The 57671-nt window shown below is 37.1% G+C and carries 56 protein-coding genes (2 of these 56 cut by a window edge); 38 read left to right on the top strand and 18 right to left on the bottom strand.

What is annotated here, in order from left to right; all coding sequences use genetic code 11:
* The 4 genes from aspS to GUB10_RS03790 form a co-directional block, all read left to right on the top strand.
* Nucleotides 1–1336 carry the 3' portion of an aspartate--tRNA ligase gene (gene aspS, locus GUB10_RS03805; RefSeq protein ID WP_193710118.1) on the top strand. It extends 425 nt beyond the left edge of the window, so 1336 of the gene's 1761 nt are visible here — the last part of the coding sequence; its start codon lies off the left edge, out of view; its stop codon occupies nt 1334–1336.
* 211 nt (nt 1337–1547) lie between these two features.
* Nucleotides 1548–3260, top strand: coding sequence for a chloride channel protein (locus tag GUB10_RS03800; protein ID WP_193710117.1), 1713 nt, complete (start codon nt 1548–1550; stop codon nt 3258–3260).
* A 4-nt stretch (nt 3261–3264) separates the two neighbouring features.
* On the top strand, nt 3265–3504 hold the full coding sequence (locus GUB10_RS03795; RefSeq protein ID WP_193710116.1) for a hypothetical protein: 240 nt from the start codon (nt 3265–3267) through the stop codon (nt 3502–3504).
* Nucleotides 3505–3609: 105 nt separating this feature from the next.
* Entirely contained in the window at nt 3610–3804 is a 195-nt protein-coding gene (locus tag GUB10_RS03790) for a cold-shock protein (RefSeq protein WP_037318850.1), read from the top strand.
* 64 nt (nt 3805–3868) lie between these two features.
* Here GUB10_RS03790 and GUB10_RS03785 read toward each other — a convergent pair whose 3' ends face one another.
* Nucleotides 3869–4843, bottom strand: coding sequence for a helix-turn-helix transcriptional regulator (locus GUB10_RS03785; protein ID WP_193710115.1), 975 nt, complete (start codon nt 4841–4843; stop codon nt 3869–3871).
* Between the two features lie 114 nt (nt 4844–4957).
* Here GUB10_RS03785 and GUB10_RS03780 point away from each other — a divergent pair, with 114 nt between their 5' ends.
* From GUB10_RS03780 to GUB10_RS03770, 3 genes are all read left to right on the top strand, one after another.
* Nucleotides 4958–7393 carry a TonB-dependent receptor gene (locus GUB10_RS03780; RefSeq protein ID WP_193710114.1) on the top strand — a complete coding sequence of 812 codons (2436 nt, stop codon included), beginning with the start codon at nt 4958–4960 and terminating at the stop codon, nt 7391–7393.
* Nucleotides 7394–7414: 21 nt separating this feature from the next.
* Complete coding sequence (locus GUB10_RS03775) at nt 7415–8782, top strand: hypothetical protein (RefSeq protein ID WP_193710113.1); 1368 nt, start codon at nt 7415–7417, stop codon at nt 8780–8782.
* Nucleotides 8783–8870: 88 nt separating this feature from the next.
* Complete coding sequence (locus tag GUB10_RS03770) at nt 8871–10010, top strand: PepSY domain-containing protein (RefSeq protein ID WP_193710112.1); 1140 nt, start codon at nt 8871–8873, stop codon at nt 10008–10010.
* A 29-nt stretch (nt 10011–10039) separates the two neighbouring features.
* Here the strand turns inward: GUB10_RS03770 and GUB10_RS03765 are convergent, their stop codons facing one another.
* Nucleotides 10040–10993 carry an NAD-dependent epimerase/dehydratase family protein gene (locus tag GUB10_RS03765; protein ID WP_193710111.1) on the bottom strand — a complete coding sequence of 318 codons (954 nt, stop codon included), beginning with the start codon at nt 10991–10993 and terminating at the stop codon, nt 10040–10042.
* Nucleotides 10994–11148: 155 nt separating this feature from the next.
* Between GUB10_RS03765 and GUB10_RS03760 the strand changes: the two genes are divergently transcribed.
* The 3 genes from GUB10_RS03760 (at nt 11149) to GUB10_RS03750 (ending at nt 14511) form a co-directional block, all read left to right on the top strand.
* Entirely contained in the window at nt 11149–11712 is a 564-nt protein-coding gene (locus tag GUB10_RS03760; protein WP_193710110.1) for a hypothetical protein, read from the top strand.
* A gap of 106 nt (nt 11713–11818) precedes the next feature.
* Nucleotides 11819–12301, top strand: a complete 483-nt coding sequence (locus tag GUB10_RS03755) for a nuclear transport factor 2 family protein (protein WP_193710109.1) — start codon at nt 11819–11821, stop codon at nt 12299–12301.
* Nucleotides 12302–12441: 140 nt separating this feature from the next.
* On the top strand, nt 12442–14511 hold the full coding sequence (locus tag GUB10_RS03750; protein WP_193710108.1) for a M13 family metallopeptidase: 2070 nt from the start codon (nt 12442–12444) through the stop codon (nt 14509–14511).
* A gap of 88 nt (nt 14512–14599) precedes the next feature.
* Here GUB10_RS03750 and GUB10_RS03745 read toward each other — a convergent pair whose 3' ends face one another.
* Nucleotides 14600–14962 (bottom strand): YraN family protein, encoded by a 363-nt coding sequence (locus tag GUB10_RS03745; protein WP_193710107.1) that lies wholly within the window; start codon nt 14960–14962, stop codon nt 14600–14602.
* A gap of 58 nt (nt 14963–15020) precedes the next feature.
* A complete protein-coding gene (locus tag GUB10_RS03740; RefSeq protein WP_193710106.1) occupies nt 15021–15590 on the bottom strand; it encodes a hypothetical protein in 570 nt (189 codons plus the stop codon).
* 135 nt (nt 15591–15725) lie between these two features.
* Between GUB10_RS03740 and metG the strand changes: the two genes are divergently transcribed.
* Genes metG through GUB10_RS03725 form a run of 3 tightly spaced genes read left to right on the top strand, consistent with a single transcriptional unit; the run spans nt 15726 to nt 20259 of the window.
* Nucleotides 15726–17813: a methionine--tRNA ligase gene (gene metG, locus GUB10_RS03735; RefSeq protein WP_193710105.1), complete on the top strand. Its 2088-nt coding sequence runs from the start codon at nt 15726–15728 to the stop codon at nt 17811–17813.
* A 54-nt stretch (nt 17814–17867) separates the two neighbouring features.
* Entirely contained in the window at nt 17868–19298 is a 1431-nt protein-coding gene (locus GUB10_RS03730; protein WP_193710104.1) for a hypothetical protein, read from the top strand.
* Nucleotides 19299–19356: 58 nt separating this feature from the next.
* Complete coding sequence (locus GUB10_RS03725) at nt 19357–20259, top strand: histone deacetylase (protein ID WP_193710103.1); 903 nt, start codon at nt 19357–19359, stop codon at nt 20257–20259.
* On the opposite strand, the gene GUB10_RS03720 is transcribed toward GUB10_RS03725, so the two are convergent.
* On the bottom strand, nt 20250–20585 hold the full coding sequence (locus GUB10_RS03720) for a single-stranded DNA-binding protein (RefSeq protein WP_193710102.1): 336 nt from the start codon (nt 20583–20585) through the stop codon (nt 20250–20252). The genes GUB10_RS03725 and GUB10_RS03720 overlap by 10 nt on opposite strands.
* A gap of 262 nt (nt 20586–20847) precedes the next feature.
* Between GUB10_RS03720 and GUB10_RS03715 the strand changes: the two genes are divergently transcribed.
* The 5 genes from GUB10_RS03715 (at nt 20848) to GUB10_RS03695 (ending at nt 23727) form a co-directional block, all read left to right on the top strand.
* Nucleotides 20848–21258 carry a hypothetical protein gene (locus tag GUB10_RS03715; protein ID WP_193710101.1) on the top strand — a complete coding sequence of 137 codons (411 nt, stop codon included), beginning with the start codon at nt 20848–20850 and terminating at the stop codon, nt 21256–21258.
* 55 nt (nt 21259–21313) lie between these two features.
* On the top strand, nt 21314–21949 hold the full coding sequence (locus tag GUB10_RS03710; protein ID WP_193710100.1) for a hypothetical protein: 636 nt from the start codon (nt 21314–21316) through the stop codon (nt 21947–21949).
* 213 nt (nt 21950–22162) lie between these two features.
* Nucleotides 22163–22780: a DEAD/DEAH box helicase gene (locus tag GUB10_RS03705; RefSeq protein ID WP_193710099.1), complete on the top strand. Its 618-nt coding sequence runs from the start codon at nt 22163–22165 to the stop codon at nt 22778–22780.
* Between the two features lie 64 nt (nt 22781–22844).
* Nucleotides 22845–23228: a DUF4174 domain-containing protein gene (locus GUB10_RS03700; protein WP_193710098.1), complete on the top strand. Its 384-nt coding sequence runs from the start codon at nt 22845–22847 to the stop codon at nt 23226–23228.
* Between the two features lie 151 nt (nt 23229–23379).
* Nucleotides 23380–23727 carry a hypothetical protein gene (locus GUB10_RS03695; protein WP_193710097.1) on the top strand — a complete coding sequence of 116 codons (348 nt, stop codon included), beginning with the start codon at nt 23380–23382 and terminating at the stop codon, nt 23725–23727.
* Here GUB10_RS03695 and GUB10_RS03690 read toward each other — a convergent pair.
* A complete protein-coding gene (locus tag GUB10_RS03690) occupies nt 23724–24194 on the bottom strand; it encodes a CBS domain-containing protein (protein WP_193710096.1) in 471 nt (156 codons plus the stop codon). The genes GUB10_RS03695 and GUB10_RS03690 overlap by 4 nt on opposite strands.
* Before the next feature lie 137 nt (nt 24195–24331).
* Between GUB10_RS03690 and GUB10_RS03685 the strand changes: the two genes are divergently transcribed.
* Nucleotides 24332–26647 (top strand): M28 family peptidase, encoded by a 2316-nt coding sequence (locus tag GUB10_RS03685; RefSeq protein WP_193710095.1) that lies wholly within the window; start codon nt 24332–24334, stop codon nt 26645–26647.
* Between the two features lie 240 nt (nt 26648–26887).
* Nucleotides 26888–27688 (top strand): NAD(P)H-binding protein, encoded by an 801-nt coding sequence (locus tag GUB10_RS03680; RefSeq protein WP_193710094.1) that lies wholly within the window; start codon nt 26888–26890, stop codon nt 27686–27688.
* A 283-nt stretch (nt 27689–27971) separates the two neighbouring features.
* Here the strand turns inward: GUB10_RS03680 and mfd are convergent, their stop codons facing one another.
* From mfd to GUB10_RS03665, 3 genes are all read right to left on the bottom strand, one after another.
* On the bottom strand, nt 27972–31382 hold the full coding sequence (gene mfd / locus GUB10_RS03675; protein ID WP_193710093.1) for a transcription-repair coupling factor: 3411 nt from the start codon (nt 31380–31382) through the stop codon (nt 27972–27974).
* Nucleotides 31383–31448: 66 nt separating this feature from the next.
* Nucleotides 31449–31739 carry a type II toxin-antitoxin system RelE/ParE family toxin gene (locus GUB10_RS03670; RefSeq protein WP_193710092.1) on the bottom strand — a complete coding sequence of 97 codons (291 nt, stop codon included), beginning with the start codon at nt 31737–31739 and terminating at the stop codon, nt 31449–31451.
* Nucleotides 31736–31972, bottom strand: coding sequence for a hypothetical protein (locus GUB10_RS03665; RefSeq protein ID WP_193710091.1), 237 nt, complete (start codon nt 31970–31972; stop codon nt 31736–31738). The genes GUB10_RS03670 and GUB10_RS03665 overlap by 4 nt, the downstream gene beginning before the upstream one ends.
* Nucleotides 31973–32112: 140 nt before the next feature.
* On the opposite strand from GUB10_RS03665, the gene GUB10_RS03660 reads away from it, so the two are divergent.
* A complete protein-coding gene (locus GUB10_RS03660; RefSeq protein ID WP_193710090.1) occupies nt 32113–33471 on the top strand; it encodes an NAD(P)/FAD-dependent oxidoreductase in 1359 nt (452 codons plus the stop codon).
* A gap of 31 nt (nt 33472–33502) precedes the next feature.
* Here the strand turns inward: GUB10_RS03660 and GUB10_RS03655 are convergent, their stop codons facing one another.
* The 8 genes from GUB10_RS03655 to asnB all read right to left on the bottom strand — a co-directional run bounded on the left by GUB10_RS03655 (nt 33503) and on the right by asnB (nt 42322).
* Nucleotides 33503–34294 carry a tryptophan-rich sensory protein gene (locus tag GUB10_RS03655; RefSeq protein WP_193710089.1) on the bottom strand — a complete coding sequence of 264 codons (792 nt, stop codon included), beginning with the start codon at nt 34292–34294 and terminating at the stop codon, nt 33503–33505.
* A gap of 2 nt (nt 34295–34296) precedes the next feature.
* Nucleotides 34297–34932, bottom strand: coding sequence for a ligase-associated DNA damage response endonuclease PdeM (pdeM, locus tag GUB10_RS03650; protein ID WP_193710088.1), 636 nt, complete (start codon nt 34930–34932; stop codon nt 34297–34299).
* 163 nt (nt 34933–35095) lie between these two features.
* Nucleotides 35096–36250: a methionine aminotransferase gene (locus GUB10_RS03645; protein ID WP_193710087.1), complete on the bottom strand. Its 1155-nt coding sequence runs from the start codon at nt 36248–36250 to the stop codon at nt 35096–35098.
* Nucleotides 36251–36333: 83 nt separating this feature from the next.
* On the bottom strand, nt 36334–37080 hold the full coding sequence (locus GUB10_RS03640; protein ID WP_193710086.1) for a succinate dehydrogenase/fumarate reductase iron-sulfur subunit: 747 nt from the start codon (nt 37078–37080) through the stop codon (nt 36334–36336).
* Between the two features lie 26 nt (nt 37081–37106).
* Nucleotides 37107–37484, bottom strand: coding sequence for a four helix bundle protein (locus GUB10_RS03635; protein WP_193710085.1), 378 nt, complete (start codon nt 37482–37484; stop codon nt 37107–37109).
* Nucleotides 37485–37509: 25 nt separating this feature from the next.
* Nucleotides 37510–39513 (bottom strand): fumarate reductase/succinate dehydrogenase flavoprotein subunit, encoded by a 2004-nt coding sequence (locus GUB10_RS03630; protein WP_193710084.1) that lies wholly within the window; start codon nt 39511–39513, stop codon nt 37510–37512.
* Nucleotides 39514–39525: 12 nt separating this feature from the next.
* On the bottom strand, nt 39526–40188 hold the full coding sequence (locus tag GUB10_RS03625) for a succinate dehydrogenase cytochrome b subunit (protein ID WP_193710083.1): 663 nt from the start codon (nt 40186–40188) through the stop codon (nt 39526–39528).
* A gap of 472 nt (nt 40189–40660) precedes the next feature.
* Nucleotides 40661–42322: an asparagine synthase B gene (gene asnB / locus GUB10_RS03620; protein WP_193710082.1), complete on the bottom strand. Its 1662-nt coding sequence runs from the start codon at nt 42320–42322 to the stop codon at nt 40661–40663.
* 415 nt (nt 42323–42737) lie between these two features.
* Here asnB and GUB10_RS03615 point away from each other — a divergent pair, with 415 nt between their 5' ends.
* The 5 genes from GUB10_RS03615 to GUB10_RS03595 all read left to right on the top strand — a co-directional run bounded on the left by GUB10_RS03615 (nt 42738) and on the right by GUB10_RS03595 (nt 46859).
* Nucleotides 42738–43667 (top strand): DnaJ C-terminal domain-containing protein, encoded by a 930-nt coding sequence (locus GUB10_RS03615; RefSeq protein WP_193710081.1) that lies wholly within the window; start codon nt 42738–42740, stop codon nt 43665–43667.
* Nucleotides 43664–43954, top strand: coding sequence for a chaperone modulator CbpM (locus GUB10_RS03610; protein ID WP_193710080.1), 291 nt, complete (start codon nt 43664–43666; stop codon nt 43952–43954). The genes GUB10_RS03615 and GUB10_RS03610 overlap by 4 nt, the downstream gene beginning before the upstream one ends.
* A 331-nt stretch (nt 43955–44285) precedes the next feature.
* On the top strand, nt 44286–45578 hold the full coding sequence (locus GUB10_RS03605) for an aminopeptidase P family protein (protein WP_193710079.1): 1293 nt from the start codon (nt 44286–44288) through the stop codon (nt 45576–45578).
* Nucleotides 45579–45763: 185 nt separating this feature from the next.
* On the top strand, nt 45764–46534 hold the full coding sequence (locus tag GUB10_RS03600) for an alpha/beta fold hydrolase (RefSeq protein WP_193710078.1): 771 nt from the start codon (nt 45764–45766) through the stop codon (nt 46532–46534).
* A 73-nt stretch (nt 46535–46607) separates the two neighbouring features.
* Nucleotides 46608–46859: a hypothetical protein gene (locus GUB10_RS03595; RefSeq protein WP_193710077.1), complete on the top strand. Its 252-nt coding sequence runs from the start codon at nt 46608–46610 to the stop codon at nt 46857–46859.
* A 27-nt stretch (nt 46860–46886) separates the two neighbouring features.
* On the opposite strand, the gene thiL is transcribed toward GUB10_RS03595, so the two are convergent.
* The gene (gene thiL / locus GUB10_RS03590; RefSeq protein ID WP_193710076.1) at nt 46887–47951 is read right to left on the bottom strand and encodes a thiamine-phosphate kinase; all 1065 of its coding nucleotides are present in this window, start codon (nt 47949–47951) and stop codon (nt 46887–46889) included.
* Between the two features lie 272 nt (nt 47952–48223).
* Here thiL and GUB10_RS03585 point away from each other — a divergent pair, with 272 nt between their 5' ends.
* The 12 genes from GUB10_RS03585 to hflX form a co-directional block, all read left to right on the top strand.
* Nucleotides 48224–48553: an iron-sulfur cluster assembly accessory protein gene (locus tag GUB10_RS03585; RefSeq protein ID WP_193710075.1), complete on the top strand. Its 330-nt coding sequence runs from the start codon at nt 48224–48226 to the stop codon at nt 48551–48553.
* Nucleotides 48554–48597: 44 nt separating this feature from the next.
* Nucleotides 48598–50043: a Fe-S cluster assembly protein SufB gene (gene sufB / locus GUB10_RS03580; protein WP_193710074.1), complete on the top strand. Its 1446-nt coding sequence runs from the start codon at nt 48598–48600 to the stop codon at nt 50041–50043.
* Nucleotides 50044–50066: 23 nt separating this feature from the next.
* Nucleotides 50067–50456, top strand: coding sequence for a hypothetical protein (locus GUB10_RS03575; protein WP_193710073.1), 390 nt, complete (start codon nt 50067–50069; stop codon nt 50454–50456).
* A 40-nt stretch (nt 50457–50496) separates the two neighbouring features.
* Nucleotides 50497–51249, top strand: a complete 753-nt coding sequence (gene sufC, locus GUB10_RS03570) for a Fe-S cluster assembly ATPase SufC (protein WP_193710072.1) — start codon at nt 50497–50499, stop codon at nt 51247–51249.
* A gap of 75 nt (nt 51250–51324) precedes the next feature.
* A complete protein-coding gene (gene sufD / locus GUB10_RS03565) occupies nt 51325–52641 on the top strand; it encodes a Fe-S cluster assembly protein SufD (protein WP_193710071.1) in 1317 nt (438 codons plus the stop codon).
* 48 nt (nt 52642–52689) lie between these two features.
* Nucleotides 52690–53928 (top strand): aminotransferase class V-fold PLP-dependent enzyme, encoded by a 1239-nt coding sequence (locus GUB10_RS03560; protein ID WP_193710070.1) that lies wholly within the window; start codon nt 52690–52692, stop codon nt 53926–53928.
* Nucleotides 53929–53938: 10 nt separating this feature from the next.
* Nucleotides 53939–54367 carry an META domain-containing protein gene (locus GUB10_RS03555; protein WP_193710069.1) on the top strand — a complete coding sequence of 143 codons (429 nt, stop codon included), beginning with the start codon at nt 53939–53941 and terminating at the stop codon, nt 54365–54367.
* Nucleotides 54360–54788, top strand: coding sequence for a SufE family protein (locus GUB10_RS03550; RefSeq protein WP_353956828.1), 429 nt, complete (start codon nt 54360–54362; stop codon nt 54786–54788). Before GUB10_RS03555 ends, GUB10_RS03550 begins: the two co-directional genes overlap by 8 nt.
* Nucleotide 54789: 1 nt before the next feature.
* Entirely contained in the window at nt 54790–55113 is a 324-nt protein-coding gene (locus GUB10_RS03545) for an iron-sulfur cluster assembly protein (protein WP_193710068.1), read from the top strand.
* 54 nt (nt 55114–55167) lie between these two features.
* The gene (locus GUB10_RS03540) at nt 55168–55680 is read left to right on the top strand and encodes a DUF2480 family protein (RefSeq protein ID WP_193710067.1); all 513 of its coding nucleotides are present in this window, start codon (nt 55168–55170) and stop codon (nt 55678–55680) included.
* A gap of 1 nt (nt 55681) precedes the next feature.
* On the top strand, nt 55682–56575 hold the full coding sequence (locus tag GUB10_RS03535) for a DUF3078 domain-containing protein (protein ID WP_193710066.1): 894 nt from the start codon (nt 55682–55684) through the stop codon (nt 56573–56575).
* Nucleotides 56576–56787: 212 nt separating this feature from the next.
* Nucleotides 56788–57671: the 5' portion of a GTPase HflX gene (hflX, locus tag GUB10_RS03530; RefSeq protein ID WP_193710065.1), read on the top strand. Its footprint extends 337 nt past the window's final position; only the first 884 of its 1221 coding nucleotides appear in the window; its start codon is at nt 56788–56790; its stop codon lies beyond the right edge, outside the window.

The following is a 57671-nucleotide window of genomic DNA, read 5'->3' as shown; positions in this document are numbered from 1 at the left end:
ATTTCGTCATAAGGTTGGAATGGAAGTTAGAAATTATCTTTCTAACCAGGATTTTATTGAAGTAGAGACGCCATACCTAATAAAATCTACACCAGAAGGTGCTCGCGATTTTGTGGTACCAAGCCGAATGAATGGAGGTCAATTTTACGCCCTACCCCAATCGCCACAAACCTTTAAGCAATTATTAATGGTTGGTGGAATGGATAAATATTTCCAGATTGTAAAATGTTTTAGGGATGAAGATTTAAGAGCAGACAGGCAGCCGGAGTTTACGCAAATTGATTGCGAAATGGCTTTTGTGGAGCAGGAGGATATCCTAAACGTTTTTGAAGGTTTAACCAGGCATTTATTGAAAGAAATCAACGGTGTGGAAGTTGAAAAATTCCCTCGAATAACCTATGATGAAGCGATGAAAAAATACGGAAACGACAAACCAGACATTAGGTTTGGGATGGAGTTTGCCGAATTGAATAACCTGGCCAAAAACAAAGGCTTTAATGTTTTTGACCAACAGGAATTAGTTGTGGGAATTGCGGTTCCGGGTGCGGCTTCGTTTACCAGAAAAGAAATAGATAAATTAATATCCTGGGTAAAAAGACCACAGGTAGGGGCCAACGGACTCGTTTGGGCAAAATATAACGAAGATGGCACTCTAAAATCTTCGGTAGATAAGTTTTATTCAGAAGAAGATTTAAAATCCTGGGCAAAGGAAACCGGCGCTAAACCAGGAGACCTTATTTTGGTTATGGCTGGAGACACAGCCAAAACCAGAACGCAGCTTAGTGCATTAAGAATGTATTTGGGTAACGAACTTGGCCTTAGAAAGACTAATGAGTTTGCACCACTTTGGGTTATAGATTTCCCACTATTGGAATGGGACGAAGAAACAGAGCGTTTTCACGCCATGCACCATCCTTTTACTTCACCAAAAAAAGAAGATTTCGCTTTATTGGAAACAAAGCCGGGTGAAGTGCGTGCCAATGCCTATGATTTAGTTTTAAATGGTAACGAGATTGGTGGAGGTTCTATACGTATTCACGATAAAGAAACTCAGTCTAAAATGTTCGATTATCTTGGTTTCACACCAGAAGAAGCTAAAGCACAATTTGGATTTTTAATGGATGCTTTTCAATATGGTGCTCCTCCTCATGGAGGTATTGCCTTTGGCTTTGACCGTTTGGTCGCCATTCTTGGAGGACAGGAAAGTATCAGGGATTTTATTGCTTTCCCAAAAAACAATAACGGCAGGGATGTAATGATAGATGCTCCGGCAAAACTTGATGAAGCACAATTAAAAGAACTTCATCTTCAAATAAACCAGCAAGTAGAAAGCTAAAAACAAATTCTTGGAGAATGATTTTAGTTCTAAATCAACTTCCGGGGTATTTTACTATCGAACAAAATAATTATTGATAAAAAATCCCGGTTTCGCACCGGGATTTTTTTATTTTCATTTAAATAATTTTTGAGTGGGGACTAAAGCTACAAAATTGCTAATACGTTTTTCTAAGTGGAGTAATAAACACTTAAGCCATCAACAGTTCCTGATGATATTAAGTGCTATTATTGGCTTTACCGCGGGATTAGGTGCGGTAGTGATTAAAAACCTTACCCACTTTACACAACGCTTGCTTGAGGGCAACCTTATTGCAAACTATCACCATGCATTTTACTTTATTTTTCCATTAATAGGCTTAAGCCTTAGCTTATTTGTGGTTAAAGTAATTCTTAGAAAAAAAATAGGCCACGGCATTCCTTCAACACTATATGCTATTTCACGCCGAAAAGGAATTATGCGAAGCTTTCAAATGTACGCCTCCCTTATCACCGCCCCATTAACCGTAGGTTTTGGTGGCTCTGTAGGTTTAGAAGGGCCTACAGTAGCTACGGGTGCTTCCCTGGGTTCTAATATCTCAAGGTTTTTTAAGATGAACCAAAGCTCCCGTACCCTATTAATTGGCTGTGCAGCAGCCGGCGCAATGTCTTCTATCTTTAAGGCACCTATTGCAGCTATTATTTTTGCCATTGAAGTATTTAGTTTAGATCTTACCCTAATCTCCATGGTCCCTTTGTTAATTGCATCGGTCTCAGCCATCCTTACTTCTTATTTTTTCTTTGGCTCTGATATTATTCTGCCTTTTGAACTACAGGATAATTTCACGATTTCTGAAGTTCCTTTCTACATCATCCTGGGAGTTCTTGCTGCAGGTTGTTCTATGTATTTCACTCATATTTATTTTAAAATTGCCGATGCTTTTAAAAAAATAGATTCGCTTTTTTTTAGATTATTATTGGGCGGACTTGGCCTGGGATTTCTAATTTATTTAATTCCGCCTCTTTATGGCGAAGGCTATAATGTTATAAACAATTTACTTGCTGAAGACTACATACAAGCACTGGGAACCAATTTCTTTAACGAATACCTGGATAATATATGGATTGTAATTATCCTACTGGCAGGCCTTGTGATTTTTAAAATCATTGCTACTTCCTTAACTTTTGGTGCTGGTGGTATTGGTGGTATTTTTGCCCCGGTATTATTTATGGGAAGTGCCATGGGACACTGTTTTGCCTTACTCGTAAATAACCTGGGAATATTAAGAAATCCCATCTCGGTAAGTAGCTTTACAATGGTAGGTATGGCCGGGCTTATGGCTGGGGTTTTACACGCCCCACTCACGGCAATTTTCCTTATCGCAGAATTAACCGGTGGCTACGAGCTTTTTGTCCCGCTAATGATCACGGCGGCAATTTCGTTTATGATTACCAACCAGTTTCAACCGCATTCTGTTTACACTATGGAACTTGCAAAACGAGGGGATTTATTAACTCATAATAAAGATCAGGCAGTTTTAACCTTATTGAATATTCAACAAATTATAGAGAAAAACTTTATATGCCTAAACATAGACATGAACCTTGGTGATGTTATCCATAAAGGTGTTATAAAATCTTCCCGAAATCTTTTCCCTGTTATCGATGAAGATCGTAACTTTCTAGGAATTATACTTTTAGACGACATACGTCCCATCATGTTTGATCAAAAAATGTATACCGAAGTAAAAGTAAGCGATGTTATGCAAAGGGCTCCAACAGTTATAGATCTTAAAAAAGACCGACCAAAAGATACGATGCGGAAATTTCAGGAAACAAATGCCTGGAATTTACCCGTAGTAGAAGACGGGAAATATGTTGGGTTTATCTCTAAATCTAAGCTACTTACCGCTTACCGACAAAAATTAATTGAAGTAACCGTTTAATACTATGAATACCTTTTTAAAGATTTTAGGAATAGCAATACTAATTGCTATTGGAGTGGGATTTTATTACCGCACTTTTGAAGATGTACAGCTAGGAGACCAAATAATTGGTCTTGCTGTTTTGGCAAGTGCATTTATTTTAATGCCCATTTTCCTTTATGTTAGGTGGAAAGGAAAACGCCTTAAAGACTACACCCTCACTAAAGAGAATATGGATAAAATGAGAGATAAAGGCATAGATTAAACACTTGTTTTATAAAACTTTCAAAAGAAAAATAATATTATTGCATTGTCTTCAATAATAATGTGCTAACTTTGTTCCCTATTAATTATTTATTTTTTTATTACAATGGAAGGTACAGTTAAATTTTTCAATGAGTCTAAAGGATACGGATTCATTACCAACGACGAAACAGGAAGAGATATCTTCGTACACATTACTGGTTTAGATGGCGAGAGCTTGAACGAAGGTGATAAAGTTGAGTACGTTGAAGTAGAAGGAAGAAAAGGAGTTAACGCTGCAGAAGTACGCGTTATAGAATAATATATATTATCCTATTTCAAAAACTGGAAGGCCGCTTTTAAGCGGCTTTTTTTATGCCATACTCCTATTGATGAATTCCCTGAGACGGAGTATGCCCGTAATGCTTTTTAAAAGTACTTATAAAATGTGGTACGCTTTTATATCCTAATATCGCCGCCATTTCAGTTACCGTATATTTTCCTAATAAACTTTTAGCTTTTTTCATGCGTAAATCTATAATAAAGCTCCTAATGGTTTTACAATACATTTTTTTAAAATCTTTTTTTAGCTGAAGTTCATTTAAAAGCACTTTCCTGGCCAGTACTTTAATGGTTGGCGGATTTTTAAAGTTTTCAATTAAATATGCGTGGGCGTTTCTTATTTTTTCAAGATTTTCTTCGCTAATCCCTTTCACTACTCCATCGCACACTTCTTGCTGGCAAAAATGTAAAGAAAGAAACAATTCTTTAAGCCTTAATTCAAGATAATATTTTTTAAAATCGGTATTCCAGTCGTTTTTGGTGATCTCATTTATAATATGATACAAACTATAATCTATAGGAAAATTACAGGCTCCCCATTTTTGAAAATTACCCTTAATAATATGATTATAGAAAGAATTATCTGCCACCCAGACTTCGTTTTTTAACAATTCAAGGTAATATTCTTTTGATAGATAAACCGCCTGGTAGTGAGTAGGTTTATTGGCCGGCATTTCTATGGTATTTACAGTATCACAATTATAACAACAGTTAATTCTGCCCATTCCAAGGGGTGTTTTTTCCTTTAAAGACACCAATTGTGAATCCCCCTTTCCTAAATAAGAAATTTGAACATATTCCCCACTAACACTAAAAATATCGGTAATATCCTTTTCGTTTTCAAAGAAAGTTTCAACTATAAACAGCCCCTTTGAAACCTGAATTTTACACCTTGCCTTTAACCAGGAATACGATTGAATATTTATCTCATCTTTAATGATTCCCAGACCTTTATATTCTGAAAGATCCCGTGAAAACAAGGTTTCATTTACCTCAATTAATTTAGACTCAATATACATAATACCTTTACCGTAATTTTTATTCCCAAAACCGAAACAGGCTTAGCGCTTCAAAATATAAATTTGCCGCAAGTTATTTAAAATTAGTTTAAATAAGTATAATAAATTAAAATTGTGGTTCCAAAATTTACAATAAGCTTTATTTTACTATTGCTATCAGCCAGTATTCCTACCATATATGCTCAGCAAAAGGAAGCTAAAAACTTCGATATTTCTGGAATAATAGAAGATGAAAACGGGGAAGTAATAAAAGGCGCAAGGATTACAGCTTCCAATCTAAATCAGAGTAAAAGCACACAATCAGATTCCGAAGGAAAATATCAAATAAAAAATTTACAGCGTGGAGTTTTTTTACTGGAAATTCGTAAAGGTGACTTCATAGACCACCATCAAATAGCGGTAAATCAAGAAAATCTACACCATAATATTACGATAAATACCTCAGAAAACGAATTAGATGAGGTACACCTAAGAGCAGATTCTTTCAAAACCAAAATGGAGAAAAAGGGTTTTGCCCTTAATGTTGTAGAGACCGGGGAGGCAAGTATTAGAAATATTCAAACTAATGAATTACTAAATACTACTGTGGGAGTGAAAATTCGGCAAAACGGTGGTTTAGGTTCACGTGCAGAATACAGTTTAAATGGATTGTCGGGAAGTGCTGTACGTATTTTTATAGACGGAATTCCAATTACCACCTTTGGCTCTTCTTATAACTTAAACAGTATTCCACCCTCAATGATAGAGCGCATTGAGGTCTATAAAGGTGTTGTTCCCGGCCATTTGGCCGACGATGCCCTGGGCGGCGCCATCAATATTGTACTTAATAAACAGTCTGATAAAAATATTAATGCGTCTGTTTCATACGGCTCATTCAATACTTTTCAGGCAAATGTAAATGGGCTGTACAGATTTGATAATTCTGGTTTTACCGTAAAAGCTTCTGCATTTCATAACTATTCTGATAATGATTATGAAGTATCAGGCCGAAGTATTGTGGTAACCGGTTTAGGTGGTCAGCAAACCCCAATTACTGCTAGACGTTTTAACGATGCCTACAGGTCTACCGGAGGTACGGTACAGATAGGATATACAGATGTAAAATGGGCCGACCAGTTTTTTGTAGGTTTTACAGGTTCTGATGACTATAAAGAAGTGCAACATGGCGCATTCATGACTATTATGCCATACGAAGGAAGATTTCTTGAATCTGACGCTTCTCTGGCTAACTTAACTTATCAAAAAGAAGATTTATTTACGCCAGGTTTAGATGTAAATGTTACTGGATATTATGGAAAGCGAAACCGCCAGGTAAATGATACGGTGCCCTGGGCTTATAGCTGGAACGGCGAAAGAGCGATAGATTTTAGAGGCAATGAATACAAATACACCTGGGGCTCACAGCAAGAAGGCGGACCAACGCTTGCAAAAATTAACCGTAACGTAGCCTCCATTAGAACTGGTGTGGCCTACGCTATTAGCCACAACCACACGATTTTAGCGAACCACGTTTATAGCGGAATTGATAGAGAAGATAGCGACGAGCTACAATCTGTATTAGAAAACACCTTTGTAGGAACAAGAGATTTACACAAAAACATATTTTCGATAACCTACGAATTAAATGCTTTTAATGACCGGTTAAAGACCAATTTATTCGGAAAATATTATCAACAGAAAAGCATAAGTGTAGATCCCGAAATTCAAAGAAATCCAGATGGAAGCAGGGAAATTGTGGATGATGTTGTAAGCAGTAATAAAAAATATGAAGGCTATGGTTTTGCAGCTTCTTACGAGCTTAGCCCCACTATTACCCTATTGGCTTCGGCCGAAAAAGCAGTGCGATTGCCAAACGAAACCGAAATTTTTGGTAACGATGGTGATAATGTGGTAGCCAACGCAAGCATTAATCCCGAGCAAAGTAACAATTATAATTTAGGAATTAAACTGGGCACCTTTAACTTCAATAAGCATCAATTTAATGCTTCCACAAATTTTTTTACAAGAAATATTAAAGATAGAATTGGTTTACCTATAGAGACTTCTTTAAATGTAGATGAAGAATTAATTGTGTATGTAAACCAGGGTAGCGGAACTTCAAAAGGTATAGACGCACAGTTGGGTTATACCTATAATAATTTCGGACTTAATTTCAATATATCCCGATTCGATTTAAAAATTAAAAACAAAGGAGTAGAAATAGATGTGCCAAACACTCCATTTCTCACTATGAATGGAAATTTACGCTATTCAATTAAAGATTTAATTCAGAAAAACTCCAGGTTAAATCTATTTTACACAATGTACTTTACCGACGAATTTTCATATATAGTTCCGCAAGGTTCTAACACGGCAGGAGACGATTTCTTTAAAGTACCTCAACAACTGGCACAAGATTTAGGCCTTAGTTACAGCTTTCCAAACCAAAATTTCATTGTGAGTTTCGATGTTAAAAACCTTTTTAACAAACCCGTTTACGACAATTTATCAGTACAAAAACCGGGAAGGGCTTTTTACCTAAAACTAAATTATTCAATCAACAAATTTTAACCAATTATTAAAGATAATAGTATGAAACGTAATTTTTTCAGCATTAAAACTTTAGCAACAATTGCTATCGCAACAGGCTTACTGGCTTCTTGTAGTAGTGATGACTCTCCAATAGACCCGGGCCAGGAACCTGGTGAAAATGAAGACGGTAGATGGATTACGGTTGCCGCCGCCAAAATGGGGGAAAATCAGGGAGATGGTAATGGAGGTACGTTAATATACTCCATAAGCAGTAAAGATGCTAAAGACCCAAATGTATCTATAGAGCCTTTTGATAATGGGTTTATAGTGCCTTCTAATAGAACTGCACGTTTACAATCTTCTGAAGACGGCAGCACTATATTCAACATTAGTTATGCTGGAGATACCGGTGGTAATTACACTAAATATACGGTAAATGGCGGGCAGGATTTTGAACAAACCGGAAGTGAAATAAGTATTGCTCCTTATGTTGGTTCTGCCCCAAGATGGATCAAGTTATTTGACGGAGATCAAACAGGAGCCGCTGTGTATGTAAATACCGAGAACCAGTTTAATGATAACGGCACTCCAGACGATGAAAGCGATGATTTTTATGAGCGCACCGAAGCTACTATGGGGATTGTTACCTTAGATTTGCAAAATTCTGCCATAAAAGAATTCAAAGAATCAAGCCTTCGGTTAAGCGATGAACTGGAAGCACAGGGGTATTATTTTGGCAGAATTGACATGCCAACCTTAAATGCTGCCGGCGATAAATTATATATTGGAGCACGCCTAAGTAAAGTAGATCCTGAAACCGCCGAAACAGATCGGGATTTTGAAGCTTTAGGAGCTAAAACTATTGTACTGGATTACCCTTCTTTAGAAAATCCCACAGTTATTACTTCTCAAGTTGGAAAAGGAAATACCAACGGTTACCGAAGCATTAATTCATTTTTAGTGAATGGTAGTGTTTACCAGGCAAATCAAGGCGATCCAAACGGCTCTCATATTTTAAAAATTGATGCAAATAACGATTATGACAATTCGTACGTTTTCAATTTAGACGAAGCATTAGGTGTTGAAGACGCTTATATTCTTGCCTGGAGACCTACCGCAAGCGGAAAAGCGGTTGTAGCTTATCGTCACGCAGGTTCTGCTGAAGGTGTAGCTGGAGCCCAGGGATATTTCGCGCTGGTAGATTTAGAAGCAAAAACAGCACAAAAAATAAACGAAATTCCATATAGCGAAAATTTCTACTTATTCCAATACCAGGGATTTGTAGTAGATGGAGATGAAGTTTACGTAACCGAAGCTCCCGTTGGAGAAAATGGAAATATTTACATTATAGATACTCAAACAGGAGAAGTAACTAAAGGTGCCAAACTGGTAAATGTAGAAGGAAGCCACTTTATAGGAGTGTTTTAAGCATATAGAAAATATTTAAAGTTGCCAAAAGAGCTGACCGAAAATCCTGTTTTCGGTCAGTCCTTTTTTAAGTTTTATACCGAAATCCATGACAAAGAAGAAGCAAAAAAAGAAAAAATATACGTTTAGGAAATTATTAAACGATCTGCATTTATGGTTAGGACTTGCCAGTGGGATTATCCTTTTCCTGGTTTGCCTAAGCGGAACCATACTCACCTTCCAAACCGAAATAAAATCACTTTTTGCTGAAGAATTAAAAGTAGCCCCCGGGCAGGGAGAGGTAAAGACTATTGAGAGCCTGCAACAAAACCTCCAGGAGCTAGGAACCGTTACCGGTGTTACATTATCTGAGAATGGCAAAAAAGCCTATGAGTTTAAGGTAAAAACATCTCCTGAAGACAGGCGTGGCACTACCTTTTTTGTAAACCAATATACAGGCGAATACCAAAGATTGGGTGAGAACCCTACAGATGAGTTCTTCTTTACAATGTTTAGAATGCACCGCTGGTTGTTATTTGATTCTGCAATAGGAAGACCCATTGTGGGAATTGCCACACTAATCTTTCTATTTTTGTCTATAAGCGGAATTGTACTTTGGTTTCCGAAGAAAAAAATAAAGTGGAAAACTCTAAAACCGGGTTTTAAGATTAAATGGTCTGCCAACTGGAAAAGGATTAACCACGATCTCCATAACACCCTTGGTTTTTACTCCTGTATTTTATTAATTATAATGACACTAACCGGATTATTCTGGTCATTTCAGTGGTATAGGGATTTAGGAAGTGAAGTTTTAGGGACCCAGGTTTTTGGTGGCCGCGGTGGACCCAAAATTGCTTCGGAAGCTAATACCGACACTAAAACCCTGGAAATTGCCGAAATTGTTAATATTGCCAATCTAAACCTGGAGTATCCGGGAGAGACTTCAATCTCTTTTCCGCAAGATGAAAAAGGTGTTTTTTCTATTAGGAAATATGAGACTGGCAATTGGTCACCCAATACCTACGATATGTTGGTTATAGATCGTGATGGGAAAGTACTTAAAAAAGAACTTTTTTCAGAAAAACCTCTAAACGTGCAGGTAGCTTCATTAATAAAACCAATTCATACCGGCGAAATTTTCGGTACTTTTTCAAAAATACTTTATTTCCTGGCGTGTTTAATTGCTACCAGCTTACCAATTACCGGAACTTTTATTTGGCTCAATAAAATGAAGAAAAAGAAAAAATAAACCCGGGTATAGATTACAGGCTTTTATTTCTAACTTTTTAACTGGCCATAAACACCGGCAAGCATCTCTTCAACCAGGCTTTGTAAATCAAATTCGTGCTTCCAGTTCCAGTCTTTTCTTGCCTCAGAATCGTTTATACTTGAGGGCCAGGAATCGGCTATTTTCTGTCTAAAATCTGGTTGATATGCTATTTTAAACTCAGGAATTTCCTTTTGAATAGCTTCAGCAAGAATTTTTGGTGTAAAACTTAAAGCCGATAAATTATAAGAAGACCTTACTTTTATTTTTTCTGAAGCTGCTGCCATAATATCTACAGTAGCCTTTATTGCATCATCCATGTACATCATAGGCAAGCCGGCATCTTCAGCCAAAAAAGAAGTATACTCTTTGTTCTTTAGTGCTTCATGAAAAATTTCAATGGCATAATCGGTAGTTCCACCCCCGGGAAGGGTTTTATAGCTTATAATTCCCGGATAACGTATACTTCTTACATCTACGCCGTATTTATCATGATAATATTCGCACCAACGTTCTCCGGTTTGCTTACTGATACCGTACACCGTAGAAGGCTCCATAATGGTAGTTTGCGGGGTATCGTTTTTAGGAGTAGTCGGACCAAAAACTGCTATACTTGAGGGCCAAAATACCTTTTCAATCTTTTTATCCTTAGCGAAATTCAAAATATGAAAAAGCGAATCCATATTAAGGTTCCAGGCCTTCATTGGGGCCTTTTCTGCGGTAGCACTTAACATAGCAGCCATTAAGTAGACTTCACTAATATTATATGTGTCTATCAAAGCTTCAATTTTTGCAGCGTCGGTTGCATTGGCAAGCTCAAACGGGCCAGAACTCATCAGCTCTTCATTTCCTTCTCTAATATCACTCGCCACCACCTGATCATTTCCATAAAGATCCCGTAATTTCAGCGTTAATTCGGTTCCAATTTGTCCGCAAGCACCAATAATTAAAATTTTTCCGGCCATGGTATTCATTTTTCCGCAAATATATTTAAATACATAGAGGTATTCGTAAAAAAACTTCTGAAACCTTCATTTATATTAGACAATTTTCATGTATTTAGTTTTATCAGCATAAATTCTATGAAAACTGAAGTAATTTAGACTAACTTTGTGTTTATATGAAAAAACTGGTTTTTATATCAATAATTCTCTTTTGGTCTTGTGCCGAAAAGTCTTCTAATAAAGACAATTTCAATACGAAATTAGACTCTATAACCTTAAAGCAACCTATAAAAACCACTAACCAGGAAATAGTTTTACTTCCTGAAGCCAGGAAGCAAGCCATAAAGTGGTTGGCTTATATCGCTGCACAAAACGAAGTAGACCAATTAAAAAACTACAACCTGCAACAAACCATTGAAAGCTCTAAACCTATCTCGCAGGTTATGGGATCCCTTGTCTCCAGCATTCCAGATTCACTAAATTCTAATGCAGTAAGTGCCCGTGCCAATGTGTTGGCCACCAAAGCAAAGGTTTTGGAGCAACTCTCCCATCGTAGACATTTAGACGCAGAAGCAATTGCCGAAGTTGCAGGAGAAATCCCGGAAGAATTTAATAATTTTAAAATTCAGCTAAATGAACTTTTTCTGAAAACCCTGGAGGATTTTGAAGAAGAACTGGATGAATTTAAAGCCGAAAGAGATACCATTTCTACTCCTGCCGATTCTATCTCTATAGAATAAATTACCTTGTGGTAAGCCAGCGAAGTATTAAAAGAAAAGGTTTTTTATATCGAGGCAGGCCCCGGAACATAAAATTTAATTACCGAAAAAATTAAAAAGTATTAGCATGAAAAAGATTGCAGTAATTATTTTCCTGTTTTTCAGTATAACTGGTTTTGCTCAAGACAAATCTAAAATAGACCATATATTAACACAATGGCATAAAGCGGCGGCAGAAGCTAATTTTCAGGATTATTTTGATTTAATGACCAAAGACGGTGTTTTTATAGGCACAGATGCAACAGAAAACTGGCAAAATAAAGATTTTAGGGAATTTTCTAAACCTTATTTTGACCGCGGAAAAGCCTGGAGTTTTAAAACTTTAGAACGAAATATCTATACCGAAGAAAATGCTAAAACTGCCTGGTTTGATGAATTATTAATTACCCAAATGGGCATTTGTCGTGGCTCGGGCGTGCTTCAAAAAACAGCAAATGGTTGGAAAATTGCCCACTATGTGTTTTCAATCACCATCCCTAATGAAAATGTTGCCGAAATAACCCAACTTAAAAAAGAATTTGACCAAAAACTTATAGAAGAAAAACAATAAGCTAACTACTTCCTACAATATCTGGATTCGCCCTAGATAAATTAATAATAATCAGCAATATATATCAATTTATTGTTCGTTATTATATATGCTACTTTTTAGTATTTTAGCCAAAGAATTTATAATAATTTAAACCACACATGAAAAAAATAACCAAAGTAATGTTGCTTTCGGTTTTGGGGACTGCTACGCTTAGCAGTTGTCAGGATAACGAAAAGGAGCAATCTAAAAAAGAAGAAGTTCACGGTATTAACCTTGCTTACATGGATACCACGGTAGCACCGCAGGACGACTTTTTTAAGTACGTAAACGGGAAATGGGTAGATGCTACCGAAATCCCATCAGACCAGACTACCTGGGGAAGTTTTATGGAGCTTCGTGAGCGAACCGATGAAGATGCCATGGCTATCCTTGAAGGTGCTTCTAAAAATGATAGTTTAGACCCTTCCAGCGACCAGGCTAAGGCGGTTTATCTTTACAATACCATTATGGACACCCTTGCCAGAAACGAAAAAGGCGTGGAACCGGTAAAACCATATTTGGAAAAAGTAGACGCGATAAACAATAAAGAAGATTTACAGGAATTTCTAAGCGAAATGCAACAATATGGTGGCGCCGGATTTTTCTCTTTTGGTGTAAGTTCAGATGCTAAAAATAGTAATATGAATGCAGCATATATCTATCCTTCAGGTTTAGGATTACCAGATCGTGACTACTATGTAGCCGATGATGCAGATTCTAAAGAAAAAAGGGAAAAATACAAGCAGCATATTACCAGGATGCTTCAGTATATAGATTACTCTAAAGAAGAAGCTGCTAATGCCGCAGCACGAATCCTGGCCTTTGAAACCAAGCTTGCAGAACCCAGGCTGGATAAAGTAGAACGTCGCGATGCCCGTAAAACTTACAATCCAAAAACGCTAGCCGAGCTTCAAAATATGGTTCCTGCTTTTAAGTGGAATACCTATTTTGAAAAAATTGGTGCAAAAAATTTAGATACCATTATAGTTTCACAACCTGAATATATGAAATCACTACAAGAAGTGATTGCTAAAAATGCGGTTGAAGACTGGAAAGATTATTTAAAATGGAGCATTTTTAATGATGCCGCCGGAACCCTTTCTACAGATATTGAAACTGCAAACTGGGAATTCTACAGTAAAACCCTAAGAGGAGCACAGGAACAACGCCCACGTGACGAGCGGGCTTTACAAACCGTAAACAGAACACTTGGAGAGGCCTTAGGCAAACTTTATGTAGAAGAACATTTTCCGGCTGAAGCTAAAGAAAAAGCCCAGGAAATGATAGCTAACCTCATCAGAGCTTACGAAAACAGGATTGATAACTTAAGCTGGATGGGCGAAGAGACTAAGAAAAAAGCCAAAGAAAAACTGGGAACTACCACTATTAAAGTTGGATATCCCGACGAGTGGGAAGATTATAGCAAGCTTGAGATTGTAAATACTGAAGAAGGTGGGTCGTATTTCCAAAATATGATGAACTCAAGCAAATGGAGAGTTGCCGAAAACATGGCAGAACTAGGCCAACCGGTAGATAAAAGCAAATGGTTTATGCCACCACAAACCGTAAATGCATATTACAACCCAAGTTACAACGAAATTGTATTCCCGGCAGCTATTTTACAACCACCTTTTTACGATTATAAAGCCGATGCCGCTGTAAACTACGGTGGAATTGGAGCGGTAATTGGCCACGAAATATCTCACGGATTTGATGATAGTGGTGCTCGTTTTGATGCTGAAGGAAACCTAAACAACTGGTGGACAGATGAAGACTTAAAACAATTTGAAGCACTTGGCAAAGACCTTGCAGATCAATACAGCAGCATTGAAGTATTGGATAGTGTTTATATAAACGGACAGTTTACCCTGGGTGAAAATATTGGCGACCTTGGCGGCGTGAATGCTGCTTACGATGGCCTACAAATTCATTTAGAAGAACATGGAAATCCTGGAAAAATAGATGGTTACACACCAGAACAGCGTTTCTTTATGTCCTGGGCCACCGTTTGGCGAACAAAAATGCGAGACGAAGCTCTAAAAAACAAAATTAAAACAGATCCTCATTCTCCGGGAATGTACCGTGCTTATGTACCGCTACAGAATATAGATGCTTTTTATACTGCTTTCGATATTAAAGAAGGAGATAAAATGTATGTAGCCCCGGAAGAGCGGGTTAAGATTTGGTAATTAAACTTCTTTAAAAGAAAATCTATAAAAATATAGACCTCCCAGGTTTCAAAAACCTGGGAGGTCTTTTTATTTAGATCAAGTTGGCTCACCCAAAATGTAGAAAAGCATCTTCCAAATGTTCAACCTTTATTCCGGCTTTATTTTTAATGATAGCGATAATATCAAAGCGAGTGTCCAGTTCTAATTGATGATCATTTAAAAAGAAATCGGCAGCTTTTACCAGCTGCCGAATTTGTTTAGGCTTTACAAAACTTTGTGGGTCCCCAAAATCGGGTGTGCTTCTTGTCTTCACTTCCACTACTACCAGAACCTCATGCTTCCGGGCTAAAATGTCTATTTCCGCTTTGTCATAAACATAATTTTTAGCCAGAATTTCATATCCCTTTTTCAAAAGAAGTTCTTCAGCAAGGCGTTCACCCAATTCCCCCAAAGCATTATGCTGAGCCATATGTGAATTTAAAATTTTACAGGGGCTTTCAACCTAGGGGTTTCCCTGTAAAAAGCACCTAGTTCATAAGCATAATACTTGAGACCTTTAAATCCATTTTCTTTACTTCCTCTTCGTTCACTTCAATAATGCTGTCTTTATAGTATTTATTTGGCATATCAACGTTTGGAGCAAGAAACACTCTTAAATTAGAGTCTTCTAATTTTCCATCATTCCAAAGTACTGCTCCTCCATAATCCCAGCCAAACCCATAAAAAGAGATTTTTTGGCCATTAAGTTCATTTAAAGCATCATAAGAAGTTCCAATTTCAATTCCCTGTGCAGATTTCCATCTTCCCTTTCCTGAAAAGCGAATGTCAAAAATTTCCTCTCGCTTTTCACTTTTCCAGCTAATATGCAACTCATCGGTAGTTTCCGGGTACATTATGGTATAGGCTCTCTCTACGGTCCCTTCTTCAAACATCCCGCTATCTTCATAGAAATTAGCGTCCGGATAATTATTTATCAAATCTTCGGCGCTATATCCTGTAAGGTTTTCTACTACAAATTTATCTTTAGAGGCTTTATGCTTAGAACTTCCACAAGCCGCTAAACTCAGCACAAAAATTAGTAAGCTTAATTTTTTCATTGGTTAGTTATTAGAAATAGTTTTAAAAGGCTAAAATCAGAAACATTTGTGGCAGTCATGCTGTGTTTTACAAGAATTTAACGCGTATTTTTATGGAGTTGCTTACCTTTGCTGCCTCAATAAATTTTAAGATAAATGAACAATACTCCACAGCGATACACTATTACCGCAGCATTACCATACACCAACGGCCCTATTCACATTGGCCATCTTGCCGGTGTTTATGTTCCAGCCGATATTTATGCCCGATACTTACGAATGCAGGGTAATGATGTGGCTTTTGTATGTGGAAGTGATGAGCACGGAGTACCTATTACCATAAAAGCAAAAAAAGAAGGTGTTAGCCCGCAGGATATTGTAGATAAGTACGATGGTATTATCAGGAAATCTTTTGAAGATTTTGGAGTTTCATTTAATAATTATTCCAGAACTTCTGCAAAGGTACATCACGACACTGCTTCTGCATTTTTTAAAAAAATGTATGAAGCCGGAAAGTTCGTAGAAGAAACCACTCAACAACTTTACGATGAAAAGGCAGGCCAATTCCTGGCCGATAGATTTGTAACGGGAACCTGTCCTAAATGTGGAAACGAGGAAGCCTATGGCGACCAGTGTGAAAGCTGCGGAACCTCATTAAACGCTACAGACCTAATTAATCCAAAATCGGCCATTACTGGTGAAGTTCCTACCTTAAAAGAAACCCGTCACTGGTTTTTACCACTGGACCAATACCAGGAGTGGCTAGACGAATGGATTGTAAAAGGCCATGCCCACGATTGGAAAAGCAATGTGCATGGGCAGGTAAAATCATGGTTAAACGATGGTTTACGCGCAAGAGCGGTAACCCGAGACCTCGACTGGGGGATTCCGGTACCGGTAGAAGGCGGGGAAGGCAAAGTACTTTACGTTTGGTTTGATGCACCCATTGGTTATATTTCTTCTACCAAAGAATGGGCCGAGCGCGAAGGCAAAGACTGGGAACCTTATTGGAAAGACGAAAACACCAAACTAATTCATTTTATAGGAAAAGATAATATAGTATTTCACTGTATAATTTTTCCAACCATGCTTAAAGCTCACGGAGAATATATTTTGCCTGAAAACGTTCCTGCAAACGAATTCCTTAATCTGGAAGGAAAAAAGCTTTCTACCTCCAAAAATTGGGCGGTTTGGTTACACGAGTATTTAGAAGAATTCCCTAATCAACAGGATGTGTTGCGTTATGTTCTAACTGCAAATGCACCTGAAGCCAAGGATAATGATTTTACCTGGAAAGATTTTCAGGCAAGAAACAATAATGAATTGGTGGCTATTTTCGGTAATTTTATCAATCGTGTTATTGTATTAACCAATAAATATTACTCGGGCATTGTTCCAAAGCCAAATAATTATACGGAAGTAGATGAGCAAACCATTGCCGAACTAAAGGCCTATCCTGCCGTTATAGCAAGTTCTATTGAAAAATACCGTTTCCGTGAAGCGCAGGGCGAATTAATGAATTTAGCTCGTTTAGGAAATAAATACCTGGCCGATGAAGAGCCCTGGAAATTGATTAAAACCGATGAAGAACGCGTAAAAACCATTATGTATGTGGCCTTACAAATCGCTTCGGCTTTAGCCACCTTAAGCGAACCATTTTTACCGTTTACTTCGGCAAAACTTCAAAAAATGCTGAATTTCACCGATGCAGAAAGCAAGCTTTCTGCAAAGGAACATTCACAATGGGATAAAATAGCCACACGGGATTCTTTACTTCCCGCAGGTCATCAAATCGATAAAGCGCAATTACTTTTCAGTAAAATAGAAGACGCACAAATACAACAACAATTGGATAAACTGGAAGCAACAAAAACAGCCAATGCTGCCGAAAACAAAGCAGTAGAACCGCAGAAAAAAACCGCTACTTTTGAGGATTTCACCAAAATGGATTTACGTGTGGGCACTATTATAGAGGCCCATAAAATGCCAAAAACCAAAAAATTAATGGTGATAAAAGTAGATACGGGCTTAGATCAAAGAACAGTGGTTTCCGGAATCGCCGAGCATTATAAAGCTGAAGAAATTATTGGTAAAAAGGTAACTGTTTTAGCCAACTTGGCACCTAGAAAACTACGTGGTGTAGAAAGCCAGGGAATGATTTTAATGACCGAAAATGCAGCCGGAAAATTAGTTTTTGTAAATCCGGATGAAGATGGGGTTGAGCCGGGAACTACGATTAATTAATACTTACCCCAAAATGCATTCGGATTGACTAAATTCATCAAACATTAAATAATTATGAAGAAAAATTCTCTCTTTTTACTTATTCTTTTTCAGTTTTCGTATGCACAAGAAAGAGTATTAGAATTTAAAACAGAGCTTAACCAAAAATCAGAGGTATTTAATATTGTAGATGAAGAGAATGATAACCTTGCATTATTCACTCTTAAAGGAAGAAAAATTGAGGCGCTTTTATTTGATAACAATTTTAAAAAAATTGGCCATATAAAACCTTTAAAAATTCCTAATAAATTCGACATTTTCTCTGGATATATTATCAAGGATAAGGAAGTGAGTCTTTTTTTATCCAATACAACTAAAAATAAATTTTCGAAAATAGTTTTTCATTTTGATTCCGGAGAAACTAATTTCACAGAATTAGAAATTAGATTAAAAGAAGAAAGGTTTTTAGGAAGTATAAATTACAAAAACAGTTTTTTTATTTTCTCTCTTCCTAATAGCTCTGAAGCCATTAAGTTATATAAATATACAAAAGACAACTCTCCTTCTACCACCCTAATAGATTTTAGCGAAAGTAACTACCTCAACGAGAATAATAGACCAATAAAATTCAATGATCTTTTCACATCTTATGAGGGATTCTCAAAAATCACTGACATTGGTATAATGCAGGAGGGACAACCCAATAGTATTGAAGAAGCTTCCAAAAACGTAAAGATCTTAAAACAAAAAAATCAGCTTTTGGTTAACCTCGATAAAAATCATTATTTCACCTATCTTTTACAAATAAATTTGGATGAATTGACTGGTGATATAAGTAGGATTGCCAAACCACGGTTTGGAAAAGAGATGAATCATAAAGCTTCGAACAGCTTTGTTTTAGATCATAACCTATATCAGGTAATTACAACTAAAGATGCTCTGAAGTTTCACATTGTAAATCTTAAAAACAACTCTGTTTTAAACTCCCATGAAGTTAGTAAGGGTGAAGAGATTTACTTTAAGAATACTCCTATAGTTCAAGAAGGAGGTATGTATACATCATATCGTGAATATGAAAAAACAGCCAAATTTATCCGAAAAATGAAAAATCTACCTATTGCCATAACTGCTAGAAAAAAGGGCGAGGTATATCAAATAAATCTAGGAAGCTCACTAGAGGTCAAAAGTAATCCTGCCATGGGCATGGGCATGATGGGTGGTGCCTTAGGTGCAGGAATGGCAAGTGCCATGACTATAGGATTTAACCCAATGTTAACCGGATATATTTCTTATGGCTATAGTAGAACAGTGGAAATTAATGGTTTATTTGATAAAAATTATAAACACATTGAAAGCGATATAGAACCAAATATTTTTAATAAAATTAAAAAAGTTTCTGAAAAACATAGAAATGTATTCGCCGAAACGATTTTTGAAAAAAACGGAAATTATTACTGGGGCGGTTATAACAATTTTGCTAGTGTTTATAATATTTACAAAATATAATTTTCAACCACGCAATGCAGGTAAATATGGCCATTGGGAATGATTAGAAAGTTAGTTCATGCTCAAAATCGCTTACCATCCCATCTATAAACATCCTTTACCCGAAGGCCACCGTTTCCCTATGGAAAAATATGAGTTGCTTCCAAGGCAATTAATACATGAGGGAACTTGTAGTGAAGACAACTTTTTTGAACCGGGATTCCCCAAAGAAAAGTATATTCTAAATGTTCACGATGAAGATTACTTTGAACGATTACGCAACTTAAATCTTAGCAGAAAAGAAATTAGAAGAAGCGGCTTTCCTCTGTCTGAAGCTTTGGTAAAACGGGAAATGATTATTGCCGATGGGACCATGAAAGCTGTTCATTATTCTTTAGAAAATGGAATCTCTTTTAATATTGCCGGTGGTACCCACCACGCTTATACCAATCGTGCAGAAGCTTTTTGCCTGCTAAACGACCAGGCAATTGCCGCCAGGTATCTCCAGCATAAAAAATTAGCTGATAAAATTCTTATCGTAGACCTGGACGTTCATCAGGGAAACGGTACAGCCGAAATTTTTCAGGATGACCCTTCGGTTTTTACTTTTTCTATGCACGGAAAAGGCAATTATCCCTTCAAAAAAGAGAAGTCAGACCTCGACATTGAAGTACCGGACGGTAGTGGCGACGACAATTACCTAAAACTATTAAAAGAAACCTTACCCGGTTTAATTGAAAAACAGAAACCAGATTTCATCTTTTACCTAAGCGGCGTAGATATTTTAGAAACCGATAAGCTAGGCCGACTTTCCTGCACTGTAAATGGCTGTAAAGAAAGAGACAGGTTTGTTTTAGAAACCTGCCACGATCTAAATATTCCCGTACAATGCAGTATGGGCGGCGGCTACTCTAAAGAAATAAGAGTGATTATAGAAGCTCACGCCAATACCTATCGCCTGGCCCAAGAGATCTATTTTTGACCTAACAGCAACAACTCATTGCAAACAATTTCAGTAATATAGCGTTTATTGCCATCTTTGTCATCCCAACTCCGGTTGGTAAGCTTTCCCTCTACCCCAACTTCTTTCCCTTTACCTACATATTTTTCTACTAATTCGGCAGTTTTACCCCAGGCTATAATGTTATGCCATTGGGTATCGGTAATGCGATCCCCATTTCCATTTTTGTAATTCTCGTTAGTAGCAACCGAGAATTTCGCGAGCTTTTTGCCCGAATCAAGATTTACGATTTCAGGTTCCTTTCCTACATTCCCGATCAATTGTACTTTGTTTCTAATAGTGCTCATAACATATTCATTTAAAAAGCTGAAAATCGTTGGTTCATTTCAACAGTACAAACATATATCTTAAAACAAATTCTAATCGTCTGGTAATTATTTATTTACGTTTAAAGACATTTGTAAACGTTTGTAAATACTTTCATGCTTTATAGATTTATTTTCTTTGAAATACAGATACATTCTTCTTTTAGATAATATTTTCTATTTAATATTGCAGATATCTTAACTAAAAACACAATTAAATAGAATTTAACCAACCAAAAGATTTATGCATAAAAAACTACTCTTTTTAGCTTTTGCTCTTTTCTTTATCCCAAAATCTTATAGCCAGTTAAATGTTAGCTATCATCAATCTAATCTTCCATTTATAGCGGTGGGCTACGATATAAATGAACGTTTTACTCCAGAATTTAGACTGGGCACCGATCAATTTATTTCAGATTTATCATTAGAAGCTGTACTTAATTATAAGTTTATTAGAAAAGAAGATTATGATTTTTATGCGGGTTTGGGATACAGGATCAATATTTCTGAAGGACTTGTAGCTCCCGTTGGACTTAACTTTTATCCGTTTAATAAGAAGAAATTCGGGTTTCATATAGAAGCTGCTCCAATTTTGCTTGATGCCGATATACTTAGAGGGAGTTTTGGTATACGCTACCGTTTTTTAAAAAATTAAAATCACAAACTGAAGTTGCTATTTTGTATAAGAAAGCTTTTATTATAGAAAAAAGATGCTACAAGAAGAGCCCAAAGTTTGGTATGCCTGTTATGGTTCCAATTTACTAAAAGAACGTTTTAGCTGCTATATTAGTGGCGGCAAACCTGCAAATGCTAAGCGTGTTTATCCCGGCTGTACTAATAAAACCCTTCCCGAAAAATCTAAAAGTATTAGTATTGGCGGTGAACTTTATTTCGCTAAATCTTCAAAAACCTGGAGTGGAGGCGGTGCCGGATTTATAAAACCCGACTTTAATGAAAATATTAAAACCCTGGGCAGGATGTACCTCATTACCCAACAACAATTTGTGGATTTGGTGCAACAGGAAATAAAATTTGAAGGCGATTTTGATATAGATCTGAAACAGGTAATTAAAAATGCTAGCCTGGATATGAAAAATAACTCCTGGTACGGGAAAATTATTTACCTGGGCCAGGAAGAAAACTGCCCTATTTTTACCTTCACCAATGAAGAATACTTAAAAGATGAAATCAATTCTCCGCACGAATTCTATTTAAAAATTATTATTGAAGGCCTAAAAGAAACCTACTGTATGACCAATACAGAAATTGAGAATTATTTAAAAACTAAAGAAGGAATTAAAGGCTTCCCCATTGAAACCAGATTACAGCAACTCATAAAAGCCTAAAGAATTTTTATTGCAAAAGTCTAGATACCAGAGGTGGTTAAAAATCTCACTTATCGTATAAATAACAAACCTTTTGTTGCAAACCTAAAGTAATTTAAAATCAATAAAAGCAATTATATTTTTATAGCGCTATAACTGTAGGGAACCTTATCTTTGTAAGTCCCGGAAGTCTTTGATTTTTAATAAAAAAGCATCTGGTTTAAATCAAATTGTATGTCAATAAAAAAACTGAATGTTCCGCTTAAAGAAGCTTTGGAAAGACTAAAAATTGAAAAGCTGCTTCCTTTTCAAAAGCAAATTTTACCCAAAATTAAAAGTGGAAGGGATTTATTTATCGTAGCTCCAGAGGGTTCGGGAAAAACTACGGCACTTGTAATTAGTACCATTCAGAAATTAGATAGTGCGGCATTTGAAGATGCTCCAAGAGCATTGCTTTTTGTGCAGGACAAAGAGGCTGCCCTTGCTTTGGAGGAAGAATTCGACAAATTCACTAAACATATGGATTTGCGTGTATATAGTGCCTACGATGCTCCAGACATCAGTAAACAAAAAGATGATATTTATGCCGGTGTTGATATTGTTATTGCTACTCCTAAAAAGCTATTCAAGCTTTTTAAAATCACCGGTATTAATGTAAGTCAGTTAAAAGTTCTTGCCGTAGAAGACGCCGAATTTTTAACTAAGAACAGTGATTATAACGATCTAATTAGAATTCCCCAGCATATTTCAAGATGTCAATATTTGGTTTTTGCATCCAATATGAGTCCAAAAATAGAACGCTTAAAAGATTCTTTTATGGCTCGTGCAGAAACGCTTAGGCTTAAGGTATAATAGTTATTTTGTATTTTAGAATATGCGAAAATTTATAAGCTGCTATATTCTAATTTTCTTCAGCGTGAGTTTACACGCCCAGGATCTTTCTAAACACCAATGGAAAGACCGTCTCATTTTAATTATTGCTTCAAAAAACAACCAAAAATTTCAACAACAATATAAAGAACTTCAAAAAGAGCCTGAGGGCTTAAAAGAACGAAAACTGGTGATTTACCAAATTCTACCCGAAAAATATAAAACTGGCTTTAAGGAGAAAAACTGGAAAAAATCAACCGAACTCTTTGAAGCATATAATGGTAAAAAAAGTGATTTTCGGGTATTGCTTATTGGTTTAGACGGCGGTAAAAAACTGGATCAAACTAAAATGCTTTCAGCAAAAAAACTCTTCAATATTATAGATAGTATGCCCATGCGCCAGGCAGAAATACAAAAAAACGAACAGTAAACTACCTCGGGGGCGGCACCAATAAAAAACCTTAAAAAACTGAATTTCAGAATTTAATAAGGTTTTTCTTATATTTAATGTAAACTAACTATCTTGAAATAGGCTTAGAGAGAATTTACTCAAAGGTTTAAATCTCGATTATCAAGCTAATATGCAAAAATCCTGTTTGGAATGTGGCGAAAAAATGGTGGGGCGTGTAGATAAAAAATTCTGCAGCGATTACTGCCGCAATTCCTATCACAATAACCGCAACAAAGACAGGAAAAACCTTGTAAGGAATGTAAACAACCAACTGCGTAAAAATTACCGCATTTTAGAGGAATTTAATCCAAACGAAAAAACCACGATTCGTAAAAATAAATTACTATCTCGTGGTTTTAGTTTTGAATATATTACCAGTATTTATACTACAAAAACAGGAAAAGTCTATTATTTTGTGTACAACCAGGGCTATCTCCCTTTAGAAAACGACGTTTATGCGCTGGTAAAACGCAATTAAACCTGGTGCCAATTATTTCCTTTTAATTTTACTGCTGCCCGCAAAACATCACTCTGACTAATTTGCCCAACCAGCTTTCCGTTTTCTACAATGGGAAAACGTCTAAAACGCTTTTCAATAAAGAGTTTAGCCGCATCCATCACATTCATATTAGCATCTATGGTATCTACATTGCAAGTCATTCGCTTTCCAACAGTAGCATCATCTAAAGGCATATTGTAATACCGGCTGTCAGAAATTTGTTTCATACAATCTCCTTCAGAAATAAGACCCAATAACCTATTATTATCGTCTACAACACACCCACCAGAGATCTTATGCTTGGTAAGTTTTTCGGCAACATCCATAATATTCTCATGCTCCTTAAAAGTTATAAGCGAAGTACTCATATAATCCCTAACCAACATAGGCGCGCTTTTCGGTTTTTCCGGCGCTGCCCTTTTTCCCTGAAAACTTTTAATACCCATAGCCCAATTTTTTGATTACTAATAACTTAAATATAGGTAAAATTTAATTATTTTGAAAGCTTACTTAGCGGTGCTACGATTCCTTAAAATCTTAAGTATCTTTAAACCCTGTGAAATCTTTTGTTCTTTTCTGAATTATGCTGAAAAATATACCTCGTTTTTTCTCATTTATTTTTATTGCTGTTGCAATTTGGTTTAGTTTTTACAGCAGCCAGCCAAAAACTATTGAAGCTGAAGACGCTCTAGAAAACACGTTTTCAACCCAACGCGCTTTTAAACACGTTGAAGCAATAGCCCAAAAACCACATTACGTAGGAACCGCATCACATAGTCGTGTTAGAAATTATATTGTGTCCCGCCTACAGGAAATGGGTTTACAGGCGCAAACCCATGAAGATTATACCCTTAATAAACATGGCGTATTGGTTCGCCCTCAAAATATCATGGCCCGTATAGAAGGCAACGGAAACGGTGAGGCTTTAATGATTATGACGCATTATGATAGTAATCCGCATTCTTCATTGGGAGCCAGCGATGCCGGCAGCGGTGTGGGAACAATTTTAGAGGGAATACGCGCTTTTTTAACCGAAAACCCAAGCCATAAAAACGATATTATCATCCTGTTTACCGATGCCGAAGAATTAGGTTTAAATGGTGCCGAACTTTTTATAAAAGACCATCCCTGGGCTAAAGATGCAAAACTTGCCCTTAATTTTGAAGCTCGTGGTAGTGGGGGCGATTCCTTTATGTTTCTGGAAACCAACACAGGTAACGCCGGACTCATAAAAGCTTTTAAAGAAGCTAATCCCAAATTCCCTGTTACCAATTCACTGGTCTACAGCGTTTATAAAATGTTGCCTAACGATACAGATCTAACGGTTTTACGTGAACAAGGCAATATCCCTGGGTATAATTTAGCGTTTATAGACGATCATTTTGATTATCATACCGCAACAGACACTCCCAAAAATTTAGATAAAGAAAGCCTGGCACACCAGGGCAGCTACCTTATGCCATTGCTTCAGTATTTCAAAGATGCCAATTTGAATGAAGTTAAATCGCAGAAAGAAGTATTGTTCTTTAATCTTCCTGGCGGGGAAATTATTAGTTATCCATTTTCATGGATTTTTCCAATGCTTATTCTGGCTTTTATCTTATTTTTTGGTCTCTTGGCTTATGGGTTTTCTCAAAACAAACTTGATTTTAAAGAGATTGCAAAGAGTAATATTCCTTTTATTGTAAGCCTTGTCTTCTCTGGCCTATTGGTTTTTCTTTTTTGGAAGCTTCTCCTCTACAGCTATCCGGAATATTCAGAGATGGAACATGGCTTCACCTATAACGGCTATTATTATATCGCTGCATTTGTTTCACTAAGTTTATTGATTGCCTTTTTTAGCTATTTTCGATTTCGACATATAGAAAACAAGGCAAATCTATTTGTTACCCCCCTATTCTTCTGGCTACTGCTTTGTACTTTACTCGCTTTCTTTTTAAAAGGTGCGGCCTATTTTATTATCCCCGGCCTATTTGCCTTGTTACAATTTTTTATAATGCTACGGCAAGAATCGCCTAACTCATTGTTGATGGCTTTCTTAAGCCTTCCGGCTATCTTTATTTTGGCACCCTTTATAAAAATGTTCCCGGTAGCTTTAGGCTTAAAAATCTTATTTGTTTCGGCTTTGCTTAGCGTATTATTGTTCCAACTTTTATTGCCGGTTTTCGCCTATTTTAAGAGTAATAAAAAAATTGCGGTATTCTTCTTTCTTCTGTTTAATATCCTTTTAATTACCGCTCATTTTAAAGCCGATTTCACCAAAGAACATCCAAAACCCAATTCCCTGGTGTATCTTTTTGATGCCGATAAGGATAAAACCAATTGGTATTCATACGATAAAATGCCCGATGAATGGACGGCTTTATACTTTGGAAAAGAGCCTCTAATTGCTCCTTCCGAAAACAACACATTTAGCAGTAAATACAAATCAAATTTCACCTGGCGTAACAGTGCACCAAAAATTAAACTGAAATCGCCCGGCATAATTTGGAAACAAACCGATTCTACCCCGGCCTTTAACTCCTATTCCCTAAAAATAGCTACCAACCGCAATGCCGGGAGAATAGAACTCTTTGCTGATAGGGAAACAGATTTTGAAAGTTTTAAGGTAAACGGGCTTGAGGCTGATTCGGTGGCACTTGGCAATAATAAATTTCATATTCATACCCGAAGATGGCACAACCGGATTTTAACTTATCACGTTTCAGGCAGGGATACTTTACAATTGGAATTCAGTTTAAAGAAGGATAAAAAACCTCAATTTACACTTTATGAGTCTAGCTACGATTTACTTGAAAATGAAGCTTTAAATGTAAAACCAAGGCCAGAGACTATGATTCCGAGACCCTTTGTACTAAATGATGCTGTAATTTTTAAGAAAACCATAAGTCCTGAGTAGAATTTGGTTTTGTAGCTTTGGGTTAAGTGGTTTTTTGCCCCGAATACACGAATATTTTTTAAGATCATTAAAATTGTTTAAATATTTTCCAGGTTTCGTCAAGCTAAACTTGCCCGTGTGTTTAGGTGGGCTTGTTTCAGCTTCTAACATGTTCTTAGTTTAAAACAAATTAGATCCTGAAAATAATTCAGGATGACGTTCCATCAATCTTCAAATAGCCTATCAAGAGAACTATTAATTATGAATATATCTATACTAGGAACCGGTTGGCTGGGATTGCCACTAGCAAAAAAACTAAAAGAAGAGCATACTGTAAAAGGCTCGGTAACCGGCAGGGAAAAAATGCAAAAGCTACGGGAAGCCGGGATTACACCTTATCAGATTAAAATTTTTACAGAAGGTATCCAGGGAGACCTTACTTCTTTCCTTGCCCATTCTGAAATTTTAATTATTGATATTCCGCCGGGATTACGCAGCGATCCCAAAGCCGATTTCGTAGGAAAAATTGGGCGAATCATTGATTATATTGAAAAATCTCCTATTGAAAAAGTGCTTTTTGTAAGCTCTACTTCAGTTTATAAAGATGAAGAAGATATACCGGAATATACCGAGGAAAATGAAGCCAACGGAATTTCAGAAGCGGCGAAACAACTAATTTCTTCTGAAAAAATGGTATTAAAAAATAAGCATTTTCAAACCACCGTCATTCGGTTTGGGGGTTTAATTGGCCCGGGAAGGCATCCTGTAAATTTTCTTGCGAATAAAACCGGCATTAAAAACCCAAAGGCACCTATTAATCTTATTCAACAGATAGATTGTATTGAAATTATAAACCAGATCATCAAAAAAGAAGCCTGGGGAAAGATCTTTAACGCTGCTTATCCCGACCATCCAACCAAAGAAGATTATTACACGAAAACCGCAAAGGAAAAGAATTTAAATATTCCCGACTTTGACCAAAATGGAATTTCTAAAGGAAAAAAGATTAGCTCGGTAAATTTGAAGGAAGTTTTAGATTATGAGTTTAAGGGAACTATTTAACAGCATAGATTGCGAAAACAAGTTCAGAATGTGGGAAGTTCTTAACCACCCCGGCCTATCGGCCACCCCTCCTTAAAAAGAAGGGAAGCTTAAATTAAAAATTTGGCCAAAAAACAGGTCTATGATTAAAATAAAATATCGTCGATGAAACAGGGTCCAAATAAAGAAAACAAAACTAAAGCTCCTTCCCTTTCTAAGGAAAGGTGGAATTACGGAAGGGTTCAGCCACCCCGGGCTATCCCAATTCTCCATAAAAAAGAATACTCCAACTTAAATTTTGACGCTAAGAAGCTTTCTCTACCTCTTCTTCTTTCGCCCTAAAGTCTAAAGGTTCCAAAACTTTTAATGCACTTTCAATAGAAGTAATTTTATCAAAAGTTAAGAGTAATCTCAGGCCATTTCTGGTTTTCTTCTCCTTCATAGTACATTTATGCCTATGGGATTGCACATATTGCAACACTCTGGTAAAAGTTTTGGTTTGATAAAATCTGGATTGTTGATCGGAAATAAAGTAGCCCACCAGCTTGCCTTGTTTTAGGATAATTTTTTCTATACCTATAGCAGCGGCAATCCATTTTATACGTACACTATTCAATAAATCTACTGCCTGTGCCGGTAATTCTCCAAAACGATCTACAAGTTCAGCTTCAAATTTTAGCAATTCTTCTTCCGAAGTGATTTTATTAAGCTGCGTATATAAATTTAGTCTTTCTGTAATATTATTGATATAATCATCAGGGAATAAAATCTCAAAATCGGTATCTATTTGCGTATCCTTTACAAAGGTTTTATCCTCTATGTTTTCTGCTTCGTTATACAATTCCTGGAACTCATTTTCTTTTAATTCTTCAATCGCCTCATTTAGGATTTTTTGGTAAGTATCAAAACCTATTTCATTGATAAACCCGCTTTGCTCACCGCCCAGTAAATCTCCAGCACCCCGAATTTCCAAATCTTTCATCGCGATATTTATCCCACTCCCAAGATCTGAAAACTGTTCCAGTGCGCTCATTCGTTTCCGGGCATCTTCGGTCATTACTGAATATGGCGGCGTTATAAAGTAGCAAAAAGCCTTTTTATTGCTTCGGCCTACCCTCCCCCGCATTTGGTGAAGATCTGAAACTCCAAAGTTGTTGGCGTTATTAATAAAGATAGTATTTGCATTGGTTACATCCAGTCCACTTTCTACAATAGTGGTAGAGACCAAAACATCAAATTCGCCGTTTATAAAACTCAACATCAACTTTTCCAGCTTCTTACCTTCCATTTGCCCATGTCCCACACCAATCTTAGCATCGGGCACTACACGCTGAATCATCCCGGCAACTTCCTTAATGTTTTCAATCCTGTTATGGATAAAGAAAACCTGTCCGCCCCGCTGAATTTCATAAGAAACAGCATCCCGAATAGTTTCTTCGGAAAACCGTATCACATTGGTTTCTATTGGGTACCTGTTGGGCGGAGGGGTAGTTATGGTAGATAAATCTCTTGCTGCCATTAAACTAAACTGAAGCGTTCGCGGAATAGGCGTTGCCGTTAAGGTTAAGGTATCTACGTTTTCCTTTATAGTTTTTAGTTTATCTTTTACCGACACCCCGAATTTCTGTTCTTCATCTACAATTAAAAGTCCGAGATCCTTAAATTTTACAGCTTTGTTTACTAATTGGTGCGTACCAATTATAATATCTACTTTTCCACTTTCGAGATCTGCGAGGGTTTCCCTACGTTCTTTGGCTGTTCTAAACCTATTTAAATAATCTACGGTGACCGGAAAATCTTTTAAACGTTCTGAAAAAGTTTCATGATGTTGAAAAGCCAATATGGTGGTGGGTACTAAAACTGCCACCTGCTTGCCGTTGTCTACGGCTTTAAAAGCTGCCCGAATGGCCACCTCTGTTTTTCCAAATCCAACATCGCCACAAACCAACCTATCCATGGGCCGTTCGCTTTCCATATCTTCTTTCACCGCCTGGGTGGCAGTACTTTGGTCTGGGGTATCTTCATACATAAAAGAGGCTTCCAGCTCGTGTTGTAAATAAGAATCGGGGCCAAATGCAAATCCTTTTTGCAATCGGCGTTTTGCATACAGTTCAATTAAATTATAAGCAATATGCTTAACCCGGGCTTTGGTCTTTTGCTTAAGTTTCTTCCAGGCATTACTTCCCAATTTAAAGATTTTGGGCTCCTTACCATCCTTCCCGTTATACTTTGAGATTTTATGTAAGGAATGGATGCTGAGATATAAAATATCACGCTCACCGTAAAAAAGCTTAATGGCTTCCTGCTTCTTTCCTTCTACATCAATTTTTTGCAGGCCTCCAAACTTCCCAATTCCGTGATCAATATGAGTAACATAATCGCCTACTTCAAGATTACTCAATTCCTTGATGGTAATTGCCTGTTTTTTGGCATAGCCATTCTTTAGATGAAACTTATGATAGCGCTCAAAAATCTGGTGATCTGTATAGCAAATATTTTTTCCGGTTTCATCTATAAAACCCTGGAACAAAGACAAAGCGACGGTTTGATATTTCACGATACGGTCCTGGTCGTCGAAGATATCGTGAAAACGTTTGGCTTGCTGTTCACTTACACAGAAAATATAATTGGTGTACCCGTTTTCCTGGTTTTCAATTAAGTTATCAATGAGTAAATCGAATTGCTTATTGAACGAAGGCTGAGGTGTTGTTTGAAATTCTATACTTTTTTGAGGCTCTAGATACGCCTGGTTACTCAATTCTACCACAGAAAAGAGCTCCAACTGACTTTTAATTAACTGTCCGTTACAGAACAGCTCTTTGGGCTCGCTGTGTTTCACTTCTTCAGAGAGTTTTTGAAAAGCTTCTTCGGCCTTACCAAAAAGTTTATCGGCCTGTGCTGTAAGCAAATCAAGGTTTTTTACAAAAACCACTGTATTTTCAGCAATATATTTTAGAAAACTCTCCCTGATTTCGTCCAGGTGCTTGTTTTCAACATTAGGCATTACCGAAATTTTCTTCACTTTATCTGTAGAAAGTTGGGTCTCTACATCAAAGCTTCGAATGCTATCTACCTCGTCTCCAAAAAACTCGATACGGTAGGGCTCGTCGTTACTAAAGGAAAAAACATCTATAATCCCTCCACGCACAGAGAATTCTCCCGGTTCGGTTACAAAATCTACTCGCTTAAATTTGTATTCAAAAAGTACTTCATTTACAAAATCTATAGAAAGTTCGTCTTCAACAGATATTTTAAGGGTACTGCGATCCAGCTCTTTGCGGGTTACTACTTTTTCAAATAAAGCGTCAGGATAGGTAACAACAATCGCCGGTTTCTTTCGTGAATTAATTCGGTTTAAAACCTCGGCCCTTAAAAGTACATTTGCATTATCGGTTTCTTCAATTTGATATGGGCGCCGGTAACTGCCGGGATAAAAAAGCACGTTTTTTTCTCCAACCAATTGCTCGAGATCGTTAAGATAATAAGCGGCTTCTTCCTTATCATTAAAAATTAGCAAAAAGGGTTTTTCTGCCTCTTTAAATGCATTAGCAGCAGCGAAAGAAAAGGCAGAACCAACAAGACCTTTTAATTGAATTTTAGTTCTAATTTTTTCTTTTTTGTCCTCCTGAGCAGAGTCGAAAGAGGCAAGGGATTTCCTCAATTCCTGCTGTTGCGGGGATTGTGCAAAGCTCTGGGCGATCATAGATGTACTCATTGGCGCAAAGATAATTGCAGAAACATTGTCCCGCAACCTCTCAACATTTTTTTAACGTTAGTGGGTTTATACTTTTTTCTTTGCGGGATCTTGCCATGTATTAAACACAGAATAAACAATTACCTCACTTTCCAGAACTTCGTAGATAATAATATACGGGAAACGCTTAACTACAGCTTCCCTAAATGGTTTTCTTTTTTGCGAAAAATGAAGCAGATAATTTCTAATCCACCTAAAATAAGAAGTAAGATGATCTAAAAACAAATCGCCCAGCCCATTTTGTTTTCGCTCATAATAAAGAAAAGCTTCCATTACTTCTAACTGAGCTTCCTCTTTAATTATAAGTTTAAAAGTCATTTCTTCAAAGAATTTTTAGCTCTTTGCTGCACTTCTTCCCAGGAATAGGATTCACTTTTCTCTTTTAGATGATTCAACCTACGCTTATCCATTTCCTGGTAATCTGATTCGGAGAGAACTGAAGAGTCGTTATTTTCATAACTTTCGGCGAGAGAAAGCATCATTTCTAATAGACGTTCATCTGCTTCTTCAACATATTTCAGGACCGTTTTTTTTAACGCTATTGTTTCCATAATCAGAATGTTATTGATAATATAAAATTACAAATTTTATACTTTAGAACTTTTAAAGTTTCATCCATTTTCCACTTTTACCATTTCCATAACAGCAAATGCAACTGAAGATGGCTAATTTGCTATGATAAATAATTATTATGGGATTTGAGCATTTTGATGTATTTGTAATAGGAACAGGAACCGCAGGCAAAGGCGTGGCCAAAGACTGTGCAAAAGCCGGGTGGAAAGTAGCTATAGCCGATAATAGGGAATATGGCGGCACCTGCCCTAACAGGGGTTGCGATCCTAAAAAAGTTTTAGTAGGCTTTACCGAAATTATCGATAGGGCTCAAAAAATGAAAGGAAAGGGAATTACAAAAACACCTCAGGTAAGCTGGAGCGAACTTATGGCATTTAAAGAAACTTTTGTAGATGCCATTCCTGCCGCTACCGAAAAAGATCTTACCGGTTTGGGCATAAAAATGTATCATCAGTCCCCAAGATTTTTAGATAAAAACACACTTTCGGTAGAAGGAAAAACGGTAACAGCCGATAAAATTGTAATCGCCACCGGCCAAAAACCGATGCCTTTAAAAATACCCGGGGAAGAACATGTGCTATTAAGTGAAGACTTCCTGAAATTAGAAAAATTACCGAAAACCATGCTTTTTATAGGTGCCGGCTATATTGGGATGGAATTTGCCCATATTGCTGCAAGATTTGGGGTGAAAGTTACGATGATGGATTTTGCACCGCGACCACTTTCCAACTTCGATAAAGATATGGTAAACTATATTCAACAGGTTTCAAAAGAAGACCTGGGCATCGAATTTATTTTTAATGCTGAAGTAAATGAAATTGAAAAACTACAAAAGAACTTTAGGGTGAAGGCGATGCAAGATGGAAAAGAAATTTCAGCAAAAGCCGAAATAGTTTTTAATACTGCGGGTCGTGTACCATCTATAGACGATTTAGCACTGGAAAAAGGCGAGGTCGCTTTTAGCAACAAAGGGATTACTGTGAACGAATTTCTTCAAAATACCACCAACGAGAATGTGTATGCCTGTGGTGATGTTTCGGCAAGTCCCGGCTTACCGCTAACCCCACTTTCTTCGCAGGAATCGAAGATTGTTGCAGCAAATCTTCTAAACGAAAAAGCATCTAAAAAAACAGATTTTCCGCCTCAACCTACCGTGGTATTTACCCTCCCCAAATTAGCTTCGGTGGGGCTTTTAGAAAAAGAAGCAAAAGAACAGGGCTACGATTATACTCTAGAGCATAAATTGGTTCCAGATTGGTTTAATCCCAAGCATATCAATGAAAAAATATATGCCTACAAAACATTAGTAGACAATAAAACCGGACTTGTAATTGGGGCTCACCTGGTTGGCCCTGAAGCTTCAGAAATCATCAATATGTTTGTAATGGCTATGTGTGGCAAACTGGATTGTGAGACTTTAAAAAAGATGATTTTCACGTATCCCAGTTGGGGAAGTGATATAAAGGGAATGGTGTAAAAATCTCTCGCAAACAGCTAAAGATTGTTAGTTAATCGCGCTTAATTAATTTATACATCGGGTTTGTCTCTTTATTCAACCAACCGTGGTAAATAATATTTGAAAAAATGGCAATTGCACCTATTAAAGCTGAATAAGCAATGAGGGGAAACTCCCCATAATGCCTAAAATAGATTGCAACCAATGCCCAAACCCCAACAGCGGCAAATTCACGCATATTTCTTCGCCAAATGATTGCAATGTTTAGAAAAGTCGCCACAACAATCATCACAACCGTCCAAATTTCCTCTCCAAAAAAAGGTGCCGTCCATTCAATTTTAGCTAAATAAGCTGAAACATTAGCAATACTGGCCACAGCTATCCAACCCGAATAAAGACAAATAGGCCACCAGCTAAACGCCAGAATTTTTAGGGGAGCATCCCAACGCTCCATATTGGTGTTCAAAATCACCTTTATTAGTGCAAAAAGGATTAAAAACATGAACAAGACCGAGATTCCGGTAAACTCATACAACCAAACAAGTACCCAGCCGGCATTGGCCAGGTTGGCAGTTAAAAACCAATAACCTGAATCCCTTAAAAACTTTAAATCTTCTTTAGCTGAAAAGGCCTGATAAACCTGATATCCGGAAAAGGCCAAAAGCGAAAGAAAGATTATTCCCCAAATAGCAAAAGCATAACCTGCCGGAGTAAAAAGGTTGTAATATTCGGCGCTAAGACTTCCCATTGTATTGCCATTAATAATTCCTGTTTGGGAAATATAGCTCACTGCAATGATTAGGATTACCGAGATAAAGTTCAATATTGCAAGTCGTTTTTCCATTTTTAGGTGTTTTCTATTAAAATTACTTCATTTTGTGTAATCGCGTATGCTTTTTCCCCATCATTTAGCTTCATCAAAAAATTCCCTGTAAATTCGCCAAAAGCAGGAAAAATAAATTGATCTATTTTTCGGAAAAAACAGGGCAGTTTGAGGCTTTGCTTTCCTTTTCCGTTAAGTTTATAGGCCGGGTGAACATGACCGCACAGGTTAAAGAAACCTTCCCTGGTTTCGGGGTGATGCGTAAGTAAAAAATCTTTCAATTGCCATTCTGAATGAATTTCCACACCCAATTCTTCATATTTTAATGGAGAAATTATATCGTGATTACCAGCTATTAGAATCACCTTAGCTTCTACAAACCCAAGCCAGTCTTCAAATAATTTCCATTCACTATTAAGATCACTATGAAAAAGATCGCCTAAAAAACAAACAACTTTGGGCTGAAACTTTCCTACAACTTCGCTTAATCTCAAAAAATTTGCGTGAATTGCCTTATGAGGCACAGCACTTCCAAATTTCCTAAAATGCGAAATCTTCCCTAAATGAACATCGCTAATAAGGAGAATTTCTTGCTCCTTCCACAAAGCAGTACCGCTTGGATGGAGTTCAAAGCTTTGGTTTTGGAGGTTTATAGTCATTGGTTTATTTGAGTAACGTAATTAAAAAATCGGCATTCTGAAGTTATTTCAGAGCCTGCCCCGATTATTTTTCCGGGGATCTAAAATGTTGATAATTAAAAACAAGATAGAAGTTGAAACGAGTTCAGCTTGACGTAATCAGGCTTTTCAGACAAACCTGGTGTTATAATTTATGTAAAATCTCAGCTGCTTTTTCCAGGGTTTCGTCTGTTTTGGCAAAGCAGAAACGCAGCTGTTTATGATCTTTTCCATTTTTATGAAATACAGAAACCGGTATGGTAGCAAGTCCATGTTCGGTAATTAATCGTCTTGCAAAATCAACATCAGGCTCATGGGTGATTTTTGAATAATCCATTACCTGGAAATAGGTTCCTTTGGAAGGAGTTCCTTTAAAACCTGAACCTTGCATTAAGTCGAAAAATTTATCCCGTTTTTGCTGATAAAAATCACCTAATTGCAGGTAATGCTCAGGTTTTTTCAGGTACTCTGCAAAAGCATGCTGCATAGGATGATTTACACAAAATACGGTAGCCTGGTGAAGTTTTATGATTTCTTTCATTAAAACTTCGGGAGCAACGCAGTAGCCCATTTTCCAACCGGTATTATGAAAAGTTTTCCCAAAAGAAGCACAAATAATCGCTCTTTCAGCTAAACCAGGGAATTTTGACGCACTTTCATGTACTTCATCATCGTAGATAAGGTGCTCATAAACTTCATCACTTAATAAGATAATATTGGTATTTTTAAGCAATGCTTCCAGCCGCTGCATATCACCTTTTGAAAGTACCGTACCTGTGGGGTTATGTGGAGTATTAATTATGATCATCCTAGTTTTGGAAGTGATTTTTGCCTCAACTTCCTGCCAGTCTATTTTAAAATCTTTTCCTTTTAGTTCTACTAAAACAGGTTTTCCTCCGGCTAGTTTAATATCGGGTTCGTAAGAATCGTAAGCCGGTTTAAAAACAATCACCTCATCACCGGGGTGTACAAAAGCAGTTATAGCGCAATATAAAGCCTGGGTTGCACCAGCAGTAAAAACAATTTCTGAAACATCATCGTATTTCTTGCCGTAGAGATTTTCAATTTTAGAAACTATTTGCTCTCGCAACTCCGGGATACCACTCATTGGCGGATATTGGTTATAGCCATCTTTCATCGCTTTACAAACCAAGTCTTTTAAATAAGTATCGGTTTCAAAATTTGGGAAACCTTGAGAGAGATCTATGGCTTTATGCTTTCTTGCAAGCCCACTCATTACCGAAAATATACTGGTTTTCCCGGCTGGAAGTTTTGAGGGAAGGTTTTTAAAATTTGGCATGTAGTCAATTTTCAAATAAGTTGCATAAAAAATCCCAAATTCGAAAAGAATTTGGGATTGATTTGTTCTTATTTAAGGAAGTTTTATCCTTTGGTACTGGCCGAAAGATATTCACGGTTCATACGTGCAATATTGTCTAAAGAAATTCCTTTTGGACATTCAATTTCACAAGCTCCCGTATTACTACAGTTTCCAAAACCTTCCTCGTCCATTTGCCTAACCATGGCCTGAACACGCTCAGTAGCTTCTACCTGACCCTGAGGTAGCAAGGCATATTGAGAAACTTTTGCCGAAGTGAAAAGCATAGCACTTGCATTTTTACAAGCCGCTACACAAGCTCCACAGCCAATACAGGTTGCTGCGTTAAAAGACTCATCGGCTTTTTCTTTTTCTACCGGAATCGTGTTGGCATCTACGGTGTTTCCTGATGTATTTACCGAAACATAACCCCAGGCCTGCTGAATTCGGTCAAAAGCACTCCTGTCTACAATAAGATCTTTTACTACCGGAAACGCCTTGGCTCTAAATGGTTCTATATAAATAGTATCTCCATCCTTAAAAGAACGCATATGCAACTGGCAGGTAGCGATTAGTTTATCAGGCCCGTGAGGCTCTCCATTAATTTGGAGTGAACAAGAACCACAAATTCCTTCACGACAATCGTGATCAAACTGAATAGTATCTTCTCCTTTCTCTACCAACTGCTCGTTAAGTATATCCAGCATTTCAAGAAAAGACATATCCCCGTCTATCCCATCTATAGGATAATCTACCATTTTTCCTTTAGCCGTGGCACTTTCCTGACGCCATATTTTAAGTGTTAACTTCATAATCGTTAAAAGTTAAGTGTTAAAAGTTAATAGGATTTATCTGCTTTTTTCAGATAATTAATATAGCCATTCAAAACAACTATTCCTTCTTCAACTTTTTTCTTTAATTTTTCAAATTTTTTCTCGTCAATATACTGTTCATCCAGTGCAGTGATTAACTGATCCTTTATTTCATAAAGCGAGCCTCTGGAAACTCTACAGAACTGGATATTTTCCTTAAAATGAAATCTTCCATACCCTTCAGCTAAATTATGAGTTACCGATCGAGAAGCCCTTCTCATTTGGGAAACCAATTCAAATTTTTCTTCAGCAGGAAATTGTTTAATAAGTTGAGAAATCTCCATTCGAATAGCCCTACCTTTTTGCCAGCAGACTAAATCTTCGAATGATTTTATCTTTTCCATTAACAATTAACCATTCACTATGAACTTACTTGTAACTTCTTGTTTTCAATTCTATATTTTCAAATACCAGGTCTTCTTTGTGAAGAACTGCATCTGCGGGTTTTCCTTTATATTCCCAGGCAGCAACATATTTAAAGTTTTCATCGTCCCTTAATGCTTCTCCCTCTTCGGTTTGGTATTCTTCCCTAAAATGCCCTCCACAAGATTCGTTTCTATGCAAAGCATCTTTAGCAAATAACTCACCTAACTCAAGGAAATCTGCCACACGTCCGGCCTTTTCAAGTTCTGCGTTCTTAGAAGTAGCACTTCCGGGAACTTTTACATTCTTCCAGAAATCTTCTCTTAAAGCAGCAATTTCTTCAACAGCTTCCTTTAATCCCTTTTCATTACGAGCCATTCCGCATTTGTTCCACATAATCAAACCTAATTCCTTATGATAGGAATCTACAGATTTGTTTCCGTTGGCATTCATTAACTTCTCGATACGTTCTTTTACGGCCTTTTCGGTTTCCTCAAATTCAGGAGAATCTGTAGAAATTGCTCCGGTACGAATATCATCAGATAAATAATTACCAATAGTATAAGGCAGCACGAAATAACCATCTGCCAAACCTTGCATTAATGCCGAAGCACCAAGCCTATTGGCGCCATGGTCAGAGAAGTTGGCTTCTCCTGCAGCATAGCAACCGGGAATGGTTGTTTGCAGGTTATAATCTACCCAAAGACCACCCATAGTATAGTGAACAGCCGGGTATATCATCATTGGGGTTTCATATGGGTTCTGGTCTACGATCTTGTTATACATATCGAAGAGGTTTCCATATTTTGCAGCCACAACTTCTTTTCCAAGTTTTGTAACTTCTTCTTTCGAAGGGTTTTTATGTCCCGAAGTAAAAGCTTTTTCTTTTCCGTAGCGTTCAATAGCACTAGAGAAATCAAGAAATACTGCCTGCCCGGTTTTATTAACTCCAAAACCGGCATCACAACGCTCTTTAGCCGCTCTTGAAGCCACATCACGTGGTACAAGGTTACCAAAGGCAGGATAGCGACGCTCTAAATAGTAATCTCTTTCTTCTTCTGAAAGCTCGGTCGGTTTTTTCTTCCCTGCCCTTATAGCCTCAGCATCTTCTTTTTTCTTAGGCACCCAAATTCGTCCATCATTCCTAAGAGACTCAGACATCAATGTTAATTTAGACTGATGATCTCCGGAAACCGGAATACAGGTTGGGTGAATTTGTGTATAACAAGGGTTGGCAAAATAAGCTCCTCTACGGTGTGCTCTCCATGCAGCTGTTACGTTACTTCCCATCGCATTTGTAGAAAGGAAGAATACATTTCCGTAACCACCGGAAGCCAATACCACGGCGTGTGCCGAGTGGCGCTCAATCTCGCCGGTAACCATATTTCTGGCAATTATTCCACGCGCTTTACCGCCTACCAATACCAAATCCATCATTTCGTGACGGTTATAAGGCTTGATTTTCCCACGGTTAATTTGGCGGTTCATTGCCGAATATGCTCCCAGCAACAACTGTTGTCCTGTTTGCCCTTTTGCGTAAAAAGTACGGGATACCAATACTCCTCCAAAAGAACGGTTGTCAAGATAACCACCATATTCGCGGGCAAAAGGAACTCCCTGTGCCACACATTGATCTATAATATTTCCTGACACCTCGGCAAGACGGTAAACGTTTGCTTCACGAGAGCGGTAATCACCACCTTTTACGGTATCGTAAAACAAGCGATAATCTGAATCTCCATCGCCCTGGTAATTCTTAGAGGCGTTAATTCCTCCCTGAGCCGCAATAGAGTGTGCACGTCTTGGAGAATCCTGATAACAAAATGTTTTTACATTATAACCTAACTCTGCAAGGGTTGCAGCTGCAGCTCCTCCTGCAAGTCCTGTTCCTACTACAATAACGTCTATATTACGCTTGTTGGCAGGGTTAACAAGATCGATATTGTTTTTATGATTGGTCCACTTCTCTGCTAGAGGCCCTTTAGGTATTTTTGAATCTAAAACTGACATAAATCTTACTTATTAAAGGTTATTAATATAGTGAAAAAGGGCTATAAAAATAAATCCTAGCGGTATAACGATTGCATAAGCTTTGGTGAATCCTCTAAGTCCTTTGGCATATTTATTTCTCCATCCCATAGACTGAAAAGAAGAAGAAAACCCATGATAAAGGTGTAGGGCCAAAAATACAAATGAAACCACGTATAATATTGTTCTAACCGGGCTTTCGAATTTCGCAACCAACTCACCGTAATAACGAGTTGCATCTTCGGGATGAGACTCTACGTATTTGTGTATCATTTCCGGAAACCAAAAATCGTAGAAGTGAAGTGCTAAAAAAGCTAAAACTACAAGGCCTGAGTAAATCATATTTCTTGATACCCAACTTGAGTTCTCATTTCCGGCAAACTTAACATACTTAACGTTTCTTGCTCCACGGTTTTTCGCCTCCAGGACAAAACCCATTATAAAATGGAAAATTACCCCAAAAATCAATATGGGTTGCAATAAAGCCTGCACAAAGAAGTTGGTCCCCATAAAGTGGGAAACCTCATTAAATACGTCTTTACTAAATACCGAAATAAAATTGATGCTAAAATGCTGAGCTAAAAATAAGACCAGAAATAGTCCCGATAAGGCCATAGCAAATTTTCTTGCTATGGTTGAATTTAGAAATCCACCCATTGGTTTGATAATTTTATAGAAATTTAACAGCAAAAATACACTGCAAATCACTTACTGACAAACTTTCAAGCCTGTTTATAGGGCTATTTAGAATAAATATAAGTAAGCGATAATTTTGTTGAATATCATTATTTGCATTTCCTATATTACCAAGAGCTAAAACCTTTAGCTAACCAATATGTCTCATAAAGTAAATGCAGTTTTTTGGTAGAATTCAAAGAGATGCCGCTTCCACAATTCACAAACTATGTTAAGATTAAATCACCCAACGAAGATCGGTAATGTTTAAATCTGAACTACCGGGTAAAAACTTCGTAAACTACTTCGGGACATTACACTCTTAGGCGTACCAATAAAAAAGCTACCTGGATTCAGGTAGCTTTTTAGTAAACTATCTCGAGGCAAACTTCGAGGTATTATATTATTTGACTGTGCCAATAAAACCTAAGTTTCAATTGGATTTACCAATCTTTTAATAACTATCGGAGTGAACATTGGCTACTGCTCTACCCGATGGATCGTTCATATTTTTAAAAGACTCATCCCACTCTAAGGCAGTTGGAGTACTGCAAGCTACAGAAGGTACAGAAGGTACCGATTTTGCTGCGGCATCGCTTGGAAAATGATTCGCAAAAATAGTACGGTAATAATATTCTTCCTTGCTAGATGGTGGCTGAATTGGGAATTTAAAGTGTGCATTTTCAAGCTGTTCATCACTTACCTCTGCATTCACCAATTCTTTAAGAGTATCTATCCAACTATAACCAACCCCGTCAGAAAATTGTTCTTTTTGTCTCCAGGCTACACTTTCTGGCAAATAATCTTCAAATGCCTTTCTTAGCACCCATTTTTCAATGCGTTCGCCGGTAATCATCTTATCCTTAGGGTTTATTCTCATGGCCACATCCATAAACTCTTTGTCCAGGAACGGAACACGTCCTTCAATTCCCCAGGCAGAAAGAGATTTATTTGCCCGCAAACAATCATATTGATGTAATTTATCTAATTTTCTAACGGTCTCTTCGTGAAATTCTTTAGCATTGGGAGCCTTATGGAAGTAAAGATACCCACCAAACAATTCATCAGATCCTTCACCCGAAAGCACCATCTTAATCCCCAAAGATTTAATAGTTCTAGCCATTAAATACATAGGCGTAGACGCTCTAATAGTAGTTACATCATAAGTTTCTAAATGGTAAATTACATCTTTAATAGCATCCAAACCTTCTTGAATGGTAAATTTCACCTCATGATGTACTGTATCTAAATGATCGGCTACTTTTTGAGCAGCAGCAAGGTCTGGCGATCCCTCTAAGCCAATGGCAAAAGAGTGTAATCTTGGGTACCAGGCCGCATCTTTATCGTCGCTCTCTATCCTTTTTTCAGCATACAGTTTAGCAACTGCTGAAGTAATTGAAGAATCTAAGCCACCCGAAAGCAATACACCATACGGTACATCACTCATTAATTGACGGTGCACCGCTCTTTCAAGAGCCTCCTTTAAATCTTCAATACTGGTTTCATTATCCTTTACGGCATCATACTCCATCCAGTCACGCTCATACCACTTTTGAAAACCTTCTTTCTTACTTGATAGATAATGCCCCGGAGGAAATAATTCAATCTTAGCACATTTCCCTTCCAAAGCTTTTAATTCTGAAGCCACATAAAAAGTTCCATTTTGATCCCAACCTATGTATAAAGGAATAATCCCCATATGGTCGCGAGCAATAAGATACTCATCATTTTCGGCATCATAGATAGCAAAACCAAAGATCCCGTTTAATTCATCTAAAAAGCTATCGCCTTTCTCTTTATAAAGCGCAAGAATAACCTCGCAATCAGATTCTGTTTGAAAATTATAATTTGGAAATTGACTTCTTAAATCTTTATGGTTATAGATTTCCCCATTCGCAGCAAGTACAAGCTGCTTATCTTCAGACAGTAAAGGCTGTCCTCCAGAAATAGGATCTACAATGGCCAGTCGCTCATGCGCCAAAATAGCTTTTTCATCACTATAAATTCCACTCCAGTCCGGGCCACGATGCCTTAAACTTTTAGCCATTTCTAATATCTGAGGTCTTAAATCTTCAGACCTTGCTTTTAAATCGAAAGCACAAACAATTCCACACACAATTTTAAAGTTTTAAGTATTAATGTTGAAACAAATATTGAACTAATATTTCATAAAAAAAGCTAATAAATCACATTTGATTACAAATGAAAATCAAAAAACATAAATTAACTTCATATTAAAAAATAAACCCAGCAATAACTACAATTTAATTTCAACAGTAAAAATTTTGGAAAACGCTTAATAAATCACCTGTAAAATTGAAGCCCAAAAACCAATAACCAACTCTTTTTCAGCTATTAAAACCTGTATTTTCGAATATTATTTCTTATAAAAATCACAAAAGATTTACAAAAGAAAGAATAATCCCAGCATTTCCCTTGCTAATGCGACACACCTTATTTCACAAAAACTTAATGGAAAGTAAGCCAGCTTTTTAGTAATTTCAGGAGATATAATTTCAACATAAAATTTTATGGATTTTATAGACTATTACAAATTATTGGAATTAGACAAATCTGCCAGCCATGCCGATATTAAAAAAGCTTATCGTAAACTGGCCCGAAAGTATCATCCAGACCTCAACCCCAATAATAAAGAAGCACAGCTAAGGTTTCAGCAGATAAATGAAGCCAACGAGGTGTTGAGCGATCCTGAAAAACGAAAAAAATACGACCAATACGGAAAAGATTGGCAACACGCCGATGCCTATGAAGAAGCCCAAAAACAGCAACAAGCCTCCGGCGGCAGAACCTATACCGGCGGCGGGTTTGGAGGCGGCCAGGGAAGTTATTCCTATTCGGGAAATTTTGACGAAGATACTTTTTCAGATTTTTTTGAGGAAATGTTTGGCAGTAGGGCGAGGGCCCATGGTTCAGGTCGCGGCCATCATTTTAAAGGTCAGGATTTTAATGCCGAGCTTCAACTAAAATTAAGCGACGTATACACCAGCCACAAACAAACTCTTAGTGTAAACAGAAAGAGCATTAGGCTTACAATTCCTGCAGGTGTTGAAAACGGACAAACCATTAAAATTAAAGGACACGGCGGTCCCGGCGTTCAGGGCGGGCCAAAAGGCGATCTCTATATTACCTTTAATATTATAAATAACACCAAATTTAAACGTGAAAAAGAGCATTTGTTTAGCCAGGTAGACCTGGATTTATATACCGCCTTACTGGGGGGAGAAATTACCGTGGATACTTTTAATGGAAAAGTGAAATTAAAAGTGAAACCCGAGACCCAAACCGGAACCAAAGTGAAATTAAAAGGCAAAGGTTTTCCTAAGTACAAAAAAGAGAATCAGTTTGGAGACTTAATAATTACCTACAATGTAAAAATGCCCGATAATTTAAGTACTCGTGAAAAAGAATTATTTAAAGAACTTCAAAAATTACGCTCATGAATTTAGAAGATTTAATACCCACCAATGAGATTTGCGCAAAGTACCGGGTAGAAAGCACTTTTGTGCATTCATTACACGAAAGCGGACTTATAGAAATTATTACCGTGGAAGAAACCCAATATGTGCATTGTGATGCTATTTCAGATTTTGAAAGCTTGCGAAGATTGCATTACGATCTGGACATAAACCTAGAGGGACTGGAAGCTATTCAGCATTTATTAGGACAGGTAAGAAAACTACAAAAGGAAAATTTAGCGCTTAAAAACAGGCTGAATATATTTGAATAAGCAAGGAACTGTTTACCCAATAATCGAAATTAAATACACCAAAACTTGTCACAAAATCAAATTATAGTCTTTAGATAAGAATTTATGGGCTTATTGAGAGGTTTTTTACTCTGTATTATATTGATAACTTTGCAAACACAACAAAAAACTAAATAAATTATTTCCCGTCAAGCTGAACTTGTTTCAGCTTCTAACATGTTTTTAATACTAAAACTTAGATCCCCGAGAAAATAATCGGGGCAGGCTCTGAAATAAATTCAGGATGACGTTATAAAATACTTTCTTAACCAAGAAAACCAAATATAAACCTAAAGGTTTTAAATTAATAAATATGAGATACGATCAAATAGACAGTAAGTTATTTATAAAAAACCGCAAAAGCTTTATGGCAGGGATGAAACCTAATAGTCTGGCGGTTTTTAATGCAAACGATATTTACCCTATTGGGGCAGATAGCACCATGCCTTTTCAACAGAACAGGGACTTATTTTACTTAAGCGGTGTAGACCAGGAAGAAGCAATTTTAGTGCTTTTCCCAGATGCTCCAAAACCGGAACATCGCGAAATTTTATTTTTAACCGAAACCAATGCGCATATTGCCGTGTGGGAAGGTGCAAAATTAGATAAGAAAAAGGCTTTAGAAGTTAGCGGTATTGAAACGGTTTACTGGCTTCAGGATTTTGAAAAAATTTTCTTTGAAGTAATGACTCAATGTGAAACGGTATATTTTAATACCAACGAGCATTATCGAGCCAATGTACAAACCGAAACCCGCGACGAAAGATTTATAAAATGGTGTAAAGAAAAGTATCCGGCGCACCAGGTAGCAAAAAGCAATCCTATTTTACAAAGACTACGTTCAGTAAAAGACCCTATTGAGCTTGATTTAATGCAAAAAGCCTGCGACATTACCGAAAAAGCTTTCCGCAGAGCCTTAAAATTCACCAAACCCGGGGTTTGGGAACACGAAATTGAGGCCGAATACTGGCACGAAATGATAAGAAACCGTAGCCGCGGATTTGCCTATACCCCAATTATTGCCAGTGGAAATAATGCAAATGTTTTGCATTATACCGAAAACAACCAGCAATGTAAAGAAGGAGGCCTAATACTTCTTGACACCGGAGCAGAATATGCAAATTACTCTAGTGATATGACCAGAACCATCCCGGTTTCAGGAAGGTTTTCAGAACGTCAGAAACAAATTTACAATGCCGTAAACAAAGTAAAAAAAGAAGCTACCAAGTGGCTGGTTCCCGGTACTATTTGGGCTGAGTACCATAAAGAGGTGGGTAAATTAATGACTTCAGAATTACTGGATCTTGGATTACTGGACAAGGCAGATGTTCAAAATGAAGACCCAAAATGGCCGGCTTATAAAAAGTATTTTATGCACGGTACAGCCCATAATATTGGCCTGGACACGCACGATTATGGAATTCTAACCGAACCCATGAAACCTAACCAGGTATTTACGGTAGAACCGGGAATTTATCTCCCCGATGAAGGTTTCGGAATTCGATTAGAAGATGATGTGGTGATTCAAAAAGAAGGAGAGCCCTTCAACCTAATGCGTAATATTCCTATTGAAATTGAAGAGATTGAAGAAATTATGAATTCTTAATCGAATAATTCTTACAACTAGATCAGTTTATTTTACCGTCAAGCTGAATTTATTTCAGCTTCTAACATGAGACTAACTAGAATTATATTAGATCCTGAAACCAGTTCAGGATGACGATTTCAAACCAAAGCCACGAATACACGAATTAATTTGTGAGTTCGTGGCTTTTTCTATTTTAAACAGCCATGGAAACAACCTATAAAAACACAACTATTGCTTATACAAGTATGGGAACCGGGAACCCGCTTGTTCTCTTACACGGATTTTTAGAATCTAAAATAATCTGGAAAGATTTTACCACAGAACTTGCTGTGAAAAGACAGGTTATTTGCATAGATCTTCCCGGCCACGGAGATTCAGGAAACCTTAATGAAATAAACACAATGGCCGATATGGCCAGGGCAGTAAAAGCGGTTTTAGATGAGTTAAATATTAAAAAAGCTTCATTTGCCGGTCACTCCATGGGAGGCTATGTAAGTTTGGAATTCCAAAATATTTTTCTTAACATACCTCGTAGTTTAGCACTCCTGAACTCTACTCCCGAAGCAGATTCAGAAGAACGCAAAGTTACCCGCAACAGGGCAGCAGCATTGGTTTTAAAAAATAAAAGAGCATTTGTTAGTATGGCGCTATCTAACTTATTAACTCCTGAAAATAATAAAAAGTTCAGATCTCAAATTGAAATTTTAAAGAAGCATGCCCTACAGTTTTCATCTGCCGGAATCTGTGCAGCTATTAAAGGCATGAAAATTCGTACAAATCATACGGAGCTTTTTGCAAAATTTAAGGGTCAAAAAATTGTTGTTGCAGGAAAAAATGACCCAGTTATGGATTACAACACAATAAAATCTGTTGCAAAACGCTGTAATAGCAAGTTTATTGGTTTACCGGATGGGCATTTGTGTTTTATCGAAAATCAAACAGAAGTTCGAGAGATTTTGCGTTTGATCGATTAATATTAACTTTTTGCCGAAATATTAACTTTTTTTTATAATTTTAAACTTTCAAAACAAACAGAATCAAACTTTTATGAAGGAAAGAACCCCCAAAAAATTTTCGTTCGCTAAAGTTTTTTGCAGCATTTTTGGGCATAAACTACGAGTTTCCAAAAATGTGACAGATCATGTTCACGAATATAAATGCGAAAAATGCGGAATGGAAATGACCGATACTGCAAATGGCTTTTTAGCCCGGTTAACACCAAAATTTAAGGAAACCAACGATTATATTGCCAAAATACACCAAAGAAGAAAGCGCAAGCATTACGCCAACGCTTCCTAGTTTTCTTTGTAATATTATTGGAGAATTTTATTTTTCGTTTGCATCCTTATTATCCATAGAGTTCCAACCACGAGCAATAAGGGGAAGTTTTTGGTTTGCACGTGTAATTAAATGCATACCTTCCTTTTCTTCGGTCATATGCCCAATAATGCTTAAATTAGGGTTTGCTTTTATTTTTTCGTAATCATCTTGCGAAATCGTAAAAAGCAATTCATAGTCTTCACCGCCACTTAAAGCTATTGTGGTACTATCTATATCAAACTCTTCACATACCGAAATTACCGCAGGGTCTAGCGGAATTTTCTCTTCAAATAAATTAGCCCCCACTTGCGAGTTTTTACACAAATGAATAATTTCAGAAGAAAGCCCATCACTTATATCAATCATAGAGGTTGGTTTCACTCCAAGTTCCTTTAATAAAGGTGGGATATCTTTTCTGGCTTCCGGCTTTAATTGCCTTTCAATTAAATAGGTATAAGGATCCAGGTCGGGCTGTGCATTAGGATTGGCTTTAAAAACTTCTTTTTCACGCTCTAAAATTTGCAAGCCCATATAAGCAGCCCCAAGATCACCGGTTACCACAAGTAAATCATTTGGTTTAGCTCCACTTCTGTAAACAATATCTTCTTTTTCGGCCACACCCAGCGCAGTAATACTAATTAATAATCCAGAAGTAGAAGAGGTTGTATCCCCACCCACAACATCAATATTATACAAATTTGCAGCCAGTTCTATTCCAGAATATAATTCCTCTAGCGCCTCTACCGGAAACCGGTTGGAAGCTGCAATAGAAACAGTTATTTGTGTGGCTTTGGCATTCATCGCGTAAATATCAGATGCATTTACCATTACGGCCTTATAACCCAAATGTTTCAAAGGCATATAGGCAAGGTCAAAATGCACACCTTCAACCAAAAGATCGGTACTAATTATCGTGTGCTTATCATTAAATTTCAATACCGCGGCATCGTCGCCAATACCTTTTACGGTAGAAGATAATTTAGGTTCGAAACCTTTTGTTAGATGATCTATTAAACCAAATTCACCTAATTCTGAAAGATTTGTGCGCATATCCTGACTATTCTGAAACATAAGAGTATATTTTATTTGGCAAAATAAATGAATATTATTCAACTGCGATACTAAAGATAGGCATAGATTAAAAAAGCTAATAAATCAATTTTAGAAAAAACAAATAAAAACACACAAAACAGACTAATTTTCAATCATTTAAGCATTTCAAATCCTATAATTCAGGAATTGGTAACACTTATCATTGTATTTTTAAAACATATACTGAGGCTATGGTAAACCGTTAGTTTTATAGTATATTTGTAGCTAATTTAGAATTAATCTTTTTAGCTATGATAAAAGTAAGCGAAAGCGCTAAAAAAAAGATTGCAGCGCTAATGAGCGATGAAGGTTTTGATAATTTACAAGACTTTGTGCGTGTTGGTGTTAAAAGCGGCGGCTGTTCTGGCTTGTCATACGAATTAAAATTTGACAAAGCTAAAACAGAAGACGACAAACTTTTTGAAGATAATGATGTAAAAATAGTAGTTGACAAACGCAGTGTTTTATACCTGGCAGGAACTGTTTTAGAATTTTCTGGAGGCTTAAACGGGAAAGGTTTTGTATTTAACAATCCCAATGCCCAAAGAACCTGTGGATGTGGAGAGAGTTTTTCTCTTTAATGGTTCAAACTTTAGATTTTGACCTTAACTTATAAAAAATTGAAATGGCATATACTGAAGACGATTTAAAAAAAGAGCTCGAAACGAAAGAATATGAGTACGGATTTTATACCGATATTGAATCGGATACTTTTCCTGTGGGATTAAATGAAGACATCGTTAGAGCGATCTCTAAAAAGAAGGAAGAACCAGAGTGGATGACTGAATGGCGATTAGAAGCATTTCGCCACTGGCAAACCCTGGAGGAGCCGGAATGGGCAAACGTACATTACGAAAAACCAAACTTCCAGAATATATCTTATTATTCGGCACCAAATAAAAAACCGAAATATGATAGTTTAGACGAGGTAGATCCTGAATTACTGGATACTTTTAAGAAATTGGGGATCTCTGTAGATGAGCAGAAGAAATTGGCCGGTGTGGCCGTAGATGTGGTGATGGATTCTGTTTCGGTAACCACAACTTTTAAAAAGACCCTGGCCGAAAAAGGAATTATTTTCTGTTCTATCTCAGAAGCCATTAGGGAACATCCCGAGCTTGTAAAGAAATATATTGGATCTGTAGTTCCTAAAACCGACAACTTCTACGCCGCATTAAACTCGGCTGTATTTAGTGATGGTTCGTTTTGCTACATCCCAAAGGGCGTAAGATGCCCAATGGAACTTTCTACTTACTTTAGAATTAACCAGGCCGGAACAGGACAATTTGAGCGTACACTGGTAGTGGCAGAACCGGGAAGTTATGTAAGCTACCTCGAGGGTTGTACCGCTCCCATGCGTGACGAAAACCAACTACACGCTGCCGTGGTAGAACTTATTGCATTAGATGATGCAGAGATTAAGTACAGTACCGTTCAAAACTGGTTCCCCGGAAATAAAGACGGAAAAGGTGGCGTGTTTAACTTTGTTACTAAACGCGGACTTTGTGAAAAAGGTGCAAAAATTTCCTGGACACAGGTAGAAACAGGATCGGCGGTAACCTGGAAATATCCTTCTTGTATTTTAAAAGGAGATAATTCTATTGGAGAGTTTTATTCTATTGCGGTTACCAATAATTTCCAGCAGGCAGATACCGGTACAAAAATGGTACACCTGGGTAAAAACACAAAAAGTACTATTATTTCTAAAGGTATTTCGGCGGGACAATCGCAGAACTCTTACCGCGGATTAGTACAAATAAATGGAAGAGCCCAAAATGCACGTAACTTTTCACAATGTGACTCTCTTTTAATGGGTAACAAATGTGGAGCGCACACCTTCCCATATATTGAAGTAAAAAACAAAACCGGACAGGTGGAGCACGAAGCTACCACAAGTAAAATTGGGGAAGACCAAATTTTTTACTGTAACCAACGTGGTATTGATACAGAAAAAGCAATTGCACTTATTGTAAACGGATTTAGCAAAGAGGTATTGAACAAATTACCAATGGAATTTGCAGTAGAAGCTCAAAAACTATTAGAAATTTCGCTTGAAGGATCTGTAGGATAAACAGCAAAATGAAAATTGATAGAATGAAAAAGCTTTTGCTCATCTTTGCTATTGCCCTAACTGCCTTTTCTTGCCAGGACGAAGGCAGGGAAGATTTAATGAACCAACCTGAAACCGAAAAAGTGCCCGATAGCATTCAAACGCTAACCGGGGATTTTATCTATGCAAGAGACGAGGCAATTTTACGGGGTAGCGATTTTATCTATGGCGTAAGTATAGACTCTATGTCTAAAATATTGGCCAAACAGGTACAGCCATTTCAAAAAGAAGATTTTGATATGGTAGCTGTTAAGGTAAAAGGGAAGATAATTACCAATCCGCGCCAGGACGGCTGGGATGAAAATATAGAAATACGAGAGATTTTAGAAATTCTGGAAACCGAAAAGGCTACAGAACAAAACGAAGAAGAATAATAAACCAATCCCATTTATTAGGGATGCATACAGAGAACTTATGCTAAAAATAAAGAATTTACACGCGAGTATAGAAGATAAAGAAATCCTTAAAGGAATTAATCTTGACATAAACCCTGGAGAGGTTCATGCTATTATGGGACCTAACGGTTCAGGAAAAAGTACACTTTCTTCGGTAATTGCCGGAAAAGAAGAATTTGAGCAAAATGAGGGAGAAATCATTTTTGAAAATACAGAAATTTCAGAAATGGACCCTGAAGAAAGAGCCCATAAAGGTATTTTTCTTTCTTTTCAATACCCGGTAGAAATTCCAGGTGTTTCGGTTACTAATTTTATGAAAACCGCCATTAATGCGCATAGAAAAGCTAACGGGCTTGAAGATATGCCGGCCAATGAAATGTTGAAAAAAATTAGAGAGAAGTCAGAAAGTTTAGAGATAGACCGTAAGTTCTTATCAAGATCTTTAAACGAAGGTTTTTCCGGAGGGGAAAAGAAGCGAAACGAGATTTTTCAAATGGCTATGTTAGAACCAAAATTAGCTATTCTCGATGAAACCGATTCTGGTTTGGATATTGATGCCCTTAAAATTGTTGCCGATGGTGTTAATAAACTTAGAACTAAAGACAACGCGGTACTGCTAATTACGCACTACCAACGTTTACTTAATTACATTGTACCAGATGTAGTTCACGTAATGGTAGACGGAAAAATTGTGAAGTCTGGCGGTAAAGAACTTGCTCTAGAGCTGGAAGAAAGAGGTTATGAATGGATTAAAGCTGAAAAAGCCCTTTAAAAAGAATCCGTTTTTAAAACCAAAACACTAAAATTATGATTCCCTTATTTTAAGGGGAAATAAATTGAATCTGCAATGGAATTAAAAGAAAAATTAGTATCATCATTTCTGGCTTTTGAAGAAGAGTATACAGGAACGAATGATGATCTTCATAAAATACGCAACCAGGCAATTAAAGATTTTGAAGCCCTGGGTTTTCCAAGCCGAAAGCAAGAAGAGTATAAATACACTTCCCTAAAATCGGTTTTAAAAGAAGACTACAGTCTTTTTCCAAAGAAGGAAAATACCATAGAATATAGAGATATTGAAAAATACCTTATTCACGAGATAGACACTTACGATTTGGTATTTATAGACGGCATATACTCCTCTCACTTATCAAGTACTACACACGATAAGATTGATGTTTGCCTTATGTCTTCGGCACTAAACAAAGATCTTTACAAGCCGGTTATTGATAATTATTTCAACAAAATTGCTCCAAAGAATGGACTAAATTCGTTGAATACGGCATTTACCAAAGAAGGTGCCTTTATACATATTCATAAAAACACATTAGCCGATAAACCAATTCAGATTATAAATTTCTCTACCGGAAATGAATCTTCTGTTTTGGTGCAGCCGCGTAACCTAATTGTGGTAGACGAGAATTCACATTGTCAAATTATTGAACGTCACCAAAGTTTAACCGAACAACCGGTACTTACCAACTCGGTTACCGAAATCTTTGCCAATAAACGCGCTATTGTAGACTATTACAAGATTCAAAACGATAATCTATCGGCTTCTTTAATAGACAATACCTATATAGAACAACAAACTGAAAGCTTTTGTTCGGTACATACCTTTTCCCTTGGCGGAAAATTAACCCGAAACAATCTTAATTTCTATCAAAAGGGAGAACGTATAGATTCTACCATGAAAGGTGTTACCATTATCGAAGGAAAACAACATGTAGATCACAACACTTTAGTGCATCATATAGAACCTAATTGTGAGTCTCACCAGGATTACAAAGGTATTTTTGATGAAAAATCGGTGGGGGTTTTTAACGGAAAAGTGGTTGTAGAAAAAGAAGCGCAAAAAACAAACGCTTACCAGTCTAACAACAATGTTTTGTTAAACGACAAAGCAACCATAAACTCAAAACCTCAGTTGGAGATTTTTGCAGACGACGTAAAGTGTAGCCATGGCTGTACCATTGGTCAATTAGACGAAGAAGCTTTATTCTATCTGCAGTCTCGTGGTATTCCAAGAAAAGAAGCTAGCGGCTTACTAATGTATGCCTTTGCCAACAACGTACTGGAAAGTGTAAAAATTCCGGAAATTAAAAAGAGAATCAATAAACTTATAGCCCTAAAATTAGGGGTAGAATTAGGATTCAATCTATAAATTGCTTTTAAAAGTAGCATTAAATAGAATCTTTAAATCCATATTAAAATGAGCATTGCTACTAATAACATAGCATTTAACGTTGAAAAAATTAGAAAAGACTTCCCTATTCTAAATAGGGAAGTTAATGGTTATCCCCTGGTATATTTAGACAATGCGGCAACCTCGCAAACTCCAAAACAGGTGATAGATTCCATTGTAGACTATTATTCTAACTACAACGCAAATATTCACCGTGGGGTGCATAGTTTATCCCAGGAAGCAACCGACAAATATGAAGTTGCCAGAAAAAAAATTCAAAAACATTTCAATGCTAAAAAAGCACACGAAATAATATTTACCTCAGGTACCACCCATGGAATAAATTTGGTTGCCAACGGCTTTGCATCCTTTTTGGAGGCAGGAGACGAAATTTTGGTTTCGGCCTTAGAGCATCACTCCAATATTGTTCCCTGGCAAATGCTTTGTGAAAAAACAGGAGCAATTTTAAAGGTGATCCCTATGAGCGAAGAGGGGGAGCTCATTTATGAAACTTTCGAAGAATTGCTTTCTAAAAAAACAAAAATGGTTTTCCTAAACCATGTTTCAAACGCTTTGGGAACCATAAATCCTATTAAAAAAATTATAGATAAGGCCCACGAGAAAGGTGCAGCCGTTTTAATAGATGGTGCCCAGGCAGCACCGCACATTAAGGCCGATGTCCAGGCGCTGGATGTTGATTTCTATGTGGTTTCTGCACATAAAATGTGTGGCCCAACAGGAGTTGGGGTTTTATATGGCAAAGAAGAATGGCTCGATAAACTACCCCCTTACCAGGGTGGTGGCGAGATGATTGCTACGGTAAGTTTTGAAAAAACAACCTATGCCGGACTTCCCCATAAATTTGAAGCAGGCACCCCCAATATTTGTGGTGGTATTGCTTTTGGTGCAGCTTTAGATTATATGAACAACATAGGATTTGAAGCTATTGCACGCTACGAAGAAGAATTGTTAGATTATGCCACTTTAAAACTTCAGGAAATTGAAGGAATGAAAATTTACGGCACGTCTAAAGAGAAAACTGCGGTAATTTCTTTTAATATTGAAGGATTACACCCTTACGATATTGGCACCCTGGTAGACAAAATGGGAATTGCCGTTAGAACCGGCCACCATTGCGCCCAACCTATTATGGATTTTTATAAAATTCCCGGTACGGTTAGAGCTTCTTTTTCGTTCTATAATACCAAACAGGAAGTTGAGCGTTTTATTGAAGCGGTTAAAAAAGCAAAAACCATGCTTTCCTAAACAAAAAATAATGAAGAAACTTATATTTATACTAAGTGTATTTTTAATGATTTCCTGCGGAAATTCAGAAGAAAAAATTTCAGAAAACCCGGCAGACCTCGCAGGTCTTAATGGCAATTACAAATTGCTGGAATTGGATGGGGAAAATATTGCTTCCGAAGGATTTATCCTAAATTTTGAAGGAAAAGAGCAACGACTTTCGGGAAAGACCGGTTGTAATAATTTTGTAGCAAGCTATAAAGTCCAGGACTCTATCATAAGATTTAATCAGCCTTTAGGTACAAAAATGTTTTGCCAGGGCCAAATGGAATATGAAGAGATTTTTGGCAAAGTGCTACCTGAAATTAGAAATGTAAAGATTAGCGATAAAGATTTAATATTTTTATCGGCAGAAAATCAGGAGCTTTTAAACCTGCAAAAAACAGAAGACAGTGAGTAAAACGATACAGGAAATACAGGAAGAAATTGTAGATGAGTTCGCCATGTTCGAAGACTGGATGCAGCGTTACGAATATATGATAGAGCTTGGCAAGGCACTTCCGCTTATAGAAGAAAAATATAAAATTGAGGAAAACCTTATTAAAGGTTGCCAAAGTAAAGTTTGGGTTCACGCTGAATTAAAAGATGATAAATTGGTGTTTACGGCCGATAGTGATGCGATAATCACCAAAGGGATTGTAGCTATTTTAATAAGGGCTTTTTCAAATCATCATCCTTCTGAAATTATAGAAGCCGACACAAAGTTTATAGATGACATTGGCCTAAAAGAACACTTATCACCAACTCGTGCCAATGGTTTGGTAAGTATGGTCAAACAACTTAAAATGTATGCTGTGGCATACCAAACACAATTAAAATAAGATGGAGCAAGAAATAGACACGCAAGAATTGGGAGAAAAGATCGTAAAGGTTTTAAAAACCATTTATGACCCCGAGATTCCTGTAGACATATACGAATTAGGGCTTATTTACGACGTAATGGTAAATACAGATTATGAAGTAAAAATCCTTATGACCCTTACAACACCCAACTGCCCGGTAGCCGAAAGTTTACCACAGGAAGTGAAAGAAAAAGTCGCTTCTATAGATACCGTTAAAGAAGCCGAGGTAGAGATCACTTTCGATCCGCCCTGGAACCAGGATTTAATAAGTGAAGAAGCGAAATTGGAATTAGGACTTTTATAAATTCTAAAAGTTTAAAAACCTATTAACTTTTAACCATAAACCCTTTACTTTATTATGGCCGAAGAAATTGTAAACCGGGTAGCCAACAGTAAACTTATAACCTTTAATCTTGAGGATTATTATCCCGAAGGTGAACGTGTATTGTTTGATGTGAAAGATTGGCTCCTGGAAGGTTTCGTTTTACGCGAAAGTGAATTTAGGGAGCAGGCCAAAAATCACGACTGGAGCCAGTATCAAGACAAGTTTATTGCGCTTACCTGTTCTAGTGATGCCATAATCCCGGCCTGGGCCTTTATGCTATTGGCCACTTATTTACAGCCCTACGCAAAAAAGGTAATTACCGGCGATTTAGAAACCCTGGAAACTGTACTTTATACTGACGTTATTTCAAAGTTAGATGTTAGCGAATTACAGGACAAACCTGTAATCGTAAAAGGCTGCGCCCATAAACCGGTTCCAAAAAACGCCTATTTATTACTTATCGAAAAATTGCAGCCGGTGGTAAAGAGTTTAATGTATGGCGAGGCCTGCTCGTCTGTACCTTTATACAAAAAACCAAAAAATTAACATGAAGAAACTAGTATTTGCCCTCGCTTTATTTGGCGGAATTTTCAACCTAAGCGCCCAGGAAGAGGAAGAAGAACAAAAACAAGGATGGACTACAGAAGGTAATATTTCTTTACTATTTAATCAATCGGCTTTTAACGCCGAATGGACCGGGGGTGGAACTTCCAACATTGCCGGGAACTTACTCTTCGATTATAATTTCAATTATTTAAAGGACGATTTTACCTGGGACAATAAATTGCTTGTAGATTACGGACTCACCAAACAACGCAGCGATGAATTTGCCAGAAAAACCAGTGACCGTTTAGAATTTAACTCTATTGCCGGGAAACAACTACAAGACTCAAACTGGTATTATTCGCTTTTCCTTAATTTTAGAACGCAATTAACCAAAGGGTATAAGTTTGGTGAAGACGCTGAAACAGGGGAAACTACCAGAACAGAATATACCAACTTCTTATCGCCGGCGTACCTACAATTTGGTCCGGGTATAATGTGGAAAAAAAGTGAAAATTTATACGTAAATCTTGCCCCGGCTACCGGAAGAATGGTTTTTGTAGATAAAGATTTCACCTCTGCACCAGGGTATGTAGATGGGGATTATTTTGGTGTAGACGCCAATAAAGCTATGCGTTTTGAACTTGGTGCCTCACTTTCAGGCTATGCCAAATTCCAAATTATCGAGAACGTAAGCATGGAAAATTTACTTAACCTTTACTCTAACTACCTTGAAGATCCTAAAAATGTTGATATAGATTACACTATGAACATGAAAATGAAGATTAACGATTATCTCTCTACCAATCTTATTTTTCAGGCAATTTATGATGATAATGCCGTGAAGGGTTTTCAAATTAGAGAGGTGTTTGGCCTGGGCTTCAATTATGGGTTTTAGGTACTGTACCAGGGCTCAGAAATTTCGTCTAAGCCTAAAGAATTAAAAATACGAGGCTGTTTGAAAAGTCTATTTTCGTTAAACTGAACTTGCTTCATGATAACGGTTTTAAAAGCTTTTCAAACAGCTTTTTTTATATGTTTTTAGTTAAAAATATGTTGAAATGAATTCAGCAAAATCGCAGTAGCAATCTATTGTGTAACTTTGTATTTATGATTGAAAAAACCGACCTAAGCCACGAAAAAGCTGTTTTAATTGGTATCGTTACCAAAGAACAGGGGCATGATAAATTAAAAGAATACCTGGATGAACTGGAGTTCCTTACTTATACCGCCGGTGGGGAAGTAATAAAGCGTTTTAGCCAGAATATGGACAAACCCAATCCTAAAACTTTTATTGGTACCGGGAAGATGAACGAAGTAAAAGAATTTGTTGATGAAAACGAAGTAGGTACCGCTATTTTTGATGATGAACTTTCTCCTGCCCAGCAAAAGAATATTGAGAAGATATTAAAATGTAAAGTCTTAGATAGAACCACCCTAATCCTGGATATTTTTGCCCAAAGGGCCCAAACAAGTTATGCCAGGACTCAGGTAGAACTTGCCCAATATGAATATTTATTACCAAGACTGGCAGGTATGTGGACACACCTTGAACGGCAACGTGGTGGTATTGGAATGCGTGGCCCGGGGGAAACAGAAATTGAAACCGACCGTAGGATTGTAAGGGATAAAATTGCGCTTCTAAAGAAAAAGCTCGAAACCATAGACAAGCAAATGGAAGTGCAACGCGGTAACCGCGGGCAATTGGTTAGAGTAGCCCTGGTAGGTTATACCAATGTAGGCAAATCTACTTTAATGAATACCATTAGCAAAAGCCAGGTATTTGCAGAAAACAAGCTTTTTGCAACCTTAGATACCACGGTTAGAAAAGTAGTGATTCGTAATTTGCCTTTCTTATTAACCGACACAGTAGGTTTTATACGTAAGTTACCTACGCAATTAGTAGAGTCTTTTAAATCTACCTTAGATGAGGTAAGAGAAGCCGATTTGCTATTGCACGTAGTAGATATCTCCCATCCTAATTTCGAAGATCA

Origin of the sequence: Salegentibacter sp. BLCTC (assembly GCF_015143665.1) — a bacterium.
In the GTDB taxonomy this organism is placed as follows: Bacteria; Bacteroidota; Bacteroidia; order Flavobacteriales; family Flavobacteriaceae; genus Salegentibacter; species Salegentibacter maritimus.
This window is presented reverse-complemented; position numbering and strand designations above follow the sequence as displayed.

Bases quoted from the DNA above. Each gene is read 5' to 3' on its own strand.
- GUB10_RS03595 (WP_193710077.1), top strand. From the start codon at position 46,608: ATGAAGGAAAGAACCCCCAAAAAATTTTCGTTCGCTAAAGTTTTTTGC.
- GUB10_RS03575 (WP_193710073.1), top strand. From the start codon at position 50,067: ATGAAAAAGCTTTTGCTCATCTTTGCTATTGCCCTAACTGCCTTTTCT.
- GUB10_RS03690 (WP_193710096.1), bottom strand. From the start codon at position 24,194: ATGGGTATTAAAAGTTTTCAGGGAAAAAGGGCAGCGCCGGAAAAACCG.
- GUB10_RS03710 (WP_193710100.1), top strand. From the start codon at position 21,314: ATGCTACAAGAAGAGCCCAAAGTTTGGTATGCCTGTTATGGTTCCAAT.
- GUB10_RS03555 (WP_193710069.1), top strand. From the start codon at position 53,939: ATGAAGAAACTTATATTTATACTAAGTGTATTTTTAATGATTTCCTGC.
- GUB10_RS03670 (WP_193710092.1), bottom strand. From the start codon at position 31,739: ATGACTTTTAAACTTATAATTAAAGAGGAAGCTCAGTTAGAAGTAATG.
- GUB10_RS03760 (WP_193710110.1), top strand. From the start codon at position 11,149: ATGAAAAAACTGGTTTTTATATCAATAATTCTCTTTTGGTCTTGTGCC.
- GUB10_RS03605 (WP_193710079.1), top strand. From the start codon at position 44,286: ATGAGATACGATCAAATAGACAGTAAGTTATTTATAAAAAACCGCAAA.
- GUB10_RS03560 (WP_193710070.1), top strand. From the start codon at position 52,690: ATGAGCATTGCTACTAATAACATAGCATTTAACGTTGAAAAAATTAGA.
- GUB10_RS03685 (WP_193710095.1), top strand. From the start codon at position 24,332: ATGCTGAAAAATATACCTCGTTTTTTCTCATTTATTTTTATTGCTGTT.
- GUB10_RS03695 (WP_193710097.1), top strand. From the start codon at position 23,380: ATGCAAAAATCCTGTTTGGAATGTGGCGAAAAAATGGTGGGGCGTGTA.
- GUB10_RS03725 (WP_193710103.1), top strand. From the start codon at position 19,357: ATGCTCAAAATCGCTTACCATCCCATCTATAAACATCCTTTACCCGAA.
- GUB10_RS03730 (WP_193710104.1), top strand. From the start codon at position 17,868: ATGAAGAAAAATTCTCTCTTTTTACTTATTCTTTTTCAGTTTTCGTAT.
- GUB10_RS03715 (WP_193710101.1), top strand. From the start codon at position 20,848: ATGCATAAAAAACTACTCTTTTTAGCTTTTGCTCTTTTCTTTATCCCA.
- GUB10_RS03790 (WP_037318850.1), top strand. From the start codon at position 3,610: ATGGAAGGTACAGTTAAATTTTTCAATGAGTCTAAAGGATACGGATTC.
- GUB10_RS03750 (WP_193710108.1), top strand. From the start codon at position 12,442: ATGAAAAAAATAACCAAAGTAATGTTGCTTTCGGTTTTGGGGACTGCT.
- GUB10_RS03660 (WP_193710090.1), top strand. From the start codon at position 32,113: ATGGGATTTGAGCATTTTGATGTATTTGTAATAGGAACAGGAACCGCA.
- GUB10_RS03655 (WP_193710089.1), bottom strand. From the start codon at position 34,294: ATGGAAAAACGACTTGCAATATTGAACTTTATCTCGGTAATCCTAATC.
- GUB10_RS03745 (WP_193710107.1), bottom strand. From the start codon at position 14,962: ATGGCTCAGCATAATGCTTTGGGGGAATTGGGTGAACGCCTTGCTGAA.
- GUB10_RS03785 (WP_193710115.1), bottom strand. From the start codon at position 4,843: ATGTATATTGAGTCTAAATTAATTGAGGTAAATGAAACCTTGTTTTCA.
- thiL (WP_193710076.1), bottom strand. From the start codon at position 47,951: ATGTTTCAGAATAGTCAGGATATGCGCACAAATCTTTCAGAATTAGGT.
- metG (WP_193710105.1), top strand. From the start codon at position 15,726: ATGAACAATACTCCACAGCGATACACTATTACCGCAGCATTACCATAC.
- GUB10_RS03765 (WP_193710111.1), bottom strand. From the start codon at position 10,993: ATGGCCGGAAAAATTTTAATTATTGGTGCTTGCGGACAAATTGGAACC.
- GUB10_RS03645 (WP_193710087.1), bottom strand. From the start codon at position 36,250: ATGCCAAATTTTAAAAACCTTCCCTCAAAACTTCCAGCCGGGAAAACC.
- GUB10_RS03680 (WP_193710094.1), top strand. From the start codon at position 26,888: ATGAATATATCTATACTAGGAACCGGTTGGCTGGGATTGCCACTAGCA.
- GUB10_RS03615 (WP_193710081.1), top strand. From the start codon at position 42,738: ATGGATTTTATAGACTATTACAAATTATTGGAATTAGACAAATCTGCC.
- GUB10_RS03770 (WP_193710112.1), top strand. From the start codon at position 8,871: ATGACAAAGAAGAAGCAAAAAAAGAAAAAATATACGTTTAGGAAATTA.
- GUB10_RS03775 (WP_193710113.1), top strand. From the start codon at position 7,415: ATGAAACGTAATTTTTTCAGCATTAAAACTTTAGCAACAATTGCTATC.
- GUB10_RS03625 (WP_193710083.1), bottom strand. From the start codon at position 40,188: ATGGGTGGATTTCTAAATTCAACCATAGCAAGAAAATTTGCTATGGCC.
- GUB10_RS03720 (WP_193710102.1), bottom strand. From the start codon at position 20,585: ATGAGCACTATTAGAAACAAAGTACAATTGATCGGGAATGTAGGAAAG.
- sufD (WP_193710071.1), top strand. From the start codon at position 51,325: ATGGAATTAAAAGAAAAATTAGTATCATCATTTCTGGCTTTTGAAGAA.
- GUB10_RS03585 (WP_193710075.1), top strand. From the start codon at position 48,224: ATGATAAAAGTAAGCGAAAGCGCTAAAAAAAAGATTGCAGCGCTAATG.
- GUB10_RS03635 (WP_193710085.1), bottom strand. From the start codon at position 37,484: ATGGAAAAGATAAAATCATTCGAAGATTTAGTCTGCTGGCAAAAAGGT.
- sufC (WP_193710072.1), top strand. From the start codon at position 50,497: ATGCTAAAAATAAAGAATTTACACGCGAGTATAGAAGATAAAGAAATC.
- GUB10_RS03755 (WP_193710109.1), top strand. From the start codon at position 11,819: ATGAAAAAGATTGCAGTAATTATTTTCCTGTTTTTCAGTATAACTGGT.
- GUB10_RS03600 (WP_193710078.1), top strand. From the start codon at position 45,764: ATGGAAACAACCTATAAAAACACAACTATTGCTTATACAAGTATGGGA.
- GUB10_RS03640 (WP_193710086.1), bottom strand. From the start codon at position 37,080: ATGAAGTTAACACTTAAAATATGGCGTCAGGAAAGTGCCACGGCTAAA.
- GUB10_RS03795 (WP_193710116.1), top strand. From the start codon at position 3,265: ATGAATACCTTTTTAAAGATTTTAGGAATAGCAATACTAATTGCTATT.
- GUB10_RS03800 (WP_193710117.1), top strand. From the start codon at position 1,548: ATGATATTAAGTGCTATTATTGGCTTTACCGCGGGATTAGGTGCGGTA.
- GUB10_RS03610 (WP_193710080.1), top strand. From the start codon at position 43,664: ATGAATTTAGAAGATTTAATACCCACCAATGAGATTTGCGCAAAGTAC.
- pdeM (WP_193710088.1), bottom strand. From the start codon at position 34,932: ATGACTATAAACCTCCAAAACCAAAGCTTTGAACTCCATCCAAGCGGT.
- GUB10_RS03535 (WP_193710066.1), top strand. From the start codon at position 55,682: ATGAAGAAACTAGTATTTGCCCTCGCTTTATTTGGCGGAATTTTCAAC.
- GUB10_RS03705 (WP_193710099.1), top strand. From the start codon at position 22,163: ATGTCAATAAAAAAACTGAATGTTCCGCTTAAAGAAGCTTTGGAAAGA.
- mfd (WP_193710093.1), bottom strand. From the start codon at position 31,382: ATGAGTACATCTATGATCGCCCAGAGCTTTGCACAATCCCCGCAACAG.
- GUB10_RS03540 (WP_193710067.1), top strand. From the start codon at position 55,168: ATGGCCGAAGAAATTGTAAACCGGGTAGCCAACAGTAAACTTATAACC.
- sufB (WP_193710074.1), top strand. From the start codon at position 48,598: ATGGCATATACTGAAGACGATTTAAAAAAAGAGCTCGAAACGAAAGAA.
- GUB10_RS03545 (WP_193710068.1), top strand. From the start codon at position 54,790: ATGGAGCAAGAAATAGACACGCAAGAATTGGGAGAAAAGATCGTAAAG.
- GUB10_RS03665 (WP_193710091.1), bottom strand. From the start codon at position 31,972: ATGGAAACAATAGCGTTAAAAAAAACGGTCCTGAAATATGTTGAAGAA.
- GUB10_RS03740 (WP_193710106.1), bottom strand. From the start codon at position 15,590: ATGAAAAAATTAAGCTTACTAATTTTTGTGCTGAGTTTAGCGGCTTGT.
- GUB10_RS03630 (WP_193710084.1), bottom strand. From the start codon at position 39,513: ATGTCAGTTTTAGATTCAAAAATACCTAAAGGGCCTCTAGCAGAGAAG.